The organism is Bacillus cereus group sp. BcHK124, from assembly GCF_027712065.1.
GTDB classification, from domain to species: domain Bacteria; phylum Bacillota; class Bacilli; order Bacillales; family Bacillaceae_G; genus Bacillus_A; species Bacillus_A pacificus.
Window position 1 is genome coordinate 1 of record NZ_JAQFPJ010000004.1, and the last position, 57,671, is coordinate 57,671.

A 57,671-nucleotide genomic window follows, 5' to 3' on the forward strand; every position below is an offset into this window, starting at 1 on the left:
TTTCATCACCTGAAAATATTATAGGTTGAATTCTGTAAAATATAAAACCTGTAATTGTAAATTTTTATAGTTTTTTATAGATTCTTATTTACTGTTATTTCCTCCCTAGTAAGGCTATCCTTAATTTTACCAGAACATACGTAAATGTAAAAAAGACAACCTATTAGATTGTCTCCCGTTCCTCTATCACTCACAAGCCTCTTTAGAAGGTCTATATAACGATTCCACGAGTCGATCATACTCACTACGTGTAATCTCTTTATTATACAGCTTCAATAATAAATCTCTATGCTCTTTTGAAAATGCCATCTTTTTAATGACTTCAGGATACATAAAACATCCTCTCCATTTCACATAAACTTCTTCACTTCAAAACAGAACTTATGTTCGCATAAAAGATTATAAAATATTCCCGCTAAAAAAACAAACAAAACATGAGAAACTACATATTTCTTTTTATTCAAAATATTACAACATTATATTATCATATTCACTTTTTAAATACATATATATTTTTGGTAGTTTTTTTGAATAAATCTTCCAATTCAATCAGAAAATAATGGCAAAAAGAAGAGGAGTCTACATATGGATACGGTAACATTAGCAAGAGCATTTTTCGGTTCTTCACTAGCATTCCACATTATCTTCGCAACACTTGGTGTCGGACTTTCATTAATGATTTTTATAAGTGAAATACTCTATCACTGGAAGAAAGATTCCGACTACGCCATTATGGCGAAAAGATGGACAAAGGCCTTTGCCATCCTTCTCGGTGTAGCAATTCCAACGGGAACAATCGTTGGTGTGCAAATCTCACTGCTTTGGCCTGGTTTTGCCAAAATTGTTGGGCAGGTTATTTCTGTGCCCTTTCAAATTGAGATTTTCGCCTTCTTTTTAGAGGCTTTGTTCATGTCCATTTATGTATATGCAGCTGACAAACTACCTCCATTCATGAGATTAATCTCGCTATTCTTCGTCATGATTGGTGCCACGGCATCTGCCGTGCTTATTACATCGGCAAATACATGGATGAATACACCCGCGGGCTTTTCAATGGGGCCAGATGGATCCGTTTTTAACGTTGATCCGTGGAAAGCTTTCTTTAATCCGAGTTTTGGCACGAGCGCATTCCACGTTGTGATTACAGCCTACGCAACTGGAGCTGCCGTCATTGCCTCTATCGCCGGATTTAAATTATTAAAGAAGAATGTAAGTGAACGTGAAGTGGCATATCATAAAAAAGGACTACTGTTAGGACTCGTCGTGACATTTATTACAGGCGCTACGATGTGGCTTTCGGGACACGAATCGGCAATTGCTTTACATAAGCATTCCCCTGAAAAACTGGCATCTGCTGAAGCTTTATTTGAAACGACATCACATGCACCGTTATCAATTGGCGGCGTTGTAGATCCTAACACACTTGAACTAAACTACGCACTAGAAATTCCGAACATGCTTAGCCTACTAGTAGGACTAGACCCTAGCACTGTCGTAAAAGGACTAAAGGAATTTCCACAAGAAACATGGCCACCATTTTACACGCATACACTGTTCAATTTAATGGTCGGCACTGCTGCCTTTACCTTTGCAGTTGCAGCAATTGCCCTCTTATATTGGTACTTTGTTTACCGAAAAAAAGGAACAGAGCTACCGAAGTGGCTTCTTTGGGGAGCTGCCGCATGTGGACCAGTTATGATGCTCGGCATTGAATTTGGGTGGATTTTCAGCTGTAGCGGTCGTCAGCCATGGACCATTTACGGTATGCAACGTACAGTCGACGCTTCTACACGCGCTGATTTTGTCGGTCCTTTATTTATTCTATTCATCATTTTATATATTGGACTCGGTATTTTAACAGTTTTCGTATTACGGACATTCTTTAAGAAACATCCGCTTACAAATGATTTACATCACGAAGGAGGCGATTCTCGTGCATGAGGAAAGTATTGCAATCATCATCTTATGGGCTCTTATTTTCGTATACAGTATATTAGGGTCCATCGATTTTGGAGCAGGTTTTTGGGGCATGGTATACGCAAAACATCCAACGCTCGCTGCCAAACTTGCCAACCGATACTTATCACCGACTTGGGAAGTAACAAATACATTTCTCGTCTTTGTCGTTGTCGCTTTTCTCGGTTTCTTTCCGAAAGCCGCTTTCACCCTTGCGACAGTCATGTTCGTACCAGTTATGTTAATTTTAATACTCATTGCAATTCGCAGTACATTCATGGTATTTGCTTACTCTTTGCCAAAATATCAGTACCTCCTTCGGGTTATTTCAGGTATTACTGGGCTCTTAATTCCAGCCTTATTAATTACCGTTTTACCTGTTACAGAAGGGGCTTATATTACAATGTCTGAAGGAAAAGAAGTACTCCTGTATGGAAAACTTCTTTCTAGCCCGGTGATCTACTGTTATATGCTCTTTGGGCTAACTTCAGAATTATTTCTTTCCTCCCTCTTTCTTGCTGATTTTGCGAGAGAGCAAGGTTCAGAAGATTCGTATAGAATTTATAGAAGAAACGCCATCATCCTTGGTCCTGCAACACTCGTTACGGCGATTATCGCCCTCGTTGTAATGGATCCGGAAACACACTGGCTTATGCAAGGGCTCATAAAGCAATTCCCGTGGTTTACAGTTTCTATCGTTTTATTCGTTATCGGGTACTCTTCTCTTTGGTGGACAAACAAGAAGTATGGCACACTAGGATACCCTCGCATTGCCGTTTTAGCAGTCGTCGCTCAATATGCATTTGCAAGTTATGCTTACGGCGTTGCGCATTTACCGTATATTATTTATCCTGATGTAACTGTATTTACAAGCTTTACAACGGTCGAAACATTCTATGCATTGCTTATTCTATATGCAATTGGGATTGCAATTTTATTACCAGGATTTATTTTCTTCTGGAATTTATTCTTGAAGGATCGAACTTTTTTGAAGGAAAAATAATATTGTAGGGCCTGTTCCAAAAGGTATTTTGGGATGGGCTCCTTTTGTCATGTTTTGTCGATAAGTCGATATAATTTAAAAATCGCTGATATATTTTGAGTTGCGCCGATATATTTTGAGTTGCGCTGATATATTTCAATAATCGCTGATATATCTCCATAATCACCTATGTAAATTTCATTTACTATCTTACTGCCCCATTAATTTCTAGACTCCTCTCACAATAGTTATTTCACTAAGAAAGATACTTGTCCCATAACTTGAAAAACACATATTCATTGCACTCCGTTATACGTCTAGTTCTTCTTATTTTTTGCTGAATATACTACCAATACAAACCTTGAGACAAGCTACATTGCTTTAAGGAAAAGTAGAAAGGTAGGTAAAATATGAGTATTGAAATATGGATTACTATTATTGTATTTTTCTTAACGATGATCGTTATCTTTTGGCGGCCTCGCGGTTTAAATGAGGCGTGGCCAGCAGCAATTGGCGCTGGCATTATCTTGATTACTGGACTTGTATCAAAACCAGACGTCATGGACATTATTAGTAAAATTGGCGGTGCCTCCATAACAATATTAGCAACTATCGTTATGGCGGTTATATTAGAAAGCTTCGGTTTCTTCCACTGGTCCGCAGCGAAACTTGCAAACTTAGCAAAAGGCTCCGGTCGCCGCTTATACTGGTATATTCAATTATTATGTTTTCTTATGACTCTTTTATTTAATAACGATGGTAGTATTTTAATTACAACGCCAATTTTAATTCTTCTCCTAAAAAATCTTCAATTAAAACCGCATCAACAAATTCCTTATTTATTAAGCGGTGCTTTAATCGCTACTGCATCTAGCGCACCAATTGGTGTAAGTAATATCGTAAATTTAATTGCATTAAACATCGTCCATATGACTCTTTATATGCATACTGCTATGATGTTTGTACCTGCAACATTAGGACTATTGTTTATGTCATGGCTTATGTATACGGTTTTGAAGAAAAAACTTCCGAAAAAATTGCCTGTTTCTTCATATGATATTGAAGAAATATTCTTCACGAAAAACTTTCATCCGTTAAAAGGAAAAAATTCAGTTGATACCAAGCAAAAACGGACAAGGTTCATGCTAAAAGTATTAGGCTTCGTCTTCCTTATGCGCTGTCTTCTATTCGTTGCATCCTTCTTATCCATCCCAATCGAGATTGTTGCTGTACTCGGTTCACTCGTTCTTCTCATTTGGAGATGGTACTACTTACGAACAAACCCTGTCGACATTTTGAAAAAGACACCGTGGCACATTTTAATTTTTGCTTTCTCTATGTATGTCATTATTTACGGGCTCCACAACGCAGGACTAACAGCAGCGCTTGTCCAATGGCTTGAACCAGTTGTAAATCAGCATCTACTTTATGCTAGCTTTGCAATGGGCGGACTCGTTTCCCTCCTCTCCAACGTCTTCAATAATCACCCTGCACTTATGATTGGTACGATCACATTAACAGAAATGGGACTAGATCCAATTACTTTAAAAACAATCTATCTCGCAAATATCATTGGTAGTGACATCGGTTCACTATTACTACCAATCGGTACGCTAGCTTCCCTCATTTGGATGTATATTTTGAGACAAAACAAAATTAAAGTAAAATGGAAAGACTATTTAAGTGTATCCCTTATCGTCATTCCGCTCACAACAGTCGTCACATTATTCCTGCTATTCTATTGGGTACATCTCTTCTTCGCCTTATAAAGTGAAACTTTAATCAGTGGGGTCTTACTGCCCGCAAATAGCGGGATAAACAACAGAATCCCGCTTTGCTACCGTCTTAGCAAAGCGGGATTCTTCTATATTTAAGTTAGGTACTACAGCGTCGTGATCAATCAAGTAAAGAGGTGTAACGTGTTATTGGTATAAATGACTACCAGTGTCTTTGAATTCTTTCGCTTTCTCTTTCATTCCTTTTTCAATTGCTTCTGTCGTTTCTAAATCATTTTCTTTTGCATATTCACGAATATCATGTGAAATTCTCATACTACAAAACTTCGGTCCACACATGGAACAGAAATGAGCCGTTTTCGCACCTTCTGCTGGCAATGTTTCATCGTGATACTCCATTGCACGTTCAGGATCTAAAGATAAATTAAATTGATCGCGCCAACGGAATTCAAAACGAGCTTTTGAAAGTGCATCATCACGCTGATGAGCCGTTTTGTGCCCCTTCGCCAGATCAGCTGCATGCGCAGCGATTTTGTACGTAATAACACCTTCGCGTACATCATCTTTATTCGGTAAACCTAAATGTTCTTTCGGCGTTACATAACAAAGCATCGCTGTTCCAAACCAGCCAATCATCGCGGCTCCAATTGCGGATGTAATATGGTCATAACCTGGTGCAATATCTGTCGTTAACGGCCCAAGTGTATAGAACGGCGCCCCCTGACAAATATCAAGCTCTTTCTCCATATTCTCTTTAATTAAGTGCATCGGTACATGCCCAGGTCCTTCGATCATCACTTGCACATCATGTTTCCAAGCAATTTTCGTTAATTCACCAAGTGTTTCAAGCTCAGAGAACTGTGCTTCGTCATTTGCATCTGCAATCGAACCTGGACGTAATCCATCTCCAAGAGAGAACGAAACATCATACTGCTTCATAATTTCACAAATCTCTTCAAAATGAGTATATAGGAAGTTTTCTTTATGATGGAATAAACACCACTGCGCCATAATCGAACCACCACGCGAAACGATACCTGTCGTACGCTTTGCAGTAATGGGAATGTAACGAAGTAATACACCAGCGTGAATCGTAAAGTAATCTACGCCTTGCTCCGCTTGCTCAATTAACGTATCACGATACACTTCCCACGTTAAATCTTCTGCAATTCCGTTTACCTTTTCAAGAGCTTGATAGATTGGTACAGTTCCAACTGGTACAGGCGCGTTACGAATAATCCACTCACGCGTCGTATGAATGTTTTTACCTGTAGATAAATCCATAATTGTATCTGCACCCCAGCGAGTAGCCCACGTCATCTTCTCTACTTCTTCTGCAATAGAAGAAGATACAGCAGAGTTTCCGATATTTGCATTAACCTTCACGTGGAAATTACGTCCGATAATCATCGGCTCTGCTTCAGGATGGTTAATATTCGCTGGTAAAATAGCGCGACCTTCCGCAATTTCCTTACGAACAAACTCCGGCTCTACTCCTTCACGAATCGCAACATATTCCATCTCAGACGTAATGATCCCATTACGTGCATAATGCATTTGCGTAACATTTGCACCTTGCTTCGCTCTAAGCGGTTTGCGATCCATCTGCGGGAAAACAGGTGTATGTTTTGAAGCCACCTTCACACCGTCATCCTCTGGTTTCACTTCGCGCCCTTCGTATGCTTCTACATCCCCGCGCTCTAGAATCCAAGAGTGGCGCGGCGCCTGCAACCCCTTTTCTAACTCCACTTTATACTCTGGATCCGTATAAGGACCGCTCGTATCATACACACGAATTGGCGGATTCGGAACGCCGTTTGTATCGCTTTGTTCAATCTCACGCATCGGCACCTTCATACCTTCGCGTGGCCCATCCACATACACTTTCTTACTTCCTGGTAAACTCGATTTCAATTCAATTTGCTCAGCTGAAACAGACTGTTTCATAACCTTTGTTGCCCCCCTGTACGTGACAAGGACGAGATATGGCCAGCGTATGCCAAAATAAAAAGAGCCAGGTCCATAAAAAAATAAGGACCTGGCTCATAAAAGACATCATTATGTAAAGCCGTTAACTTCCCTACGCTGGTACGAGCCAGATCAGGTCCAAAGGGTTAAGAAGTTCACGCGCTTCTCTCTCAGCCTACGCATACGTTAGGCACCCCTAGTTTATCACTGATTTAATTTTCAATACTTTCTCATCATACACGATAATCTGAAAAATGCAAAGTTTATTTCTGTCGCTCTTTACGGAATCATCCAAGTTAAATAATAAGCTTGAACATAAGTCATAATCCCCACAATTATTACGAAGAACAAACTATGCTTTACTGTAAACCGGAATAAATCTGATTCTTTCCCAGCAAGTCCAACTGCTGCACAAGCAATCGCAATCGATTGCGGAGAAATCATTTTTCCAGTTACACCGCCCGTTGTATTTGCTGCAACGAGAAGTACTTCAGATACACCGACTTGCTGCGCTGTAATTGCTTGTAAATTTGAGAATAATGCATTCGCTGACGTATCAGACCCTGTTAAGAATACGCCAATCCATCCTAAGAATGGTGAGAAGAACGGGAATAGTCCGCCAGTTCCTGCTAGTGCTAACGCTAGTGTAGAAGATAGCCCAGAATAGTTTGCGATAAATGCAAATCCTAATACAAATCCAATAGATAAAATTGGCATTTTAAGTTCACTTAAAGTTTCTTTAAATGTTACCACTGCATCTTTTACACTCATTTTCAAAATCAGCATGGAAATGATACAAGCAATTAAAATTGCTGTTCCTGTTGCTGATAATACATCAAACTTCAAAATTGCCTCGTAAGGCGTCGCTGTATTTACAATAGGCTCTGCTTTCATTACTAAATTGTGCAAGCCTGGAACTTCAAACTTAAATACAAGACTTTCTAACGCGCCTCCTGGAGCAAATAATGCTTTAAAGAAACTTTGACTCCAAACGACTACCATAACCGTTAATACGATAAATGGAGACCATGCCTTTACTACTTTTCCCAATGTTAATTTCGGCATCGATGCCGCTGTTGTTGCAGCTACTTCTCTATTTGCTTGCCCAGATTGATAAATTTCTTTCGGTTGCCATACTTTTAAGAACAGCGCTAAACTAACTAAACTCACAAGTGCCGACGTAATATCCGGAAGTTCTGGTCCTAAGAATGTCGCTGTTATGAACTGCGTAATTGCAAATGAGCTACCTGCTACAAGTAAAGCAGGCCACGTTTGTCTTATCCCTTTCACCCCGTCCATTAAAAATACGATAAAGAATGGAACAAATAATGATAAGAACGGTAATTGATGTCCAGCCATTTGTCCAATTTTATGTGGATCAATACCTGTTACTTGTCCGGCAACTGTAATCGGAATACCCATCGCTCCGAACGCTACTGGTGCTGTGTTTGCAATTAAACAAAGACCTGCTGCATATAAAGGATTTAGCCCAAGGCCTGCAAGAAGCGCTGCCGTAATCGCTACTGGTGCACCAAATCCCGCTGCCCCTTCTAAAAATGCGCCGAATGAAAAACCGATTAAAATAACGAGTAAACGATGGTCATTCGTAATAGATAGTACAGATGCACGAATTACATCGAATTGACCTGTTTTCACAGATATTTTATATAAAAATACCGACATAATGATAATCCAAGCAATTGGCCATAATCCATATAAGAAACCATATCCAGTTGCTGCCATCGCCATTGTGAACGGCATCTTATAAGCGAATAAAGCCACTAAAATTGTAAGTACAACTGTAATAAATCCTGCCACATACCCCTTCATGCGGAAAACTGCTAAAGCTAAGAAAAAAAAGATAATCGGAATAAGTGCTACCGCTGCCGAAATCCAAATGTTTCCGAACGGATCATAAACTTGTGTCCATGTGTTCATTGTTCTCTCCCCCTAAAGAATCCCCTTTTAAGTAGAATAACCTCATCAATAGACTATCAGGTCATCATACCTTTCAACCTAAAAATAAAAAACGTTTAAGAAAACGTTTTCAACAACTTTCATTTATACTGTACCATAACAATTTCTATTTAAAAAGATTTTTTTGAAAATTTCATCCGACTTTAATGGGCAGTAAGATCCCACCTCAAAATTCAGCAAAAGCAAAGAGTTTTGGTGAGGGATCAACTGCCCATAAAAGTCCGATTGGTTCAACTAATAATCAGTGGGGGATGAAAAGCCCCCACTGATTAAAGTTTCACTTTATTATTTAACGAAAAAATCTTACAAAATCGTCATGTTCTTGTCATGTTCATCGATAGAAAGCTCGCTACCTTTCCTGCATAATAAAGGTATAACAACGGATATTATTTATGAGGTGATATATATGAACGGAAACAAAATATTAGCAGCTTTATCATACTTTAGTGTATTATTTGCCCCTATCTTATTCCCGATTATTGTGTGGATTGTGGGAGATGTGGAAACGAAACCACATGCAAAACGTGCTCTATGGACACACATTATCCCAAGTATCGCTACATTCATTGGCATGATTATTTTAGGAGTTATGGGGCTTGGATCTGATCAGCCGGATGTAACATTTGGAATTGGTGCAATGATTGTCTTATGTATTTGCGGAATCATTAGCTTATACTACTTCATTTGGAACATCGTGAAAGGTATTAAAGTACTGAAAGCCTAATTTCCTTTTTAAACAAACGTTTGATTAAAAAGAAAAACCGTCCCAAAATACCTTTTTGGGACGGTTTTTTTATCTTCTGCGTTTCTTCTTTTTTCTCATCATTTTCTTACGGCGCGTATTCACTTTATCCGCTATAATGTGAAGCGTGCTTGCCACAACAATTCCCATTACGAACGTTACAATTTCAACCTCATGTTCCTTCGCCATTTCTATTAAATTCCCGTCGAGCGCGATTACATTTAATAGGAATAAAAACGGAGAAAACACAATTAACATGTATGCAATACGAATCACATCACCAAGTATAATTGTGTGTGTAAAGAAGGAGCGATGCGGCATTACCTTCTTATACGGATACCAAAATATACGCAGGAATCCCCATTTATTATACGCATTACTATACGTATCTAAATCCGGTGTTAAAAATGTAGTACCTACTAAAAAGCCAATTGCAAAAGTTAATAAAAAATCAAAATTTGTTAGTCCATACGAAAAGAGCATAAACAAAACAACCGGAAGGGATATTAAGTTTATTTTCGTATGCGTTCTTCCTGATGGCATAATGCACTTCCTCGCTTACGTTCGCCCTGTCACCATGTGACAGTTCTCACCTATTGATCTAATTTCTGATCGATAAAGGATGTGTCTATATCCGAACCAAACCATTCTGCCAACTTCACTCGCGCCTTATCTTTTACATCATCATCGACGTATAGCGACGCTTGTAATAGCGCAGCCATTAACGCCCCTAAATCATCCGTATAACCAATTCCAGCAACGAAATCTGGAATCGCATCAATCGGTGCAATAAAATAAGCAAGTGCTCCAATTACAATAATTTTCACTCGTTTTGGAACATCTGGTTTCTGCAAAACGTAAAACAACAATAAACTTGCATAAATGACTGACTGTCCTGCCTGCTTTGCGACATGTTTTACCTTCTTCCAAAATGCTTCAACTGAAAATTTTTGCTCCATGTAAAAGCCTCCCTATTTTTTAAAAGAAATAAGCTACAATATGTTTTCAGTAAAAGTTCATCAAAATTACACATAATCTATCAATGAACTTTCATTGTAACAAACAAACCCAAAAAGAACAAGTGTTCGTTAATTTTTACATACTTCCCTTCATATAATAGGTTTCTAGATAACCACTTACCCATTGTCATTTCTTATTTCTCAACAAGAGATTTTTCACTTTCACTTAACATTCTGCTCTACCTTTGTTATATTTTCTAGTTGACGGACATATAAACGAATGTTAAAGTTTTCTCTGGTAGTGACAAATCTTATACAAAAAATGTAAAATGTTATAGTGTTTCTCAGAAATGAATTTTGTTGTATAATACAGAAATGACGTTATGCTTATGAGTAACACAAGAAACTAAAAGGGTATGCATAGTTATAGTCGTATATGGGTGAATATAGAACCTCTAATTATGGCCAAGAAAACTATGTATTTTTTATTTTAGCATTTTTCGCTCCAAAATCGACCAAGCCTGATAGAGAAAGGGTGGAAATGAATGAAAGAAACCTTGAAATCACAATTTCAAAATGTGCGTTTCACTGCATTCGTAGCTTTAGCCTTATGGTTGAAGACATATCTTATTACACGCACAAGCTTTGATTTAAAACTTGAATCTTTCATGCAAGAATTCATTTTATTCCTGAGCCCATTAGCAGCATCATTACTGCTTGTTGGTCTTGCATTATTTGCAAAAGGGAAAAAACGTAACTATATAGCACTTGGAATTAATTTTGTCTTAACAATCGTTCTTGTTGGTAACGTAATGTTCTACGGATTCTATAATGACTTCGTTACTTTACCAGTACTAGGACAAACATCTAACTTCGGAAGTTTAGGTTCTAGTGTAAAAGAATTGTTTAACTACAAAATTATCCTTGCATTTGCTGATATTATCGTATTCTTCATTTTATTGAAGAAGATTAAGAATTTTGCACCGACAGAACGTGTAGCACGCCCAATGCGTTCCCTATACTTCGTGTCAACAATTGCTATTTTCTTCGCAAACTTAGGATTGGCAGAAGCTGAGCGTCCAGAACTATTAACACGTTCATTCGACCGCGTTATGCTTGTTAAAAACTTAGGTTTATATGTACACCAAGTATATGATCTTGGCTTACAAGCAAAATCAAGTTCACAAAAAGCATTTGCTGACGGCAGTAAGTTACAGGAAACAGAGAACTACGTAAAAACAACGCAAAGCAAACCAGATCCAAATATGTTTGGTACTGCAAAAGGGAAGAACGTAATCGTTGTCTCTCTTGAGTCATTACAAACATTCTTAATCGGTGCAACAGTTAACGGACAAGAAGTTACACCATTCTTAAACCAATTTACGAAAGAAAGTTATTACTTTGATAACTTCTTCCATCAAACTGGGCAAGGAAAAACATCTGATGCTGAATTCTTAGTAGATACTTCAATGTATCCACTAGACCGTGGTGCTGTATTCTTCACACACGGTAACAACGAATATACAGCAACTCCAGAAATTTTACGTCAGCAAGGATACTACACTGCAGTATTCCACGCAAACAACGCAACATTCTGGAACCGTAACATTATGTATCCGGCACTTGGTTATGATCGTTACTACAACGAGCTTGACTATAAGATTACGCCAGAAACGAAATTAAACTGGGGATTAAAAGATATCGAGTACTTTGATCAATCTATCGATATGTTAAAACAAGTGAAGCAACCGTTCTATACTCGCTTCCTTACTTTAACAAACCATTACCCATTCACTTATGATGACAATACAAAATTAATTGATGAATACAATTCTGGTGATGGCGTATTTGACCGTTACATGGTAACAGCTCGCTACTTAGACGAAGCAATGAAACACTTTATTGAGCGTCTAAAAGCAGAAGGTATTTACGACAACTCAGTTATCGTATTCTACGGTGACCACTACGGTATTTCTGAAAACCATAACCGTGCAATGGCACAGTTCTTAGGAAAAGAAGAAATTACTGCATTTGACCATATGAACTTACAAAAAACACCGATGTTTATTCACGTTCCAGGTCAAAAAGAAGGTAAAACAATTTCAAAACCAACTGGTGAAATTGACATTAAACCAACTATTCTAAACTTACTTGGTGTAGACTCTACGAATGACGTTCGATTCGGTCATGACGTATTCTCACCTGACAATAAAGGGTTCGTTGTTCTTCGTGATGGTAGCTTCGTTACAGATAAGTACATGTACACGAACAGTACATTCTACGACCGTGCTACTGGCGAAGTTGTACAACTACCAAAAGAAGAATCTCAACCACTTATTGATCGTGCCCAAAATGAATTGAGCATGTCTGACAAAATCATTGAGGGTGACTTACTTCGCTTCTCTGAAAGCAACAAGATCAAAACTGGTGAAGTAAAGACAGCTATTAAAGAAGAAAAGAAGAGCGCTGAGTAATCTCAGCCTCTTTTTTTATATTCCTCCATAAAATTACTTATATTCATTAACTTTAACATTACATAACCTTTACCAAATATTCACATAGAATTAATGAAGTATCTCTATAATAAAATATGTAAACGAGGTTCTATATATTTCTTATCTCTCATCTGTAATAAGATCCCTTAAAGAAATATGTGAATCGTTTATTTCTACTTTCTTATAATTGTCTTTCAATATGTTTTGTTTCCATACACAAAACATTCAATAAGACGATGTCCCTATGAAAGATAGCTACCCTCCTTGTGCAGCATTCCATAAGAATGTTGCTTTTTTTTATTTAAAAGCAGGATTCTTATTTCTTATTTTCGAATTTGTATATACGAAATGCTGTAAATCACTACCACTTCTCTACCATTTACAAATACATATACGTCATATGTAAAGAATTACTCACATAAAAATTACTGTAGTGATTTTTATTCCAAATGAATGAAAGCTTCACTTTACTTATGCACTTACGAAAGGATGGGACGAAAATTGGCATATGAAAGATTTGTACTTTGGAATGATGCAGTTATTGATACAACGAAACAAAAAACGTACATAGACCTTGAGGAAAGAGGCTTGCAGTTTGGAGATGGAGTCTACGAGGTTATTCGTCTATATAAAGGGAACTTTCACTTATTAGATCCGCATATCACAAGATTATATCGCTCCATGGAAGAAATAGAATTAACACTCCCTTTCTCAAAAGCGGAACTGATTACCCTACTTTATAAACTAATCGAAAATAATAATTTCCACGAAGATGGAACGATTTATTTGCAAGTATCTCGTGGTGTACAAGCTCGTACCCATACGTTCTCATATGACGTCCCTCCAACAATCTATGCCTATATTACAAAGAAAGAAAGACCAGCGTTATGGATTGAATATGGTGTACGTGCCATATCAGAACCGGATACGCGCTGGCTACGCTGTGATATTAAATCATTAAATTTATTACCGAATATATTAGCTACTACGAAAGCGGAACGAAAAGGTTGTAAAGAGGCCCTTTTCGTACGAAATGGTACTGTAACTGAGGGAAGCCACTCTAACTTCTTTCTAATTAAAAACGGAACTCTTTACACACATCCAGCTAATCACCTTATTTTAAATGGCATTATTCGTCAATATGTCCTTTCTTTAGCGAAAACCCTTCGTATTCCAGTACAAGAAGAGCTTTTCAGCGTTCGTGATGTTTATCAAGCGGATGAATGCTTTTTTACAGGAACGACGATTGAAATTTTGCCGATGACTCATCTTGATGGAACCGCCATCCAAGATGGTCAAGTTGGCCCTATCACTAAAATGCTGCAACGATCATTTTCTCAGAGTTTGTTACAATCCAATATGTCATCTTCTTAAACACGAATAATTTCTATCCTTTCTACATTCAATATATGTATTTAAATGGAAATCAAGGTATAGATTTATGCCTTGATTTTTTCTTGTAATCTTTTTGTCATATTCAGATTCCCGCATAAGTCTTGACAGTAATCGACATGCTCTTTAGAATTTTTAACAGTTGGTAAATATTTCTTCACTACATTACAGACAGAAAGGAATCGACAAATTATGAAAAAATACCTTGCCGGTCTTGCGGCAGTGTCTGTAGCAGGAGGAGCAGCACCTACACTTGATAGTGTTCAAGCTGCCCCTGAACAAAATACACAAAAAGCTGCTACAACTGTCCAAGCTTCTGCATCAAACAGCTCATCTTATACGGTAAACGCTAGCGTATTACATGTTCGTGCAGGATCAAGTACTTCTCACGACATCATCTCGCGCGTTTATAACGGTCAATCACTAAACGTGATTGGCGAAGAAAATGGTTGGTACAAAATTAACCATAATGGAAAAACAGGTTTTGTTAGTGGCGAATTTGTATCAAAAAATGGTGCAAGTAATTCCAATGTAAGTACAACAGGTGGAAAAAACAAAGTTACTGCTGATGTATTACGTGTACGTACTGCTCCTAACACTTCTAGTTCTGTTTCAGGACGTGTATATGAAGGACAAACATTAAACGTAATTGGCCAAGAAAATGGTTGGGTGAAAATCAACCATAATGGACAAGTTGGCTATGTAAGTGGCGAATTCGTATCTGGTGTTTCTTCTAATGCAGGTTCTTCAAACAACAATACGAATAATAACAACCAAGAATCTGTAAAACCAGCAAGTGGAAACTATACAGTAAATGTATCTTCCCTTCGTGTTCGTACAGGTCCTAGCACTTCTCACACAACTGTAGGCTCTGTTACGAAAGGACAAGTCGTACAAGTTGTTGGCGAAGTTCAAGATTGGTTCAAAATCAATTATGCAGGCCAAACAGCTTACGTAAGTAAAGACTACGTAACAAAAGGCGGTTCTAGCGATAACGTTACACAAGGAAACAACCAAGATAACAAACAAGAACAAAATAATAATGTAACTGTTCAAACTGGCGGTACTTACGTTGTTAACGCAACATCTCTACGCGTACGTACAGGTCCTGCTACTTACCATAGCGTAATTGGTGGCGTATTAAATGGTACGACATTAAACGTAATTGGCTCTGAAGGTAGCTGGTTTAAAGTTAACTATCAAGGAAAAACAGGCTACGTTAGTAGCGAATTCGTGAAATTTGTTAAAGGTGGCACTACTACTCCTGAGCAACCAAAACAGCCTGAACAACCTAATCAAGGTGCAATTGGTGACTACTACATTAATGCTTCTGCCTTAAATGTACGTAGTGGTGAAGGTACAAATTATAGAATCATAGGCGCACTTCCACAGGGACAGAAGGTTCAAGTAATCTCTGAAAACTCTGGATGGAGCAAAATTAACTACAACGGCCAAACTGGTTATATCGGCACACGTTACCTTTCTAAAACACCAGTTGGTGGCGCAGTAGATAATAAGCCTAACAACAACCAAAATAACAATCAAAACAACAATAATAACAATACAAGCAATAATAGCGGTGACAGTTCTTCCGTACTTGCATATGCAAAATCAATGCAAGGTGTACCATACGTTTGGGGCGGAACTTCTGCTACTGGTGTTGACTGCAGTGGTTACATCTACCACGTATTTAAGAAATTTGGTCATAACATTAGCCGTCAAAGTGTTGCAGGATATTGGGGTAGCCTACCACAAACTTCAAATCCACAACCAGGTGACTTAATTTATTTCCAAAACACTTATAAATCAGGTCCTTCTCATATGGGTATTTACCTTGGGGGCGGATCATTTATCCAAGCTGGAGATAAAGGTGTAGCAATCGCTTCATTAAGCAATTCTTATTGGAGTAAGCACTTCTTAGGTTATACGAAAGCACCTTAAGTTATATTTTTAGAGCCTTCTAGATTACTAGAAGGCTCTTTTTATTGTGTATAACCTATTTCCCTAAAAAAATAATGTATCTATTTTCCTATTTCATACACTATATTCTACAATAATGATCCATAACGTTATCATAATGTATATTTTCACATAAAAAACATAACCTATTTCATGTCTAATCATTTTATATGTGTTTTTTTGAAGAATTTTCTTTTTATTTAAACTTTTCGTTAGACGTTTGACCTCTGATGTCCATTATGATAAGTTACTTAAGATGTTATATTTGCAGAAGTATAGACAACTGTTTTATACATTTTTTTACTATGAGGAAGGAGCATACACTGCATGAATCTTTTATGGGGAATTGGCGGCGTGATTGGAGTATTAGCAATCGCTTTCTTACTATCTTCCAACCGCAAAGCTATTAATTGGCGCACGATTTTAATCGCGCTAGCATTACAAATGTCATTTTCATTTATCGTATTACGATGGGATGCCGGAAAAGCAGGTTTAAAACACGCTGCAGATGGCGTTCAAGGATTAATTAATTTTTCTTACGAGGGAATTAAGTTCGTTGCTGGGGATTTAGTCAACGCAAAAGGCCCTTGGGGATTTATCTTCGTTATTCAAGCACTACTTCCAATCGTATTTATTAGTTCATTAGTAGCAATCTTATATCATTTCGGTATTATGCAAAGATTTGTTAGTATCGTTGGTGGCGCATTAAGTAAACTTCTTGGAACTTCTAAAGCAGAAAGTTTAAACTCAGTAACAACTGTATTTTTAGGACAAACTGAAGCTCCAATCTTAATCAAACCTTACTTAGCACGTTTAACAAATAGTGAATTCTTCGCTATTATGGTAAGCGGTATGACAGCTGTTGCTGGATCAGTTCTTGTCGGCTATGCAGCAATGGGTATTCCGTTAGAACACTTATTAGCAGCAGCAATTATGGCAGCTCCATCAAGTTTATTAATTGCGAAACTTATTATGCCAGAAACAGAAAAAGTAGATAATAACGTTGAACTTTCTACAGAGCGTGAAGATGCAAACGTTATTGACGCAGCAGCACGTGGTGCATCAGAAGGTATGCAACTTGTTATTAACGTAGCAGCAATGTTAATGGCTTTCATCGCATTAATCGCTTTATTAAATGGCCTATTAGGATGGGTTGGCTCTTGGTTCGATATTAAACTTAGCCTTGATTTAATCTTTGGTTACTTACTATCACCATTTGCAATTTTAATCGGTGTTTCTCCTGGTGAAGCTGTACAAGCAGCAAGCTTTATCGGTCAAAAACTTGCAATCAACGAATTCGTTGCATACGCAAACTTAGGACCACATATGGCAGAGTTCTCTGCAAAAACAAATCTAATTTTAACATTCGCAATCTGTGGATTCGCAAACTTCTCTTCTATCGCAATTCAATTAGGTGTAACAGGGACATTAGCTCCTACTCGCCGTAAACAAATTGCACAATTAGGGATTAAAGCAGTTATCGCTGGTACACTAGCTAACTTCTTAAACGCAGCAGTTGCAGGTATGATGTTCCTATAAAATAAAGCAAGTCCCCTCTTTCTAAAGAGGGGACTTTTTATTTTCTTAGTATATATTAAATACTTTATGCCGAAATATAAAAACATTATGATACAATAATTATCAAGTCTGTTTATTTTTTCTTACAAAAGAGGGATACTACTTATTGTTGCTCTCTCAAAAAGAATATAGTCATCCGGTCTATTTCTTAATAATTGCGCATACTACAAGTATCCTTGTATGAATTATCTTTAAGGAGGAAAGTTTTGTGAAAGATAACTTCTATAAAGTCCTCTCTATGTGGATTTTACAAATTTTATTTTATTTTACAACTGTACATGTAACGCAATATGAGCATGCTCTCATTTTTACAATTATATATGTAATTGTTAATGTACTATTTCTATTTTTGCCTGATAAAACTGCATTTGTTTTCTTCATATTAGGAACCATTACTTCGGTATTCTACCTGTTCTACCAAGCATGGCTTTACTTATGGAGTACATCAGAACAATGGGAATACATTATTACTCACTTCCTAATGGCAGCAAATTTCTTCATTGTATATATCTCCACTCATCTATTAAAGAAGGTTATTCATGAAAATAAAGAATTAACCGAACGTGTGAGAACGTTAGAACACTACATTGGAGAATCGAAATTATTAACAAGACAAGAATTCGAGAGACGACAAGCATTATTAATCAATGCAATGAATCGTCGTAATGAAACAGGCGTTATGATTTATTTTGACTTCACTTCCTTTAGTAAATATACAAAGGAAAGTGTTATGGACCGTGTAGCTTCATTATTAGTTGAAACGGTAAGAGCTGACTTTGACCTTGTTGCTGAGTATGATAAAAACACATTAGTCATTTTATTACAAAATACAAATGAAGCTGGTGCCGATATTGTAATGAACCGTCTACAGCCTAAAATGGAAAAATGGCTTGCAGATGAGGCCATTCAAGATATTAAGATGAAACGAGAACAAATCGCTACAAAAGGACCCAAGTTATTATGATGACACTCGTTATACTTCTTTTATTCCTTCTATTTTGCGTACTCGTTTTTTGGATCAGCATCACATTTTCAATTAAGTATGTACTTATTTTTACAGCCTTTCTATTCTCTGGCTTACTCGTTTACTATTCTTTCTTAACACTCGCAGGTTTAGTTCACCGAAGTAGAAAACAAAAAGATCGTACGCTAGAACATTACCCAAGCGTCGATATTTTAATACCAGCTCACAATGAAGGCGTCGTGATTAAGGATACTTTAGAGGCGATGGCAAAGATTGAATATCCAGGCAAACTAACTGTTTATTTATTAAACGATAACTCGCAAGATGAGACACCTGAAATTGGTGACGATTTTGACAAAGCTTATGCTCATATTCGTCACATTCGCGTTCCACCTGGTGAACCAAAAGGAAAATCACGTGTATTAAACTATGGCCTTAGTATTTCAGATGGTGAATACTTCTGTGTTTATGATGCAGATAACCAGCCTGAACCACATGCACTGCGAATGCTTGTAGAACACGCTGAAACAACCGAGGATGCTGTTGGAGCTGTTGGGCATGTTCGTACTGTAAATGAAAAAAGAAACTGGCTAACACGAATGATTTCGTTAGAATTTCAAATCTTCCAGCTCCTTATGCAATCCGGACGCTGGTTACTATTCCAAACAGGTTCACTAACAGGAACAAACATGCTTCTTCGTCGCGCTGCATTAGAAGAGCTTGGCGGCTATGACCCTTATGCAATTGCAGAAGACGCTGAATTAACATTACGAATTACACAAAAAGGCTATCTCCTGCCAATCGTTCCAGAGTCAATTACATGGGAACAAGAACCTGAGCATTTAAAAATTCTTATTAAGCAGCGTACACGTTGGCTTCAAGGGAACTTGTACATTTTAGAAAAAATGTTTTCTTCATTAAGTTTCTTTAAAGGAAAACTGCTCGTCCATTCTTTACAACAAGTTTTAGTGTATGTTGTATTTTGGTTATTCTTAATCATTTCGAACGTTTGGTTTGTAATTGGGTTACTCGGGATATTCCAAATTCAATATAGCATCCCACTACTATTTATGTGGTATGTCGCATATGTTACATATGTTTCTCAATTATTTAGTGCCCAGAGTGTGGAACGAACCTTTACACCAACTAATATTTTTATTAGTGTTATCATGTACTTTACGTACGCACAGCTCTTTACGTACTTATTCATTCGTAGCTTAATTTTATACTTACGTGCAAAGAGTAAGAAACAAGTCATTGGCTGGGATAAAACTGTTCGATTCAAAAAGGACAAATAAAAATAAGCACAGAGCGCCGTATGCTCTGTGCTTATTTTTTGCCGTATAAATTATATATCAGACAATACCCCTTAGCTGAAAGTAATTTCACGTCCATCCCCCAACGAACGATCGACCTTCATTTATATACGAAAAAGTGATTGCTATTTTTGTAGAACCAATTGCTTCTCTTGCTGCTCTTTGCGCGTTTCAGTCTTAGGTTCCGTGCTTTCTTGGACACTACGATGTGCCACACGTTTCAAACAAATATGCTTCCACTTTCTTTCGTAACGTTTCATTATTCTAGATGTCCCCCTTGAATGCGCTTTAAAACTATTTGAAATCGCTTACAGGAAATAATATAGCACATATATATAAACGTGACAACACATTTCCGACAATTTTTTGTCAAAAATATGAATAGAATCTGCAAGATATCGAACATTGTCGAAACGAATCGATTTTTATCGGTATAAAAGGCATACTACTAATATATTGACACTCCCACAGCTAAAGCCGCAAGCTGACTAACGTCAGTGGGATTCTTGCTACCAAAGGCGACGTCTATTTCTAGTATCGCTGACGTGCAAGATTGCGGTGTGCCATCACCACTCCGTATCCAGTGCATCTAGCAGATACGGCACTCGTTCTATTACCAAACGAGTCAGATTGTGAGTTCTCAAATGTGTTTTAGCGTCTTGTACTTGACGACTCAATACATTTTACGGAGCAGAAGAATTTGTTACTCCAACCTCATATGTATTCTGTTTTCAGAGAACAAGATTGTTTTAGAGACTTTTACTTGTCTGTTATGAAAATTATACCATTTCAAATACTTGATGTACAGAACATACTTTCGGTATTTTATCTGTACATCGCATTTGACCTCACTATCATCCCACCCCTAAAGGGGGTACTATCGCACCGTAGTGGGCTTTCCTATTCGGAAAATCTGTAAAGTATTTTATTTCCCTTACTTGCAGTTCAAGTTCCTTCTATATAAAAAAAGAGCTGATACATAATCAACTCTTTTTCCTTCTATTATTTATGACGCTTCATACGACCTTCTTTTTGTAACTCTTTAAATAATGCTGCCATCATAAAGAAAATAACGAAGACGAATGGGAATGCTGCAATGATAGCTGCCGTTTGTAAGGCTTCTAATCCACCTACATATAATAAGATAGAAGCTAGAGCAGCTAAAACGATACCCCAGATCATTTTAATGCGGTTTGGTGGATTTAAACTACCATGTGTCGTTAACATCCCTAAAACAAATGTCGCTGAATCTGCAGATGTAATAAAGAATGTAGAAATAAGAAGAATAGCTAGAACAGATAACGCTGATCCAAAGCTTCCCATCTGATCAAACATAGCGAATAGTCCTACTTCTGTTCCCATCTCTTTAATTTTTTCAAAGATATGTGCATCACCAAACAGTTCCATATGAATACCAGTCCCGCCGAAGACTGAGAACCAAAGAGCACCAATTATTGTCGGTACGAGTAACACACCGATAACAAATTCACGAATGGTACGCCCTCGTGAAACACGGGCAATAAATGTACCTACGAATGGTGACCATGCAATCCACCATGCCCAATAGAAAATTGTCCATGATTGAATCCATTGATTTCCGCCTTCATCTAATGGACTTAATCGGAAACTCATACTTGGTAATTCCTGAATATAAGAACCGATTGTCGAAGTGAAGTAATTCATAATAAAGTTTGTTGGACCTGCAAACAATACAATAATCATAAGTGCAAACGCAAAAATAATGTTTGTATTACTTAAATATTTAATTCCTTTATCAAGACCTGTTTGCGCAGATAACATAAATAACACTGTTACGATTGCAATAATAACTAACTGAGTCGTTAATGAGTTCGGGATAGAAGTTAAATAACTAACACCACCGGCAATTTGTTTTGCGCCAAGACCTAATGATGTTGCCACGCCAAACACAGTGGCGAAAACAGCTAACACATCAAATAAATGAGCAATACGCCCATGGTCCCCGTCCTTAAATAACGGTCCTACTGTCGCACTAATTGTACTTGCTTTTCCTTTTCTAAAAGTAAAGTAAGCAATACAAAGCGCTACAAATGCATATAGTCCCCACGGATGTAATCCCCAATGGAAAAATGAAAAACGCAGTGCAAGACGCGCACTTTCCTCAGTTGCACCTTCTCCAAACGGAGGCGCGTATAAATGGTTTAATGGTTCGGCAACGCCCCAGAACACTAAGCCGATACCCATACCAGCACTAAATAACATGGCAAACCATGTCATATAACTATAATCAGGTTCGTCATCATCTTTCCCTAAACGAATAGAACCGTATTTTGAAACAATTAAAAAGATAGACACACCTAAAATAATAGAAACAGAAATAATATAAAACCATCCAAACTTACTAACTAATGCAGTTTGAATTGCGGTTGTTACATTTCCTAAGCTACCTTTTCCGATAATAGATTCGGGAATAATCCCCCAAATTGTAAATGCAATACATAATGTTAATGAAACGATGAATGTTTTTGTCAGTTTCCTCATCAAATCCCCCTTCGTAGGTTTTACTTTTATAAATAACATTAATTCCGATATGTAAAATCGGATAGAAAACTATAATTTTGCGGTGATTTTCTTACTTTCACCTTCACCAACTAGAATTCTGATGGACAGCCTTACCTTCCGTATAACCTTTTCACTCTGCAAGAGCTATAAGATCGAAATACTGCTGTCAAATTGTGCGAGAAAAATGCGGATGGGAATGTATTTTCCCAAAAAAGGATGTGTTACAGATGTAAAAAAGGGCATTTTCCTTCCTTGCAACCCTTTCTTTTTGTAACAATTATGCGGTTTTTTTGCTAGTATATAGCACGTGTTTATAGTTTCACAAACGAAATGTTTATGTTTATATAACTATATTACCCATAAAACGGTAAAATACTCAAGGAATGTAATCGTTTAGTAAACATCATGTAACACTCCTGTAATATTTTTATTTACGCCGAAAACAATATGTTGTATTAAATATTTTGAATATAAGTAGAAACCTACTAAACATATAGAATGAAAAACGCTTTCCTATATTTTTTGTTATATTACAGGATGTTAACGACTTATTACGAATGGTTTGTAATTGTGTGTTTTCCCCAAATCCGAAAAAATCTGTTGCTATAATGAGGACACGAAAACAAACGCAATGGAGGCTATCATGAAAAAATTAATTGGTATAGCAACAGCAGCAGTTTTTGGTCTTGGGATTTTCACATCATCTGCTAATGCAGAAACTGTTGTAACAACAGACGTACTAAATGTACGCGAAAACCCTACTACGGAATCAAAAGTTGTCGGTAAATTACTAAACGGTAATAAAATAGATGTTCAAAATACAGAGAACGGATGGTCAAAAATCACTTTAGATGGTAAAGACGCATTCGTAAGTGCAGAGTTCACTAAAAGCATCTACTACGTAACAGCTAACGTATTAAACGTACGTGCTGAAGCGAACACAAACTCAGAAATTCTTGGGACGCTTAAGAAAGATGATATGATCGAAACAACGAACCAAGTACAAAATGAGTGGTTACAATTCGAATATAACGGAAAAACAGCTTATGTTCACGTTCCTTTCTTAACAGGTACAGCACCTGTTATTGAGAAACAAGAACAACCTGCTCCTGCTAAAGCGCAAGCACCAGCTCAAGCACCTGCAGCTCAAGCAAAACAAGCTGCTAAGCCTGCTGTAAAGGCTGCTGAAACTAACACACCTTCTGGTGGTCGTGAGTTAACAGTTGTAGCTACAGCATATACAGCTCATCCGAGCGAAAACGGTGGCACATATGGCGGCCGTGTATTAACTGCAATGGGTCATGACTTAACAGCGAACCCAAACATGAAAATGATCGCTGTTGACCCGAAAGTAATCCCATTAGGATCTAAAGTATGGGTAGAAGGTTACGGAGAAGCTATCGCTGGAGATACTGGCGGTGCAATTAAAGGTAACCGTATCGACATCCTACTTGGATCAGATAGCGCTGCTCAAAAATGGGGACGCAAAACTGTTAAAGTGAAAATTTTAAAATAACCAATGACTGCTGAAGCCAGTTCTCTTTGTTGAGAGCTGGCTTTTATTTTTTTATAATAACCATAAGGAGGTTATGTCCATGAATGTACAAGCAAAAGTAGACTGGATCGGTACACCAAAACCGTATATATATAAGGATGAAGTAACATACGACGCTACTTCCATTGATTTCTCACTTGCTGACGACGACAATCGATATAAATTAATTGTGCTCAAGTCTGAAGATAATACACATTACAAATTTGTCCAATATGGAATCAAACCTGGCTCACAAAAGCCATTCCCTATCGACATTCCATTCGAACAAAACATGTTACCAATTATAGAGCAAATATTACATGATCCGTATGTACAAGTTGTATTAAAAAAAACGCGTTTCTAATATAAAAAAGCTATCTCTATAATTGAGATAGCTTTTTTATATTAGCGAGTTGGACCAGAGATTTCCTCTGATTTCAACGTATTATTTGCGCCAAGAGAATAATATAGTATATTTCCATTCCCATTAACTGTTACAATATGGTCATTACTAAAGCTCTTAAATTTAACAGAGCCATCACCGTAACGAATATGATACTCTTCATATGTCGTTACTTTATATTTCGTAGCACTTTGACGCTCTACATTACGAACTTCCATCGTTAATAAATCTTCTGTAATTCCTTTTTGGTATAGATATTGTAAATACTCACGGTCCTGTTTATACGATGGCCCGCTCTTATCATAATTATTTGCGATAATACTAAAATCATTTGACGAAATCGCACGTACATTATCATAAATATGTGTTCGTACAAATTCACCAACTGCAGAGCTCGATATTTCTTTTACGCTTGGCGTTTCTTTTGGGAACTTTAAATAATAAGTACTTTGATCCCCAACTTTGATACTTTCAGATTTAATGGTACCAAGCTCTGTATTTTTCTCTAAATGCACTTCTACCGTTTCATCTGTCTCTACAGGTCCCAGTTTATAACTTCCGTTACTCAATTTCCCGCGCTTTTTCCCATTCACAAAAACAGTCGCTTCATTTTCATCAGAAGAGATAGTTACATAATTTCCTTCAAGTGATAAATTCACTTCTACTGTCCCTTTCTTTTCGTCTGCTAAGTCCACTTCTTTTTCTGTCTCTAATTTAGTAAGTTCCGCTTTCGCCTGTGCCTTCACAACATAAGAACCCGGGAAATATGGCCCTAATTCTTTTGAATTTTTACTACTAGAAAGCTCTATTTCTTTTTTATCATTTACATATATTTCAGCATTCTTCGCGGTTGTGCTAACATTCATGTAATAAGATTTCATACTGAACTTATACTTCGGATACAAGAACCATTCTTTCCCGTCTTCTATAATTCTCCCATCTTCAAAGGATACTGTACCACTTGTTGAATTTTTAGCTATCGCCTCTTTTTGCAAGTAGTATAGTAACGCTTTATTGTATGAAGGATTGTCTTTTAAATAACGTATGTATGCCTGAATGTCTTCTGACTTAACTTTTAAAGCTGGATCATCTACCTTCACAAACTCATCGATTGCACTAACATCTTTCTTTTGGAATGCCTCAATCATTGCATTTACTTGCTTCTCTTTTGAAAAATTATATGCCCCGAATTGATATACTCCAAATAATAAGGCAGCAATTACGATGAAACCACTGAAAAGAAATATATTTTTCTTACTTCGTACTGGTCTCGTCTCTCGTTGTATCTCCTCACTAGAAGCAACCGTACCCGCCGCCGAAATATCGTCTAATTTATGGCGGCACCTAGGGCAAAAATTCAAATGGCCTGCAAACTGTTCCTTACATGTTTCACAAAACTTCAATATGCTCTCCCCCAATTTTTCTCTAGCTTTATTGTGACACAATAAAGCTTATGCTTTTTCTATATTTACACTTACATTCCTTTTGCAGTTGCGCAGCAGGTAATTTCAGCTTTCCTTATTCACTTTACTCCCCAATTCAAGCCATATTTCTCCCTATAAACATTTTATATATTACCATGATTTTCAAGTAATGTAATCTAAATTTCATTTTTTCTGTTTTGAGCATTTTTTGTTTATAATGGTAAAGGAAAGAAATATGTGTACGGAGGAATATTATGCTGCAACACTCAATTACGAAAGATGAAATTATGATGATTGCGAATGAGTTCGTTCAAGGACTAGATCCACAGCAAACAGCTGATCAGGAACATGTCGCTACAGCTCGGCACCTATATCGTAGTGGTGTTGTCTACAACGTTGACTTTGATGGCTATACGCTATCAGGAACTGTAGATGCTGAAGGCAGCGTATATAGCGTCCATATCCCGATTCGTAACGTCGCTGAAAGCTATTGCGATTGCTTCGCACCCACGCAGTGTGAGCATATGCTCGCTGTGTTACTATCGGCAGCATCTAGTTTCGGGCAAGTAGGAGATGTATTAACTTTATTCAAAAATAATACGAAACCTTCCCTTCCTCCTATTCGAACTGCAAGACAAGTATTGCAATCATCAGCTTTTGAAGAAACAGATTATAAAAGTTGGCAATCCTATTTTGATAACGAATATGAATCATTTAAAAAAGAACAAGCTCGGCTTACTTATAAACAAATGTATTTTCTTATGAGTATTTTTACGGACTTCTATACGAAACTCGAGCGGAAAGCTCCGCGTATCATTGTGATACATGAATTGTTCAGGCTACACGCGGCACTTTATTGCTTTCAAAAATTATTAGAAGAAATTCAGGACTTTGAAGCAAATAAAACGTATTCTTATCATCAGCCTGTTAATGTCGTTCGCTTATTTGTAGATAAGGTGGAATCCATCGTTCGGGACTTACAATCAGAATCGATTCCTTCAGAGTCTAAATCAATTCTGCAAGAAACAGCTCGTCTCGTTCACGAAGTATTTTTCTCCACCGATGCCTATACGCAAGAGAGGTTCTTTATTTATCGTCACATATGGAGTGAACTGTTACACAATAACGAGCAACTACAAGAAGAAGAAAAACGAATTGGTACGAAAATGAATCCACTTTCCAAAGCATTAGCATCTTCTCATCTACTCTTTTTAAATGATGAAGATCGATTAGCGATGGACTTACTAAAGAAACAACCTGCTTCTGTTGTAAGTCTTTACTTCTATTGGTTAGAAGAGTTATTACATGCAATGAAATGGGATCGTGCGAAAAACTGGCTTTCCTTTACGTATAAACAAGTGAAGAAAACGATACATGAGCACGAAAATACAATTTTCATAAAAGATATCGTTCGCTTATTCGTCATCATGTATGAAACGTATGCAACTCATACAAATGAACAAGCTGGATTCGAAATGATTTTGCAAGAGCTATTACCATATAGTTTCGCAAACTATGAGCAATACGTACTGGCGAAAAAACAGTATCGAACATGGGCAGAACTTCAGCTCTTACATGGATTTGAAGCGATTGAACTTTTGAAAGAGCCGCTGAAAGATATTGAAAAGGAAGCACCAGAAGCAGCACTTCCTCTTTATCACCTTGCTGCTACCGAAGCTATTGAAGAGCGAAATCGCAAATCATATAGACGTGCAGTTCGTTACTTAAAGAAATTACGTACATTATATAAACGATTAAAGCGTACCGATGAATGGGATGCTTTCATTATTCACATCGCAAACTTACATTCACGTCTGCGTGCACTACAAGAGGAATTACGGAAAGGAAAATTAATCGATGATCAATCAAACTGAAGTAACAATTAGGCTCCAGCACGTTAGTCACGGTTGGTTCCTTTGGGGAGAAGATGATAGCGGTACTCCATTATCCGTAACAAGTTGGAAACGAAATGCATTTACATGGCACTCCACTTCCTTCTACGGCACGTTTCTAAAAGAAGCAACCTTTGAAGGAAGACAAGGTGTTATGCTAACAAACGCACAAGCATTTGAATACATCGCGAATAAACCGATGAACTCCTTTGCCCGTATTCAAATGAACGGCCCTATTACAGCACTTACGGAAGATGCGAACGCATTGTGGGATGCCTTCACAAGCGGTAGCTTCGTACCTGATATGGAGAGTTGGCCTAAACAACCATCTTGGAAAGTTCAAAATACTCCAATCGAAGATGACACATTGGCTTCTCTTTTCTCGGCTGCAGTAAATGAAAGCATATTACAAGATAACCGTTCAAATGACGGATGGGAAGATGCAAAGAGACTTTATGAACATTACGACTTTACGAAAAGACAATTAGACGCAGCACTACATGAAGAAGATTGGCTTCGAAAAATTGGTTACATTGAAGATGACCTTCCCTTTACAATCGGACTACGACTACAAGAGCCGCAAGAAGAATTTGAAATGTGGAAGCTTGAAACAATTGTTACGCCAAAGCGCGGGGCACATCGCATATATGTATATGAGAGTATCGATTCTTTACCAAAACGATGGCACGATTATGAAGAACGTATTCTGGAAACACAAGAAAGCTTCAGTAAGCTCGTACCGTGGCTAAAAGATGGTGATACATTCCGAAGTGAACTCTTTGAAACAGAAGCGTGGAACTTCTTAACAGAAGCAAGTAACGAATTACTCGCCGCAGGTATTACAATCTTATTACCATCGTGGTGGCAAAATTTAAAAGCGACAAAACCAAAATTACGTGTGCAACTGAAGCAAAATGCTACACAAACGCAATCTTTCTTCGGCATGAATACACTCGTTAATTTTGACTGGCGCATTTCAACGAACGGCATTGATTTATCAGAAAGCGAATTTTTTGAACTCGTTGAACAAAACAAGCGGTTATTCAATATAAATGGTCAATGGATGCGACTAGATCCAGCCTTTATTGAAGAAGTACGAAAGCTTATGAATCGTGCTGATAAGTATGGACTTGAAATGAAAGATGTCCTTCAGCAACATTTATCAAACACTGCTGAAACAGAAATTGTAGAAGAGGATAGTCCGTTTACCGATATTGAAATTGAACTAGATGGATATTATGAAGACTTATTCCAAAAACTATTGCACATTGGAGATATTCCGAAAGTAGATGTCCCTTCATCACTAAACGCCACACTCCGTCCGTATCAACAACATGGCATTGAGTGGTTATTATATTTAAGAAAGCTTGGATTCGGCGCATTGTTAGCTGACGACATGGGACTTGGAAAGAGTATTCAAACGATCACTTACTTACTATATATAAAAGAAAACAATCTCCAAACAGGTCCTGCTTTAATCGTGGCTCCGACATCTGTTCTTGGAAATTGGCAAAAAGAATTTGAGCGTTTCGCACCGAATTTACGTGTTCAGTTACATTATGGAAGTAACCGAGCTAAAGGGGAATCCTTTAAAGATTTCCTTCAATCAGCAGATGTTGTATTAACATCTTATGCATTAGCTCAGCTTGATGAGGAAGAACTTAGTACGTTATGCTGGGATGCTGTTATTTTGGATGAAGCACAAAATATTAAAAACCCACATACGAAACAGTCTAAAGCAGTACGAAACTTACAAGCAAATCACAAAATCGCATTAACTGGGACACCGATGGAAAACCGCCTTGCCGAGCTTTGGTCTATTTTCGACTTCATTAATCATGGATATCTTGGCAGCTTAGGACAATTCCAGCGCCGCTTCGTCTCACCAATTGAAAAGGACCGTGACGAAGGAAAAATCCAACAAGTTCAACGTTTTATCTCACCGTTTTTACTGCGTCGTACGAAGAAAGATCAAACAGTCGCATTAAACTTACCAGATAAACAAGAACAGAAAGCTTACTGTCCACTAACTGGTGAACAAGCTTCCTTATATGAACAACTTGTTCAAGATACGTTGCAAAATGTAGAAGGATTAAGCGGAATTGAACGACGCGGATTTATATTACTCATGCTGAACAAACTTAAACAAATTTGTAATCATCCCGCTCTTTATTTAAAAGAAACAGAACCGAAAGACATCATCGAACGTTCCATGAAAACGAGCACGCTCATGGAACTCATTGAAAATATAAAAGATCAAAATGAAAGTTGTTTAATCTTCACGCAATACATCGGTATGGGGAACATGCTAAAAGATGTGTTAGAAGAACATTTCGGTCAGCGCGTCCTCTTCTTAAACGGTAGTGTACCGAAGAAAGAACGTGACAAAATGATCGAACAGTTCCAAAACGGAACGTATGACATCTTCATCTTATCGTTAAAAGCAGGTGGTACAGGATTAAACTTAACAGCTGCCAACCATGTCATTCACTACGATCGTTGGTGGAATCCAGCGGTAGAAAACCAAGCAACAGACCGTGCATATCGCATTGGTCAAAAGCGCTTCGTTCACGTTCATAAACTGATTACAACAGGGACACTTGAAGAGAAAATCGATGAAATGTTAGAAAGAAAACAATCATTAAACAACGCCGTCATTACAAGCGATAGTTGGATGACAGAACTATCTACAGATGAACTAAAAGAATTACTTGGTGTATAAAGTGAAACTTTAATCAGTGGGGGTCTTACTGCCCATTAAAGCAGGATAAACAAAAGGAGCTAATCTTTTCGAGATTAGCTCCTTTTTCTATTCCAAAACCAATTACTTATTATAATACCTGTTAATCCGCCGCACGTATCCAGTAATGAATCTTGCCACATCGGTGTACGATCGCCCGTAAACCATTGATGAATTTCATCAAATGTTGCATATCCCGCCACGAAAAGGAGAGCGTATATAAAACACCTTTTTCTCGAATAACCTGATCGATGAAAAGCGTAATACGTCAATGAACCGAGCATAAAGAACACCATAAAATGAGCACCTTTACGAAGGAAAAACTCAATAAATCCGCCTACACCTTTATTTGCAATACTAACAGGTGTACCACCGCCGTAATCGATAGATACCCATGAAAAATGCTCTTTCACAAACTCCACATTTACATATTGTTCAATATCCGAACGCATATCCTGCTTTTTATATGGTTGTGCCGAGGAATAGAAAATCAGCCCCATCCATAGTAAAACAGGAATCCAAAATAACCATTTACGATTCATTCTTCCGAAACTCCTCTCTTATTCTTTTAAGAGTACCAAAAAAAAGAATAAATTTCACGCCAAAACATGACATTTGCATCCTATTTATATAGTGAAAGGGGGTGATAAACATGGCAGTCGAAACAATCGTAATGGATTTAACTTTACGTCTCGTCTTAAACAATGGATTAGATAAGAATGGAAAAACAGTTTTTAAGAACAAACAATTTAAGCGCGTAAAAACAAACGCAAACTTAGAGCAAGTACAAAACGTAGCACGTGCTCTTGCTTCTTTACAAGCATCACCACTTCACGCTGTACAACTTGTTAGCACATCAGATCTTTCTAACCTTTAAGGTGGAAATGTAATCAGTGGGGATGCCCCACTGATTACAAAATAAATAAAGAGGAGGAATCAACGTATGCAAGTACTAGAATTAATTTTCGCGAAAGAAGATGGAAAAACAGTTGTCTTTTCTATTGAGAAGCCGATCACGCCCGTCGATGCACAAGTCGTAAATCAAGTAATGGATACGATCCTTGCCTCATCTGTATTTTCATCAATTAATGAAAATACCCGAAAAAAAGGAGCTCGTCTCGTAGAAAGGACTGTATCTGAAGTTCCCATTACCTTATAGACAAAAAGACGAATCTGCATCATTTTGCAGATTCGTCTTTTTTCTTCGGCATTTCAATTGGAATAAAGATTTTTGAAAAACCGACGCATACATATTTATAGTGTTCTCCGCCGATATCAAATTCCGTCTTATATGTTGAGAAGAATATATAATCATCTCGCTTCGTATAATGATCGATTAACAATCCAACTTGCGGCTCAACATATTTTTTCGCCAACTTCTTACCAGCCGATGCTAAATCACCAAGGAGCCCCTCTTCATTTTCCTTTTGAACTTCGTCTAGCTTCTTACTTACATCATTACGTTTCATAAACTGCTTCGCTGCCCAATCCGTATATTCACCTTTACTCGGATTACTATTTGCTAAATATACTAGAAGAACAACAACTAGAGCCATAATAATATACCTTTTCTTCATACTATCTCACCGCCTACTCTTTTCTATTTTCATATATATGTACAAGCGATGCAAATTAGAAAGACTATCATCTATTGATTGTAAACGAATAGCTAAAATTTACAATATGAAATAAAAGATTAACAATTAATTTACTTAATTCGTATATAATTATATTGAGAATTATTATCATTTATAAAGGGGGAATTAAATTTATGAATGACGAAAATGATATTATTATTTCTAATTCTACAATGATGTTAGAACCACACAAGCACCCTTACTATCAAACAAAGATTATCGAAAGTAGCGGGAACCATCTTTACTCCTGTCAAACTGCTCTCCAACTTATCAAACAATCTTGTCTAACCAATGTTCACTCTACTTATCAAGGTAGACGGAAAGCAGTTCAAACAAACTTTCATTTCAAACGAAATGTGCCGATTCCAATTAATCATCGAGAATATATTTGTGCTTTCCCAACAGAGTCTCCTTCTTCTCCAAACTGTATATGGCTATTTTATAACCATATAGATGACATAGAGTTTTTCAAAAAAAGTAAAAAAGCTACCATTCATTTTTCAAATGGTACAACTACAACTATACATATCAGTCAACATAAGTTAAAACAACAATTATTAAAAGCCGGATATGTATTATCACGTATGAACATGCAAGATTCACTACAATTTAAAAGCCTCTTACTACATTTACTACCTTAACAGAATAAGTAGAATGGAAAGCAATATCACTTGCCTTCCATTCTTATGATCATGTTTATCCTCTTAAACTATCTCGCATTTTCTCAAGTGCTCGCCGATACATCCACCTTACTTGATAATAGCTCATCTCTGTCTCTAAAGCGATTTCCCCCATCGTCTTTCCTACAAAAAAACGCTCAAAAATAATATACTTCTCCTTCTCATCTAATACACTCATAAAATCCTTCGCTTTCATTTCAATATCTTCAAAATGAAAGATATCCTCATACGCTCCTACACATACACACTTTTCTTGCACTGCAAACTCTTTCTTCAATCTTTCTAATATATAACCACGTACCGTTACAACTGCATATGCAGGAAAACTCCCTTTCTCCGCATCAAACTTTTCATACGCATGCCAAAGACCGATTAACCCACATTGATAATACTCTTCATAATCTTGATAGATCCCCAACCTCTTTATTTGATTTACAATCAATCCTTCATACAACAAAGCTGCCTCTTTAAAAGTCGCTGGCTTCACACAGTACCCGTTTCTAAAAGGTATACCTTTCTAGTATTCCGCGGTACCTTCACAATATAAAAATAAAGAAGGAAATTCACTGTGAGTAATTTTAAATACTATCGCTGAAATTTGAAATTACAATGGGTAGAATTTGAAATTTTGTTGGTGGTATTTGAAATAAGGGTAAAAATAAAAAAGGTGACTCCGAAGAGCCACCTTTTAATTCAATCATATTATTATACAGGCAAACCAGGTAAGAACTTTGCAATCAATACAACAATCGCAGCTAAGAATCCCGCTTTAATAATGAATAAAACAATAATTGGAATAGCTGCTTTCACTTTACTTAATCCGGCTGTAACTTGTAATCCTAACCAAATTAAAACTAAATTCCATAAATAGAACAATTCAATTGTATTACCAATTCCATATGCAAGTGAACCTTGATCGAATAGTGGTCCTAAACTTGTATACGCAGTTGGTCCAGCACCTAAAATTAAAGCTATAACACCGTTAATAAGTCCACCAATAATAACAATAATATCTGCGTATACAATAATCATTACTATTTTTTTATAAGAAGTATCATTCCCGTAAAACATCATGAACACTTTATAAATAGCTGCAACAACTAATGTTGCAATCATAACACCTACTATTCCCCATATCGTACCAGAAATTACATCTGATACAAGCGAACCCTGCTTTGCAAATTCGCCTCCCAATTTCTTTTGCATTTCAATCATTTCAGGTGATGTATACGTAATATACGAATTTAAACCACCTACAAGCCCTTGTAATATTGCCACTATGAAGAACATACCCCAAACTTTCTCAGTCGTCTTCATTCTCTCAAACTGTAAACCAGGAGAAGTAATCATTCCGAACAGTGATGGCTTCTCGCCGCCAGCTTTTTGCATATTCACATTAGCTTCCATTATAACGCCTCCTTCTATTTATATAACCCGTTCTAACGGGCGGTTCACTTCCTCATATAGAGGCTACGAACCGCCCACTAGAACGGTAGTGTGTAGTTCTACTACACTAGTAATTACTCATAACGAAGTGCTTCAATTGGATCTAATTTCGCAGCTTTATTTGCTGGAATTAATCCGAAAATAATGCCGAGTGTCATCGAGAATAATACGCCGCCAACGACAACTTCCCATGAAACAAGAGGTGGCCATTTTGCGAACGTGGAAACGATATATGCTCCGCCATATCCAAGACCAATTCCGATCAAACCACCTAGAAGTGTTAACATAACTGCTTCAATTAAAAACTGTAATAAAATTTTACTACGCGTTGCCCCAAGTGCTTTACGTATCCCAATTTCGCGCGTACGCTCCGTTACAGATACGAGCATAATGTTCATAACGCCAATACCACCAACGACTAATGAAATACCCGCGATACCACCGATAATCATCGTCATAATATTAGTTACTTTAGAAACATTTTCTTGGAATTCTTTTAAATTCACCAGTTCATATTTACCTGGAATTTCACTTGGCTTACGACTATTTAATACATCCACAGCTTGTTTTCCAGCTGCTTCTAAATCGTCTACATTTTTAGCTTGAATTGCGATATTTTGAATATTATCTGTTCCGAATAAAACAGGCCATAACGTAAGAGGGATTAATGCTTCTTCCATTTCAAATCCCATAAACTCATTATCAGATGTATACACACCGACAATCTGCATTGGCTGCCCCTTCATCTCAATAATTTGTCCAACTGGGTTTACGTCCTTAAATAACGTTTCTTCTGTTTTTGTACTAATCATCATAACGTTATTTGCATGAGTAATATCTGATTCACTTAAAGTACGTCCCTTTACGACCTTTACTTTATTAACGGCAAAATATTCATTATCCAGACCAATAACATTCAGATTTGCCTTTTTATCATTTACATCAAGTATCTCCATTCCCTGATTTGTTGTAATAACGTGGGATACATCCTTCACTTGTTTTACTTCCATAATATCTTCTTCCGTTAACTTCGGTATTTCATGCCCGCCCATATTAAACTCATCATTAATATCTGCTTTAAATTGAATTGGCATAAGATTATTACCGCCAGAACCTGCGAATTTCGACTTCAGCATCGCTTCTCCGCCTTGCCCAATTGCAACGACAGTAATAATAGAACCAACGCCGATAATAATACCTAGCATCGTAAGAGCTGAACGCAGTTTATGAGCTAAAATAGAAGAGAGGGCAATTTTTATACTATCTAGTAAACTCATACCGCACACCTTCTATCTTCTGTAATTTTCCCGTCTCGCAGTACAATGCGGCGGGAAGAATACGCTGCTACTTCCTCTTCATGCGTAACCATAACAATTGTTGTACCTTCTGCATTAAGCTTCGTGAAAATATCCATAACTTGCTCACCAGACTTCGTATCAAGCGCACCAGTCGGCTCATCGGCCATAATGAACGTTGGATTATTCGCGATAGCTCTTGCAATTGCTACACGCTGCTTCTGTCCACCTGACAATTCGTTCGGTAAATGATGCACGCGATCCGCTAATCCAACTTTACCTAATGCCTCTAAAGCACGCTTACGACGCTCTGCCTTCTTCACGCCGCCATATACGAGCGGAAGCTCAACATTTTCCACTGCTGAAAGACGCGGCAGCAAATTAAAGTGCTGAAACACAAAACCGATATATTCATTACGAATTAAAGCAAGCTTTGACTCGTCTGCTGTTAAGATATTCACATCATTCAACATATATTCGCCTTCTGTTGGACGATCTAAACAACCGATAATATTCATAAGCGTTGATTTACCAGAACCAGACGGTCCCATAATCGAAACAAATTCACCGCTCTGAATGGTTAAACTAATACCATGCAAAATCGGCACTGCCAATTTTCCTTGATAATACGTTTTAGCAATATGGTTTAACGTAATCATTTCTCTTTCACTTCCATTCCGTCATACACATCGTCGGAAGGATTTTTAACCACCTTTTGCCCCACTGTTACGCCTTCAGTAATCTCTGTCCAGTCTCCATCAGTAGAACCTTTTTTCACATTTTGTTTACGAAGCTTTCCTTTATCCTCAACATAAACAAATGCATCATCACCTTTTTCTACAATGCTCTTAGTCGGAACAGCAACCATCTTCTTATTCTCTAAATTTACTTGCAGAGAAACGTGATAACCTGGAGATAAACCATCTTGACTATCAAGGCTTGCTTTATATGTATATTGAGACATATTTTGAGTCGCTTCGCCCATACCGCCAGCTTGCGCCATCTCTGCACTCGTTGGGAATTCACTTACTTCTGTAATCTTACCTGTCCACTTCTTCTTATTATTTGCTTTCGCAGTTACAGTAAATGTTTGATCTTTTTGAATTTGTGACTTTTGAAGCTCCGTTAACGTACCTTGAATTTGGAATGGATCTTTAGAAGCCACTTGTAAGAAGGCTTTCCCTTGACCACCTAACGCTTGAGATGAACTTTGCGCCGCATCTTTATCTAACTTTTGAACAACACCAGCAAAATTACTATAAATCGTAAGCTCTTTCTGCTTTTTACTTAACTCTTCTTTCTGCAACTTCCCTTTTTCTTTCTCAAGATCCGTTGTCTTTTGCGCTATCTCCAGCTCACTTACTTGCTCTTCCATCGGATCTGTTACTTCTTTCCCAGCTCCGCTATCTTTCGCCTTCTTAATTTCTTTCTTCAGCGAATCAATTTTCTTCTTCCCTTGATCATAACGCATATCTGCCATCTTCTGATCAAGTTCAGCTTGCTTCATTTGAAGATTAATCTCTTCATTATCATAAGAGAATAACTTCGCACCTTTCTCTACCTCTTGTCCTTCTTTTACCTCAATATCTTTCACTTTCCCTTTGGCCGGATCCGCATAAAAACTTTCAATATTCCCAGGCTTCACTTGACCTGAAATTAACTTCGTATTATTCAGCTTACGCTCCGTTACCTTCTCAAAACTTACTGCGTCAGCCGTTGTTGCTGCCCCCTTCTTCTTCCCTTGCATTACAAAAATATTAACTGCTGCTACAATAACAATTAGTGCAATAACCCCGATAATAATCCATTTCTTCTTCTTGTTTGGAGTACGAACCGTATTTGGTACCATATTCTCTCTCCTTTTTATAACTTAATAGTTTAATATGAAATTGTATAAAACTTTCTGAAAATTAATTACATATTATTACATTCTTTTTACAAAGTTTTACACATCCATTTATATTGTAACAAAAATTCCAATGATTAGAAATATGACATTATGTCTTTTAAGATAGATTTAAGGAAAGATTATAGTAATATAAGAAAAGCTATCCAAAATGATAATTGGATAGCTTTTCAAACAAAATATTACGCCGCTTTAGGCGCTTTGCTTTCATGTCCACGTTGAACGATGAACAAGAAGATCGTTGATAAAATAGCACCTGTTAATAGTAAGATGAAGCAACCATCCCAGCCAGAACGATCAACAATAACACCGATTGCTGCGTTTGCTACAAGACTTCCGCCTACGTAACCGAACAGACCACACATACCAACTGTCGTACCTACTGCAAATTTCGGTACTAATTCCATCGCACTTAAACCGATTAAGAACTGTGGTACATAAATTAAACAACCGATAATAGAAACTGCAATACTTACAACAAGTATGCTAGTTGCTTGCCAATATACAAACGTACCAATAACAACTCCGACCATACTAATGATACATAATGGCATACGTTTTCCTTTAAATAATTTATCACTTAAAAGACCAACGATTAATGAACTTGGAATTGCCATACCTTCAAAGATTGCGTACGCCGCATGTGCTTCATTTTTTGAGAAACCTTTAACTGTCGTTAAATAAAGTGGAACCCAGTTAATAACGCCGAAACGAATTAAATAAACGAATGCATTTGCAATACATAAGAACCATACAAATTTATTTTTCACTACATACTTCATTAAAATTTCTTTTGGTGACATCTTGTTAGCATGATCTGCTTTTTCAAGATTTTCATAGTCATTACGATACTCATCAATTGGAGGAAGACCTTCTGATTCCGGTGTATCCTTCGCATTAATCCAAACAAGAACTGCAATTACCATTGCGATAATCGCTGGGAAAATAAACACGCCGCCTTGCCAATGATTTTCACCAAAAATACCTACACCAATTCCGACAAGTGGTGGTACAAGCATTCCACCAACGTTATGTGAAATATTCCAAAGACCTGTTTTCGTACCACGTTCTTTCTTTGAAAACCATTTCGTCATAACGATACTACAAGGAGGTGCACCCATACCTTGTACAATACCGTTCACAACAAGTAATGTAACGATCATCCCAAATGAAGATGCAAAACCGAAGCAAATATTTACAAGCCCTGATAAAAATAAACCGACCGCGATAAAGCGCTGGGCGAAAGCTTTATCTGATAAATTCCCCATAAAGAACTTACTAAATCCATAAACAATTGCCATTACTGAACCTAGTAGACCAATTTGAGCTGTACTAAAACCGTATTCTTGTACTAAATACGTACTTGATAACGTAAAGTTACTACGAACTAAATAATAAGCAGCATATCCAACTGAAATTCCGATTAACACACGAATACGTAGTAATCGATATACACGGTCGATCATATCCGCAGGCAATCTTTCAATTGCAGGTGCTGGCTTGAGCCATTTAAACATATTCTTTCGTCTCCTTTTCTCACTTCTGAGAGAGACGTTGTCTATTCCATATCTCGATTATTCCACTATTTGATATATGTTGGTTCGTTCTTCTAACCGGCTGTCCCTCTATTTCTTTCTCGTTCTTCGCAAACATCGTTGGCACGCCAAACGAAACCTTTTCTAAAATGTGACCTGCTTCTTCTGATAAACAATAATCAATAAATAAATCCGCAATAATACCATTCGGTGCGCGCTTTAGTTTCGAAATCGCATTAACAGATAGCCCTGTTTGCTCAGGTACGATACTTACAACTGGGAAGCCTTGTTTTTGAAGCATTCTCTGATCTCCCATGAAATTGATGCCTATCATATACTCACCACTCGCAACAAGCTCTACTGGCATGTAACCATTCACTGTTACTTCACCAACTTGCCCTGCAAAGTTCTTAACATATTCTTTCGCTTCCTCTTCACCTACAGTATCAATAAGTGATTGAAAAAACGTATAGGCTGTTCCTGAAACATTTGGATCCGGCATAACAATCTTTCCCTTATATACTGGATTTAATAAATCTTGCCACCTTGATGGATAAGGAAGTCCGAGCGGTGCTATTTCTTCGTTCCACCGCTCTTTATTGATCGCAATTGCCAGCTTCTCTACTTCATAACCGTACCAATAACCGTCTTTATCTTTCACAGTTTTTGAAATACGGTTCGCATGCTGACTCGTAACAGGAATAGATAGATCTTTTTGCTTCATCATTTGATGCGCGTCTACCGTACCACCAATAATAATATCCGCTTTCGGATTTCCAGCTTCCTCTTCTACCCTCCGAAGAAGCTCTTCTGTCGAAAGACGAATAAATTCATACGTACAGCCGCGTGGTTTACAAAATGATGAAAGCAACGCTTCCCCAACTTCCTCGCGAGCCGCTACATACGCAACAAGATGACGATCATTCAAAATAGGGAGACCACTTTTATTATATTTAATAGAGGTTGTATCTCGAGAGCAACTAGACATCGCTCCTCCAATTACTAGCAAAAAGAAGAAAAAGGCTATCTTTCTCATGACACATTCTCCTTTACAAATACATTTGCGAGGGAGCTTTTCATATACATGACATTCCCATTATTATCACCGAGATATTGCACAACAAAATACGATGGATACACAGAAATAGTAAGAATGTCTTCACGCTCATTCTTTATACGCTTACCAGTTTTATAAGCGGTAATATAAGCGATCGGTTCATTCTGTGATTGTAATAACTTCTGAATTTCTCCGTAATCTGTAATTTGCTTTGCGTACCGAATCGAATCAAGTATGTGCGTAACATTCACCGCACGTTCTACACCACCTTGGCGTACTATGACATCCTGTGCTGACGCAAAAAAATCATAAATACGTTCTGGTGTGTAATACAGGCTTAACAAATACGTTTGCAATGCTGAAATCATTGGATCCATACCATTCTTTCCGTACATATCAGCCCCGTACTGGAACAAGTCACCTACTGCAAAAGTACGCTTCTGTCCATTCAAGTACGTTACTTCTCCAGTAAATACTTGTTCTTGATTCTTAGCTTCACTCGGATTGATTTGAATTCGGTCAAAGAATGAAACAATCGTATGCAAACGAACTTCATCCGTTATAACAATTTCTCCCCACTTTTCATGCCTAACCTTCATTTCAGTAGGCAGGGATTCATTCACTCTTTGTAAAACAGCTTGTTTGTCATTCACGATTGTGATCCGATTATATATTTGCTTCTCCATCACATAAAACAAAATAAGAGAAACGATTATACAAAGGACAAACATAAGAATTTGAAATGATAGCCTTTTCATTTCTGCCTACCTCCAAGATAAAAAAACGTTGTTTCGAAAATACCGCATAATTGTTTCATAAATGTATCATTTAACCGCTTTCAAGTTTTTTATGTCTTCCATCCGTCTCGGAAGCAAGAATGTAATAAATATGGTAGTACCAACCTCTTCACTACTCTCAATCCGCATACTTCCGCCCTGCTTATTCATAATCTCCTGACAAATATACAAACCGTAACCATTCCCGTAACTAGAAGAAAGTACCTTTCCTTCTGGCGATTCATTCCACTCTGCCAGCACACCTTCATCTATACCAATGCCATCATCATGAACAAAAACTTTTGCCTCACGTTCATTTACAATGACATTCATACGAATTTGCGTAGCGTCGCTATATTTTATCGCATTATCAAGCACATTTAAGAAAATCTGTTTCGTCTTATCGAAATCGGCCACAACATATACATCTGTTAACTCATTGATAACTTCAATCTCAAACTTCTGCAGACGAGGTTTCACGATTGAAACTGCTTCTTCGGCTAATTCCTTTATATTCACAACTGTAGGTGATATTTCAAACGTACTCGTCCCGTACTTTGAAGACTTAAGTAATTCCTCTACAAGTGATAATAAACGCTCACTTTCTACAGCTACATAGCGCAAGCTCTCCTGTACATCTTCCTTCTCCTTTAACTTCGGAATTAAATCCACATAGCCAATAATCGCCGTTAGCGGTGTTTTTAGCTCATGCGTAATGCGATCTAAGAAATCTTTCTGCTTCTCTTTCTCTTCCTTCAATTGCTTAATATGTAGTTCAATCCCATCAGCCATCGCATTAAAAGACGCTGAAAGCTGCGCAATTTCCACATATTCATTTAGCTCAATCTTACTTTTATAATCACCATTCGCAAGCCGGTGCGCCATTTGCCTTAACTGATCAATCGGCTTATGAAGAGACTTTGCCAAACGAATCGCAAAGAAAATACCCGCAGCTACGAGACAAAGAGACGTCATTAAAAACGTCCAACCGACATTTGTTAACACTTCCTTCTCACCCGTTAACTCATTTATAAAACGAACACTACCAATGACATCGTTTCCATAATAAACCGGGCTTGAAAACAAAAGAATTGGAGCTGGGTCTCCCTCTTCAAACACATAAGATTTCTTTCCCTTCAAAGAACTCTCAATATCAATATTCCGATGAAGAAGCGCTCCCTTTTGCGTATCCGCCACAACATCCCCATTCTTCCCGATCATCTGTACACGGACATCCATGCGCTTTGCTAAATACGAAGCAATTAAAAGTGAATTCGGACCGAGCGTCTCTACCTCTGCTTCCTTCTCTAAATAATTCATCGTATAAATTTGTGCTTCTACACTTAACTTTTCTAAAGAATTTGCCGCGTTATGATACATATTCTTTTCTAACGTAATATAAACAACTGCGTACAAAAGAACAAATATCGGGATTAATAGTCCAACGATTCCAAACACCATATTTCTTTTTAAAGACATACCATCACCACTTAACAATCCAGTTTATAACCAACGCCATAAATTGTCTTAATATATTCTCCGCTATTCCCGAGCTTCTTCCGCAGTCTTTGCACCATAATATCAACCGCTCTCGTATTTCCGATATACTCAAATCCCCATACTTTCTCAAGTAACTCATCTCTCATAAATACACGCTGCGGATTGGAAACAAACAACTGACATAAATTAAACTCTCGGTACGTTAACTGAATCTCTTGCCCACTCACATGCACTTTTCTTTCCTTAGGACAAATCGTTATCTCTCCCGCCCCAATTACTTCATGGCTTACCGTTACCTCCTTCTTCTTCACGCGCCGCGTCATATTCTTGACCCGAAGAATAAGCTCCGCATAATTAAATGGCTTCGTCACATAATCATCTGCACCAAGCTGCAAGCCAAGCAATTTATCATTCATCTGACTCTTCGCAGTTAACATGAGCACTGGAATATCCCGATCCTTCTCCCGGAACAAACGAAGTAACTCATACCCATCTGTATCTGGAAGCATAACATCCAAAATCAAAACATCCGGCCCTTCATTCCATCTCTCTAAAGCTTCTCTCCCGTCAGCCGCCGTAAGCACTTCATATCCTTCCATCTCAAGCTGCATCCGAATCAAATTACGAATACTCGATTCATCATCCACTACAAGTATTTTCATCATTCTCCTCCTTCCATCCTGTATTATAGTACAGTTTAGTATAGCAAAAATCTTATAAAAAAAGAGAGGGTATTGTCGAACATATGTTGAACGACAATACCCTCTCCTTCACTTATTAGTCTTACTTATCATACCCATTAGGTTTCTTCTGATGCCAATTCCAAGCATGCTCAATGATTGTCTTCACATTTACATACTGAGGATCCCAACCTAACTTCTCTTTCGCTTTCTGAGAAGAAGCAACTAAACGTGCTGGATCTCCCGCACGGCGCGGTGCTACTTCAGCTGGAATTTCATGATTTGTAACTTCACGAACTGCATCAACGATTTCTTTAACACTGAAACCATTACCATTTCCTAAGTTATAGAAATCACTTTCTCCGCCGTTTTGTAGATCTTTAAGACCTAAGAAGTGAGCTGCTACTAAATCTTCAACGTGAATATAATCACGGATACAAGTACCGTCTGGTGTATTATAATCATCACCAAACATCATAATCTTCTCACGTTGACCTAACGCTACTTGCAATACAAGAGGAATTAAATGCGTCTCTGGACGGTGATCTTCCCCAATAATACCATTTGGAGTTGCACCAGCCACATTAAAGTATCTGAAAATCTTATAACGTAAATTAGAAGCTTGGCTATACCAATGAAGCATCTTCTCGATTGCTAACTTCGTCTCTCCATACGTATTCGTTGGATTTGTCATCGTTTCCTCAGTAATAAGGTCTACATCTACCTCACCATACGTCGCCGCAGTAGAAGAGAAAATAAACTTATCTACCTTAAACTCATCCATTACCTCTAATAAACAAAGTGCACCATACACGTTATTATTATAATATTGAAGAGGCTTCTCCATACTAACTCCCACTAAAGAATCAGCCGCGAAATGCATAACCGCCTCAATATTTTCTTGTGTAAACACATCTCTTAAAAATGCTTTATCACGAAGGTCGCCATTATAAAACTTCGCACCTTCCGTAATTGCATCCTCATGACCCGTTTGTAAGTTATCTACTACTACTACAGATAAACCTTCGTCTACTAATTTTTTCACAGCGTGCGAACCGATATAACCAGCTCCGCCGCAGATTAGAATCGAACTCATAGTTCTCCTCCTACATATATTAAGATTTCTTATTCACTCTCTTATTATAAAAGGTATACGATTGCTCGTATACCTTTTGTGTACCTTTATTACTTAGCAACGAAATAATCCGTTACATATTGTGCCCAAACTTCGTGGCCTTTAGCACTTGGGAAACCGAATTCTTCTGTTAAATATGGTAAGATAGCCTTTGTTGACGCATCAGGCCATGCTCCCCAATGATCCACATATGTATAACCATTTTGCGTCGCAAATTGCTTTAACGCCTCAATTGCCTTCGGATAATTCTTCGCACCATACACTGGGTTTGATGGTTGAATCATAATTGTAGCACCTTTTGCACTAGTAGAAAGTGCTTGGACAAATTTTTGCGTACTTGCTACAGAGTTTCCATTACCAGTTTTACCATTGTCAGTAATAAACGGTGGTTCAAATAAAATCACATCTGGCTTTTCTTTCGCAATCTCTTTATCACGTTTATTTGCAATTAACTCGTCTGTGCTTTCGCCTTTATATTCCTTTACAGTCACATTCCATAAACCTTTACCGTAAGCAGTTTCTAAATTAGCCGTTAACTTAGCTGCCCATGCACCTTTTTCAGATGAAGAAGCTTCATCACCAACAATAACAAGGTTGACTGCCTTTTTATCCTCAGCAGCTTTCTTTAACTTCTCTTTCACTGAATCTGGCAAGTTCTTCGCGTATGCCTCATTAAAAGATGACTTCGCATCTTGTTTTTTCTCTTCTTTCTTCGCTCCACTATCTTTTACGTCAGCTTTTGTTTTCGTTACTTCACTCGTCTGCCCTGTTGCATTCGCAATTTTCTTATTCCAATATAATTTACCGCTCACAACCGAAGCGACAAACAATACAAAAATAACTAGGACAAGTACTGCTTTCTTATTCATCGATTCACCTCGTCTATTATTCTCACAACATATAATACTAATATAAATTCACGCAAAAATAAACCCAACTCCTACCAAAGGAGTTGGGTTATTACATATTACTTAGTCACTTCAAGATGCGCTCTTAACTTATTCGTAATATCTTGTTTCGCTGCATCTGGAACATAATAGTACCAAATACCATCAGCGGCTTTGTGTCCGTCACCTGGGATTTGGATTTCTTCACTATTTTTCAAGCAATCTTTATAATTCTTTTGCATATCAAACATTTGATCTTGTGTTAAGTTTGTCTTCACATTCTTTTGAATCGCTGTTAACACATCACCATAGCTTGATAAAGAAGAGAAGCTTGCACCTTTCTTAATAACAGCTTGCATCACTTGACGTTGACGCATTTGGCGTCCGAAGTCTCCGCGAGGATCTTCTTTACGCATACGTGTGTATGCTAGGGCTTGGTCACCTGTTAAGTGTACATTACCTTTAGCAAAATGGTGACCATTTTGTGTAAACTCTAAATCATTATTTACATCTACTCCGCCAACTGCCTCAACAATATCTTTAAATCCTTCCATATTTACTTCAATGTAATAATTGATAGGAACATTTAAGAATTTTTCTACTGTCGCAACAGACATATCTACGCCACCAAATGCATAGGCATGGTTGATTTTATCACTTTTTCCTTTTCCAACAATTTCTGTATATGTATCACGAGGGATACTTACTGTTTTCATTGAATTATTTTTAGGGTTTAAAGTAATAACCATTAAAGAATCTGAGCGGCCTTTATCATCACCACGTTCATCGGCTCCTAATAGTAGGATAGATACTGGTTCAGATTTACTGATTTTTGCTGTTTCTGAGCTATTAGAGTCTTTATCACGTTTTAATGGTTTATGAACTTCATCTAATGTTTTTGAGACTTTGGAATATACATTATAAGCATATACTCCACCACCTATAATCATTACTCCTATAATCCCTAGTACCCATAATAGGATTTTCTTTTTCATTGCGATAGACCTCTTCTTTCCATTATTCTGGATTTCTCCAGATAATACAAATACTAATTTAGTCTATTATACTAGGAATGATATTCTATAACTAGTATATTATCATTCAAGTACCGTAGGCTTTTAATTATTTTACTTTATAGTAATCTACATACCAATTAGTAAACTCTTGTAATCCCTTTTCAATAGATGTCTTAGGTTTAAAATCCACAGCTTTCTGCAATAAATCCGTTGATGCGTAAGTAGCTGGTACGTCTCCTGGCTTAATAGGCTCAAAATCTTTTTTAAACTCTACTGCTCTTCCTAAGGAGTTACTCAAGGATTTCTCTAATGCTTTAATAAATACCATCAACTTTTCAGGGTTATTATTACCAATATTAAATACTGTATGCTTTACATCTTCTATAGGTGGATTGCTTAAAAGACGTTGAATCCCCTCAACAATATCATCTATATAAGTAAAATCACGGTATAAATCATTTTCAAAGTCACCATTATTAAATATCTTAATGGCTTCATCATTGAAATATTTATTTGTAAAACCAAAGTAGGCCATATCCGGACGCCCCATTGGCCCGTACACTGTAAAGAATCGTAATCCAGTTGCAGGAATCTTGTACAAGTGACTATACGTGTGTGCCATTAACTCATTTGATTTCTTAGTGGATGCATAAAGTGATACCGGATTGTCCACAAAATCTGTTTCCTCAAACGGTACCTTTTTATTAGCACCATAAACTGAACTAGATGATGCATATACAAGATGATCTACTGGATAATGTCTACATGCTTCAATAATATTATAAAAACCAATAATATTACTTTGAATATATACATCAGGATTTTCAATTGAATACCTCACACCAGCTTGCGCAGCTAAATTCACCACAATATTTGGCTTGTACTCTTCAAAAAGTTTATTAATTGTATCCTTATCCGAAATATCGCCTTTAATAAAAGTAAAGTTCTCATATGGTTTAAGGTTCTCTAAACGAGCGTATTTAAGATTCACATCATAATAATCATTTATATTATCAATACCTATTACTTGGCACCCTTGTTCTAGTAGCTTTTTAGAAAGAAAGTATCCTACAAAACCCGCAGCCCCAGTAATAAGATATTTTTTACTAATATCTAGAGGTTTGTAATTCAATATTATTCAACTCCTTCATATATTCCCTACTTGTTGATTTCCTACCAATAGAATGATATTCTATTCCCACTTCTTGCATTACTTGAACATCATATATATTTCTTCCGTCGTAAATTAATGGTGTTCTCATTAACTTCTTATACATCTCTGGAGTTAACGCCTTCACTTCGCCCCACTCGGTGAAGATAAAGCAAACATTTGCCCCTTCTAATGCCTGTTCAGCATCTGTAACATATGTGATATTTCCATTTTTATTTTTTCCTTCTGGATACACTTTCGCAAAGTTATTGGCACCGACTGGATCAAACGCATAAATGTCTGCACCTTGCTCTAGTAGTAGAGGAATATTTTCAAGAGAGGCAGCTTCTCTTAAATCGTCTGTACCGGGCTTAAATGTCAATCCTAATACCGCCACTTTAAGACCATTAAAAGTAATTAATCTTTGACTCGCTTTTTTGTACAATAAAGTCTTTTGATCTTTATTCACATCAATTGCAGCCTTTATGGTTCTTAGTTCATAACCATTTTGTCTCGCTAAATACTCTAATGCCTTAGTATCTTTAGGAAAACATGAACCACCAAAACCAATACCTGCATTTAGAAATTTACTTCCAATACGCTCATCAAAACTCATACCTTTTGCAACATCTTGAATGTCCGCACCAACTAACTCACAAAGGTTTGCAATATCATTCATATAAGAAATTTTAAGAGCTAAGAAATCATTGGAAGCATACTTAATCATTTCAGCAGATCGTCTATTAACTGAAACAATAGGTAAATGGAATGGTTTATAAAGATTCATTAATACTTCTTCTGCCCATTTACTTTCAGTACCAATAACAATTCTTTCTGCGTATAACGTATCATGGACAGCAGAACCTTGTGCTAAAAACTCTGGATTTGATGCTACTTCTACTTTAACGTCATTAACTAAAAAGTCTTGAATAAACTGCTCCACTTTATCATTTGTTCCAATTGGAACGGTTGATTTTACAACAACAAGACAATCTCTTTCTACACTTTCAGCGATTTGTTTTGCCACGGTTGCAATATATGAAAGGTTTGCAGAACCATCGGCTTGTTCTGGAGTTCCCACTCCAATAAAGATAGCATCTGCATCTTTATACGCTTCTTTATAATCTGTTGTATAATTAATTCTTCCAGCAGCGTAATTTTTTTGCATTAACTCTTCTAAATCTGCTTCATAGATTGGAGAGACACCAGACTCCATTAACTTTACCTTGTTTTCATCAATATCAACGCAAGTTACTTGATGTCCCACTTCAGCAAAACATACACCAGCTACTAAGCCGACATACCCTGTTCCTGCTACTGCTATTTTGTACATAATTATGCCCTCTTTCCTCTACTAGGAAGCTTATATACTATATTGCTCCTTAAAATATTCCTGATATTCACCACTAATAATTTGCTTCCACCATTCTGCATTATCTAAATACCACTGAATGGTTTGAGCAATCCCTGTTTCAAATGTATAAGTTGGTTTCCACCCTAACTTTTCTAGCTTTGTTGGATCAATTGCGTAGCGCTTATCGTGACCTAGTCGATCATGAACAAACTCAATCAGTTCTTCCGACTTGTCCAGCGTACTAATGATAGTTTTTACTACTTCTAAATTTGTACGTTCATTATGTCCACCGACATTATAAACATCTCCATTTACCCCCTCATGCATAACCAAATCGATTGCGGCACAATGATCAATAACATGTAACCAATCACGAATATTTTTACCATCACCATATACAGGAACCTTTTCATTATTTAATACACGTGAAATTGTTAATGGAATTAATTTTTCAGGGAAATGGAATGGTCCATAATTGTTTGAGCAACGTGTAATATTAATTGGTAAACCGAATGTCTCATGATATGCTCGAACTAATAAGTCAGAAGAAGCCTTACTTGCACTATATGGGCTATTTGGTTGTAAAGGTGTTTCTTCTGTGAAGAATGTAGTTGGATCAAAATCTAATTCACCGTATACTTCGTCTGTTGATACGTGAACAAATTTAGTAATGCCACACTCTTTTGCCGCATCTAATAATACTTGTGTCCCTAATACATTTGTACTAATAAACACTTCAGGTTCAGCAATAGAACGATCCACATGACTTTCTGCAGCAAAATGCACAACATAATCGAAGTTTTCTTGTTCAAATAGTTGGTTTACCGCTTGACGGTCTACGATGTCAACCTTAGCGAAAGAATAATTATCTTTGTCCTCAATATCTTTATGTTTTGTTAAATCGCCAGCATATGTTAGTACATCTAAATTAACGATATGGTATTGAGGATATTTATTTACCATATACTGAACAAAATTCCCCCCAATAAATCCTGCGCCACCTGTTACTAATACTTTCTTTTTTTCCATCTTATTTCACCTCTTGCTGTAATTGTGTAATATAATGTTTTGTTGCTTTCTTCCAATCTTGTAATGGCTCAAATCCATTATCAATTAATTTCTGCTTAGACATACGTGAATTTTTAGGACGTACTGCACGAGTAGGGTATTCTTCTGTTGTAATACTATTTACTTTTACATCTTGTCCTGCAATCTCAAAAATTTCTTGTGCAAATTCAGCCCAACTGCAGAAACCTTCATTTGTAGCATGATATGTACCATATTTCTCTGTTACGACCATGTCAACTAACAAGCGAGCTAAATCATACGTATAAGTTGGTGATCCTATTTGATCTCCCACAACGTTCAATTCATTACGTGTTTCACCTAAACGAAGCATTGTTTTAATGAAGTTATTTCCATTGATACCGAATACCCATGAAATACGTACAATAAAGTTTTTATCTATTAGGCTTCTAACTACTTTTTCTCCCTCATACTTTGTTAAACCATAGTACCCAACCGGATTAGGCGCATCAGTTTCTACAAATGCATGAGTTCCTTCTCCATCAAATACATAATCTGTACTAATATAAACAAATTTAGCATTTAATTTTTTTGCTGCTGTAGCAAGGTATTTTGTACCTTCTACATTCACATTCCAACAAAGTTCTTTATCATCTTCAGATTTATCAACAGCCGTATATGCTGCACAATGAATAATTGCATCTGGTTTTACTTTATCTACAAATTCATAAACCGCAACTTCGTTTGTAATATCTAAATCTTCTATTCCAATACCTTGCATTTCTAGTCCTTGCTTCTCTCCACGTTTTACTACGTCGTATCCAAGCTGACCATTATAACCGGTTACTAAAATTTTCATTTTTTTACTCCCCGTATACAAAGTTATTTTCTGCTTCTTTTAATGAAGGTGCTTTTTCGTCTTTTTCAGATAGCACTGGTCGAATTTCCATTGGCCACTTAACATCAATTTCAGCATCGTTCCAAACAATACCTCGATCACATTCCGGAGCATATAATTCATCAACTTTATACTGAACCTCAACATCATTCGTTAATGTCATAAATCCATGTGCAAATCCCTTTGGAACTAATAATTGTTTTTTATTTTCTGCACTTAGCTCTATACCGAACCATTGACCGTATGTAGGACTCCCCTTACGAATGTCGACTGCTACATCAAAGATTGATCCACGTGTACAACGTACAAGCTTAGTTTGTGCTTTAGGATTTAATTGATAGTGTAAACCACGAAGTGTTCCCTTTGTTGCAGAAAATGATTGATTGTCTTGTACAAATTGCAAATCAATTCCAGCTTCTTTCATTGCCTTATCGCTATAAGTTTCCATAAACCAACCACGATGATCTCCAAATACTTTTGGCTCAATTACTTTAACACCTAATAAGTTTGTATCTAAAACTTTCATTACGTTCACTCCAAATTAGTATTTAATGCTACCGTTTGCTACTTTTAATAAATATTGACCATAGCCATTTTTAGAGCACTGATCACCTGATTTAATTAGAGTCTCTTTGTTAATCCAGCCATTAATATATCCTATCTCTTCAAGAGCCGCGATTTTAATTCCTTGATGGTCCTCAACTGTTTTTACAAAGTTTGTTGCATCTACTAGACTTTTATGAGTTCCCGTATCTAACCATGTATAACCACGCCCTAATAGCTCGACCTCTAATTCACCACTATTTAAATACGCCTCATTTATAGATGTAATTTCTAACTCTCCTCTAGCCGATGGTTTTACATTCTTTGCAATTTCAACTACACGATTATCATAGAAATATAGCCCAGTAATTGCATAGTTAGATTTTGGGTTCTGGGGCTTTTCTTCTACACTTAATACTTTTCCGTTCTCATCAAATTCAACTACACCAAAACGTTCTGGATCATTTACATGATAGCCAAATACTGTTGCACCAATCTCTTTTTTTGCTGCACGTTGTAACATTTTACGAAGCCCACTACCATAATAAATATTATCCCCTAGCACCATAGCAACAGAATCGCCACCTATAAATTCTTCACCTAGAATAAATGCTTGGGCTAAACCATCTGGACTTGGTTGAACCTTATATTCCAATGATATACCAAATTGAGAACCATCACCTAATAAATCCCTAAATCTTGGGGTATCCTCTGGTGTTGAAATAATTAATATTTCACGTATCCCAGCTAGCATCAATGTGGACAACGGATAATAGATCATTGGCTTATCATAAATAGGAAGTAATTGTTTACTTGTAACCATTGTTAAGGGATACAAACGAGTACCGCTTCCCCCTGCTAAAATTATACCTTTCATTTTCCTTACCTCTCTTTTTACTAATACTTTTCTATGAGATAATATCTATCCTCTTCGTAACCTTAGAGACACAGATACACATTCTTTTAATTTTTTATAGTTTATTATTAAATAAACTATATAGACTCCAGTAAATATTATAAATGCCATTACTGAACTCAAATACCATGAACAAGACATAAAAATTACAACTAAAGTTACTTCTCCTATAATGCTTTTAATAATATTTACGTTCATAAGTTTTGCTAAATACAATTCTGATATTATGCTTCTTACCGCTATTGAAACAACTAATGAAATAACAATAAAATGCATACTTTTAAATACATAACCACCAATAAGACATAATGCTATGCTTAGAACCATTGAGAGAATATTATTAAATAACAATTTTTTTTCTTCCCGTAACACTTTAAAGTAAGTATTACAAAGTAATTGCATCTTCCCATCAAATGTACATAATGGAAGTAATAATGCTAGATATTGCAAACTCTCCTTATACTCTGGTAACCATAACCCCAATATATATTTCATAGGAATATACCCCAAGAATATAATCGGTAAAAATAGACCCAGTATATTCCTAGTGATAAAGTAGATTTCTTTTAACCGCCCTTCATCTACTTGTCTTAATGCTGGAAATAGAACCATACTTACTTGGGCAATAAATACGAGAAAAAAGTTTGTTAAAGATAGAGAAAGGGATATTTTACCAAATGCTGTTACCCCCCATATCTTATCTATTATCATCCGACCATTGCCAAGTATAAGCATACTTGAGATATTAGCCAATACTAATTTGATTCCTACCGATATGTTAAGCCACATTTCTTGAAGGCTTTTCCTTGTACAATACCAGTTCGCACCAACAATTTTTCTCCCCACATACATACAATAAATAAAACCGAACAATTTACTAGATAAATATACAATGATAAACGGTTTAAAATCATCAACTCGAAACACTATTAATATCATTATTGACGCCAATACTATAGTACGATCTATAATGACTGATAGTGAAAATATTCTTGTTTGATTTACTGCCTGAAATATATAACCCATAAATAGCGTGGCATTTGATATTACTAAATAAATTGCCACAAATATTAATATAAACCTCCTGTTTGGATCGTCCATAAAAATACTAGTCGCCACTATAACACCACATGAGAATATAGACTGAAATATCATTGAAAGTTTGAACTGAGTCCCTACTAACGAATAATTTATACGCTCGTACTTCTCTCCACCCAACCTCAAATATATTCCATCATTTAGACCTAAGTGGAAAAATCCTACATAACCAACATAAAAAACATATAGCTGCCAATAACTATATTCCTCCACCCCCAAAAATTTCGGAACAATTAAAGACATTGTAATACTTAATAAGAGAGAAATACCCTGTGCCATAAAAGCATAAAATATATTTTTAATAATTTTATTTTTCATCTTATCTATTTTCCATTCCACTAAACTTCATAGATGTTAATTCACATTGCTGATTATAACGCACTATCTTTTGATCATTATTCACTCTAACAACAAATAGGTTAGAATTAAAAAATAGCCAACCTACCACTAAGTGTTGGAGCCATGTTGAAAATAGTGAAATGTACTGATCCTGGAAAAATTGCATCACCAATGGATAAATCATTATAGAAAAGAAGAAAATGTTAATAGGTCTTTTAGATAACATCTTCCTGTAAAGAATACCGTGAAAAATACCAATAAAAAACTGAACAAGTAATGCATATAACAAGCCAAAATCTTTGAAGTAGTATTGATAAAAAGTATATACATTTGTGCCTTGCTTATCACTTATTGCAATGGTATCTTGTACTAAACCTTGTGCCTCTCCGGTTCCAAATAACTTATTAAAAATAGCATACAAAAATCGAAACGTATTTTGCCCATACAGATAGTCACTTGAGCTTGCAACTAACTTTTCAAATGCAACTAATGAACCTGACATGTATAATGCAAACTGATTCATTAATAAACTTGAATAAGTATCATATTGAGTCAAATATGACACTTTCATAATGGCTATTACTGAGAAAAACACTAAAAATAAAATCAAAAAACGCATCGCATATTTTAATGTTTGCCTATTATTAAAGTTTTTACAAATTAAAAATGAGATTAACATTGGTAAAGTGGACATAAGTATTCCATTCCTTGTCATTGTCAATGAGAGGTTTAAAATAGCTAACACCAACTGAATAATTAATATTTTTCGATATTCCTTTTTCTGATCTTCTTGAATATTAAAATACATTATCAACATGCAAACTGCTAATATAATTATAATGCTTCGGGCATAGTTTAAATATCCTGGTATCACAAGCGTGTCATTAGCTAGTCCCTGTCTTACGCTCTGGTATATGCTTATTGTATAGTGTCCCCTAACGTATACATAATGTATATAATATAAGTAGAGGGTAATTAGTGCTTCAAATAATATTAATGACTTAAACATTACTGGTTTAAAAGCATAAATTTCTGCCGAAGCAACATATCGCCTTCCTAAATTTGTATTAACCATCGCTAGTCCAAATCCAATAATAAAAATAATTGCCCCCAGAATTATGTAAAGGTACATAAAACTAGTAGGAGACTCTAAGTAATCAGACATCGTAAGTCCGATAAAACTCAATATCCACGGTAGGCAAAATAAAAAAGCTGGTGATAGCACATCTTTAAAAATATATAAAGATATAGCTGTAATCACAAGCATAATAAAAATATACATATATATATTTATCATAGAACCTCCCCTTTATAGCGCTTAAAGTGAGAGATACATTACTTACGTGCTAAAGAGATTTTTAAATGATAAAAACTAATAGCACTATAGCCTGTGTATCATACTCTTTTCTATATTGATTCTAAGATATTATCATAATATCTTAGAATCACATAATTCGATTTCTGAGGCTTTTAATGTCGTTTCCTTAAAAACCAAAGAATCTTTCCCGCCCACTTATTAATTCCATAACAGTATGCAAAATCACCTATTAGCATTGAGGCGTTCGAATAATAATCCCTATATTTAATCAATTTAATATATTGAAATGGATTCCTCGATGCAAGAAAAATGCATCGTCTTTCTTGCATCTCCTTAGTTTTTAAAATTACACTTAACTTATCACTCGATAATTCACTAGAAGCTTTATAATAATTTAATAAAGCTTCTAGCCATTGAATATTTTCCTTTATTGTACGTATTCGCTTATCTACATTTGCGGAACCAAATCCAATCCCTGCCGCTACCCCACTCGTATTACTATTATGAATACGATACTTAATTACTCTTTTATCAATTAAATACATACCATCAAGAAGAGTAGCTAATCTGCAAGTCTGTGAATCGTGACTATAATTTTTAACATTCAGTTCTCTAATTATCTTAGCAAGCTCTCTTGTTAAGCATAATGAACAACCTAATATGGTAATTGTATTAAAATCTTTAGCAAAAGGTATTGGAGTTACCCTATTGGTATTATCCCCTAACGAATATCCATGTTTATTATTAAAAACCTCTCCGTTTTCATCAATGGTTACTATATTACCCGCTAAACATTTGACTTTATCATTACTTTTAATTACATTAGTCATGCATTCAATTTTATCATTTAACCAAACATCATCTTGATCACAAAGGAATAAAATATCTCCAGTTGCCTTTTCCATTGCCTCAAGAAAATTTCTTTGCCAACCTTTATTCTCTTGATTCACGGAAAATATCCAGTTTGTTAAATTGTGCTTTTCTATGAATTCATTAATAATTTGAGCTGTTTTATCAGTAGAACAATCATCACAGATAATTACTTCATTCGGGGGTTGTGTTTGTCTATATATAGAATTCAGTTGTTCACATACATATTTTTCACCGTTATAAGTTGTCATTACCACTGATACTTTCATTACTTATCCTCAATTCATATTCTTTATTTCATCTCAGAAATTTAGACTTATGTAGCTACTCCTAACCAACTACTTTTGGATGAGTTTATTCCACCTGTTCATATTATCAGAAAAGGAAAATTCATCTGACCATTTAAAGTATGCACATTTGCTAAATTCACGCCATTTCATTGGTTCCATAGATAATACCATAATTGCATCCACCCATGGCTTAGAATCTTTATTATCCTCAACTAAAATGCCACATTTCCCATCCACGATCTCTTTATTATATCCAACGTTTGATGCAATAACTGGTAGACCAGTAGAAATATACTGTACTAGTTTAAATCCACCTTTTCCTTTAGTATATGCTCCATTAATTAATGGCATAATTCCAATATGAGCATCATATATCTCTTTCTTAGCGATATCTCTCGTCCATGTAATATTTCTAATAACTAAACTTTTAGTCTTATAGTCAACTGGTTTATCGCATACGGTTGTTAATATTAATTTCTTACCCGATGATTGAAATAATTTTTCTGCCGCATCATCCAAGGCATCAATGATTTGAAGGAGATGTTTAATATTACCACTTGTAGCCACCCAAACTAATTTGATTTCATCACTATAAGTATTAATTCTATTTTCCATAAGATGCACTGAATTAAAACCTTGTAAATCCCCATCAGTAGTCGGCATAAGTTGGACTTTTTCTTGGAAAGCAGAATTTATTTTCTCTTTTAGAAAATTGTTAGTCACAATAATATTTTCACTATATAATTCCAATATATTTTTTTGCCTATTAGATATCTCACCACTTATAAAAATATAATCATCAAAATCCCAATATAATTTTGTTCTTTTTGTGAGCAACTTAATCAACCACAATAAATATAGTGGACTATATCTAGGACAAAATGTCTTAGATACAATTACAGAATTAGGCAATCTAAGATTATCTATGATTAAAAAATAAGATACTCTAATAAGCATTACTAGATAATACAAGCAATCAATTAGACTCCTTAAAACAATATTTTTAGATGCATTATTACGTTTTAACTTATAAATTGATTTTGGAGCAATTTCTCGAATAAAGACTTGTCCTTCAAGTCCATCAGCATATTGCACAATTCGATAATAACTTGAAGGAGTAAGCTCTTTATTCCTAACATATATTGATATTCTATTCATACACATCATTCCCTCTCAATCTATATTAAAAGGGAATCACTACAAATCAGCACTAATTAAAAATAGTAGATATAATTATCTGATTCACCTTATTAATATCAAACTTCTCTTCAACTATCTTCCTAGATTCACTACTCATTTTCACCACAGCATCGGGGTTTTCAATCATCCAGCATATTTTTTCTGCCAATACCCTAGGATTTCTTGGCTCTACTAAAAATCCATTAATACCGTCTTTAACAGTTTCCCTACATCCTGGGGAGTCTGTAGTGATAATAGGTCTTCCCATTGACATTGCTTCTAAAACAGCCCTTGGTACGCCTTCCCTATAAAAAGATGGAAAAATGAAAACTCTACTCTTTCTAAGAAAAGAAGATACATCCTTTGTTGGTCCATGATAAGTAATTATTCCTCTAGCAATAGCTGAATTCATCTTAACCCAATCAATACTTTTATCCCAATCGTCCTTCGGTCCCACCAAATGAAAATTTGCAGATGGATACTGTTTTTTCACTATAGTTGCTGCATCAATGAATTCATGTATCCCTTTAGTACCAGTGACTCTTGTTATGAGTAAAAAATCATTTTCTGGATGCAAAGGTA

General features: G+C 36.5%; 50 protein-coding genes and 1 riboswitch (1 of these 51 running past the window's edge). Of the genes, 17 read left to right on the top strand and 33 right to left on the bottom strand.

Translation table 11 applies throughout. The features are described 5' to 3' along the window. Positions 1-186 precede the first annotated feature (186 nt). Entirely contained in the window at positions 187-333 is a 147-nt protein-coding gene (locus PDK19_RS08420) for a hypothetical protein (protein ID WP_000283183.1), read from the bottom strand. A gap of 252 nt (positions 334-585) precedes the next feature. On the opposite strand from PDK19_RS08420, the gene cydA reads away from it, so the two are divergent. The 3 genes from cydA (at position 586) to PDK19_RS08435 (ending at position 4,707) form a co-directional block, all read left to right on the top strand. Continuing rightward, positions 586-1,941, top strand: coding sequence for a cytochrome ubiquinol oxidase subunit I (gene cydA, locus PDK19_RS08425; protein WP_000381964.1), 1,356 nt, complete (start codon positions 586-588; stop codon positions 1,939-1,941). After that, entirely contained in the window at positions 1,934-2,959 is a 1,026-nt protein-coding gene (locus tag PDK19_RS08430) for a cytochrome d ubiquinol oxidase subunit II (protein ID WP_014893410.1), read from the top strand. Before cydA ends, PDK19_RS08430 begins: the two co-directional genes overlap by 8 nt. Before the next feature lie 389 nt (positions 2,960-3,348). Beyond that, on the top strand, positions 3,349-4,707 hold the full coding sequence (locus PDK19_RS08435; RefSeq protein ID WP_000021131.1) for an arsenic transporter: 1,359 nt from the start codon (positions 3,349-3,351) through the stop codon (positions 4,705-4,707). Between the two features lie 153 nt (positions 4,708-4,860). On the opposite strand, the gene thiC is transcribed toward PDK19_RS08435, so the two are convergent. Together thiC and lldP are read right to left on the bottom strand one after the other, a co-directional pair. Further along, positions 4,861-6,621, bottom strand: coding sequence for a phosphomethylpyrimidine synthase ThiC (thiC, locus tag PDK19_RS08440; RefSeq protein ID WP_000814473.1), 1,761 nt, complete (start codon positions 6,619-6,621; stop codon positions 4,861-4,863). A 113-nt stretch (positions 6,622-6,734) separates the two neighbouring features. Then, positions 6,735-6,850: riboswitch (TPP riboswitch) on the bottom strand. 71 nt (positions 6,851-6,921) lie between these two features. After that, the gene (gene lldP / locus PDK19_RS08445) at positions 6,922-8,580 is read right to left on the bottom strand and encodes an L-lactate permease (protein ID WP_049112456.1); all 1,659 of its coding nucleotides are present in this window, start codon (positions 8,578-8,580) and stop codon (positions 6,922-6,924) included. Positions 8,581-9,025: 445 nt separating this feature from the next. Here lldP and PDK19_RS08450 point away from each other — a divergent pair, with 445 nt between their 5' ends. Then, entirely contained in the window at positions 9,026-9,343 is a 318-nt protein-coding gene (locus PDK19_RS08450; protein ID WP_014893409.1) for a DUF4870 domain-containing protein, read from the top strand. A gap of 69 nt (positions 9,344-9,412) precedes the next feature. Here PDK19_RS08450 and PDK19_RS08455 read toward each other — a convergent pair whose 3' ends face one another. After that, the gene (locus tag PDK19_RS08455; protein ID WP_001139083.1) at positions 9,413-9,904 is read right to left on the bottom strand and encodes a metal-binding protein; all 492 of its coding nucleotides are present in this window, start codon (positions 9,902-9,904) and stop codon (positions 9,413-9,415) included. A gap of 50 nt (positions 9,905-9,954) precedes the next feature. Beyond that, positions 9,955-10,320 carry a YkvA family protein gene (locus PDK19_RS08460; protein WP_000435502.1) on the bottom strand — a complete coding sequence of 122 codons (366 nt, stop codon included), beginning with the start codon at positions 10,318-10,320 and terminating at the stop codon, positions 9,955-9,957. 545 nt (positions 10,321-10,865) lie between these two features. Between PDK19_RS08460 and PDK19_RS08465 the strand changes: the two genes are divergently transcribed. The 6 genes from PDK19_RS08465 to PDK19_RS08490 all read left to right on the top strand — a co-directional run bounded on the left by PDK19_RS08465 (position 10,866) and on the right by PDK19_RS08490 (position 20,006). Continuing rightward, positions 10,866-12,794, top strand: coding sequence for an LTA synthase family protein (locus PDK19_RS08465; protein WP_000665328.1), 1,929 nt, complete (start codon positions 10,866-10,868; stop codon positions 12,792-12,794). 510 nt (positions 12,795-13,304) lie between these two features. Then, positions 13,305-14,189, top strand: a complete 885-nt coding sequence (locus tag PDK19_RS08470; RefSeq protein WP_049112924.1) for a D-amino-acid transaminase — start codon at positions 13,305-13,307, stop codon at positions 14,187-14,189. Positions 14,190-14,399: 210 nt separating this feature from the next. Continuing rightward, positions 14,400-16,148: a C40 family peptidase gene (locus PDK19_RS08475; protein WP_000760300.1), complete on the top strand. Its 1,749-nt coding sequence runs from the start codon at positions 14,400-14,402 to the stop codon at positions 16,146-16,148. A 345-nt stretch (positions 16,149-16,493) separates the two neighbouring features. Next, positions 16,494-17,705 carry a NupC/NupG family nucleoside CNT transporter gene (locus tag PDK19_RS08480; RefSeq protein ID WP_001051013.1) on the top strand — a complete coding sequence of 404 codons (1,212 nt, stop codon included), beginning with the start codon at positions 16,494-16,496 and terminating at the stop codon, positions 17,703-17,705. Positions 17,706-17,952: 247 nt separating this feature from the next. Next, a complete protein-coding gene (locus tag PDK19_RS08485; protein WP_000654295.1) occupies positions 17,953-18,708 on the top strand; it encodes a diguanylate cyclase domain-containing protein in 756 nt (251 codons plus the stop codon). Beyond that, the gene (locus PDK19_RS08490) at positions 18,705-20,006 is read left to right on the top strand and encodes a glycosyltransferase family 2 protein (RefSeq protein WP_000988770.1); all 1,302 of its coding nucleotides are present in this window, start codon (positions 18,705-18,707) and stop codon (positions 20,004-20,006) included. The genes PDK19_RS08485 and PDK19_RS08490 overlap by 4 nt, the downstream gene beginning before the upstream one ends. A gap of 1,020 nt (positions 20,007-21,026) precedes the next feature. Here PDK19_RS08490 and opuD read toward each other — a convergent pair. After that, positions 21,027-22,544, bottom strand: a complete 1,518-nt coding sequence (gene opuD / locus PDK19_RS08495; RefSeq protein ID WP_001229106.1) for a glycine betaine transporter OpuD — start codon at positions 22,542-22,544, stop codon at positions 21,027-21,029. A 664-nt stretch (positions 22,545-23,208) separates the two neighbouring features. On the opposite strand from opuD, the gene PDK19_RS08500 reads away from it, so the two are divergent. Both PDK19_RS08500 and PDK19_RS08505 read left to right on the top strand, forming a co-directional pair. Further along, the gene (locus PDK19_RS08500) at positions 23,209-24,081 is read left to right on the top strand and encodes a cell wall-binding protein EntA (RefSeq protein WP_000733321.1); all 873 of its coding nucleotides are present in this window, start codon (positions 23,209-23,211) and stop codon (positions 24,079-24,081) included. Between the two features lie 79 nt (positions 24,082-24,160). Beyond that, positions 24,161-24,463, top strand: coding sequence for a DUF3910 family protein (locus PDK19_RS08505; RefSeq protein ID WP_001102517.1), 303 nt, complete (start codon positions 24,161-24,163; stop codon positions 24,461-24,463). Between the two features lie 41 nt (positions 24,464-24,504). Here PDK19_RS08505 and PDK19_RS08510 read toward each other — a convergent pair whose 3' ends face one another. Next, the gene (locus PDK19_RS08510) at positions 24,505-25,905 is read right to left on the bottom strand and encodes a zinc ribbon domain-containing protein (protein WP_000666845.1); all 1,401 of its coding nucleotides are present in this window, start codon (positions 25,903-25,905) and stop codon (positions 24,505-24,507) included. 275 nt (positions 25,906-26,180) lie between these two features. Here PDK19_RS08510 and PDK19_RS08515 point away from each other — a divergent pair, with 275 nt between their 5' ends. Next, on the top strand, positions 26,181-27,800 hold the full coding sequence (locus PDK19_RS08515) for an SWIM zinc finger family protein (RefSeq protein ID WP_074615069.1): 1,620 nt from the start codon (positions 26,181-26,183) through the stop codon (positions 27,798-27,800). Beyond that, complete coding sequence (locus PDK19_RS08520) at positions 27,784-30,540, top strand: DEAD/DEAH box helicase (RefSeq protein ID WP_074615068.1); 2,757 nt, start codon at positions 27,784-27,786, stop codon at positions 30,538-30,540. Before PDK19_RS08515 ends, PDK19_RS08520 begins: the two co-directional genes overlap by 17 nt. A 74-nt stretch (positions 30,541-30,614) precedes the next feature. On the opposite strand, the gene PDK19_RS08525 is transcribed toward PDK19_RS08520, so the two are convergent. Next, on the bottom strand, positions 30,615-31,100 hold the full coding sequence (locus PDK19_RS08525; RefSeq protein ID WP_001080717.1) for a VanZ family protein: 486 nt from the start codon (positions 31,098-31,100) through the stop codon (positions 30,615-30,617). Positions 31,101-31,210: 110 nt separating this feature from the next. Here PDK19_RS08525 and PDK19_RS08530 point away from each other — a divergent pair, with 110 nt between their 5' ends. Both PDK19_RS08530 and PDK19_RS08535 read left to right on the top strand, forming a co-directional pair. Next, positions 31,211-31,435: a DUF1659 domain-containing protein gene (locus PDK19_RS08530; RefSeq protein WP_014893407.1), complete on the top strand. Its 225-nt coding sequence runs from the start codon at positions 31,211-31,213 to the stop codon at positions 31,433-31,435. 66 nt (positions 31,436-31,501) lie between these two features. After that, positions 31,502-31,717: a DUF2922 domain-containing protein gene (locus tag PDK19_RS08535; RefSeq protein ID WP_016718961.1), complete on the top strand. Its 216-nt coding sequence runs from the start codon at positions 31,502-31,504 to the stop codon at positions 31,715-31,717. A 19-nt stretch (positions 31,718-31,736) separates the two neighbouring features. On the opposite strand, the gene PDK19_RS08540 is transcribed toward PDK19_RS08535, so the two are convergent. Further along, a complete protein-coding gene (locus PDK19_RS08540; RefSeq protein WP_000747726.1) occupies positions 31,737-32,135 on the bottom strand; it encodes a DUF4359 domain-containing protein in 399 nt (132 codons plus the stop codon). Positions 32,136-32,329: 194 nt separating this feature from the next. Here PDK19_RS08540 and PDK19_RS08545 point away from each other — a divergent pair, with 194 nt between their 5' ends. After that, a complete protein-coding gene (locus PDK19_RS08545; RefSeq protein ID WP_000997441.1) occupies positions 32,330-32,836 on the top strand; it encodes a competence protein ComK in 507 nt (168 codons plus the stop codon). Positions 32,837-32,891: 55 nt separating this feature from the next. Here PDK19_RS08545 and PDK19_RS08550 read toward each other — a convergent pair whose 3' ends face one another. The 24 genes from PDK19_RS08550 to PDK19_RS08665 all read right to left on the bottom strand — a co-directional run. Then, positions 32,892-33,362, bottom strand: coding sequence for a sigma-70 family RNA polymerase sigma factor (locus PDK19_RS08550; RefSeq protein ID WP_074615067.1), 471 nt, complete (start codon positions 33,360-33,362; stop codon positions 32,892-32,894). Between the two features lie 218 nt (positions 33,363-33,580). Beyond that, entirely contained in the window at positions 33,581-34,282 is a 702-nt protein-coding gene (locus PDK19_RS08555) for a Yip1 family protein (protein WP_270706951.1), read from the bottom strand. 113 nt (positions 34,283-34,395) lie between these two features. Further along, on the bottom strand, positions 34,396-35,598 hold the full coding sequence (locus tag PDK19_RS08560) for an ABC transporter permease (RefSeq protein ID WP_000054360.1): 1,203 nt from the start codon (positions 35,596-35,598) through the stop codon (positions 34,396-34,398). Continuing rightward, positions 35,595-36,275: an ABC transporter ATP-binding protein gene (locus PDK19_RS08565; RefSeq protein ID WP_000631602.1), complete on the bottom strand. Its 681-nt coding sequence runs from the start codon at positions 36,273-36,275 to the stop codon at positions 35,595-35,597. The genes PDK19_RS08560 and PDK19_RS08565 overlap by 4 nt, the downstream gene beginning before the upstream one ends. Beyond that, positions 36,272-37,465, bottom strand: coding sequence for an efflux RND transporter periplasmic adaptor subunit (locus PDK19_RS08570; protein ID WP_088106311.1), 1,194 nt, complete (start codon positions 37,463-37,465; stop codon positions 36,272-36,274). Before PDK19_RS08570 ends, PDK19_RS08565 begins: the two co-directional genes overlap by 4 nt. Before the next feature lie 239 nt (positions 37,466-37,704). Further along, positions 37,705-39,039, bottom strand: coding sequence for an MFS transporter (locus tag PDK19_RS08575; protein ID WP_000477605.1), 1,335 nt, complete (start codon positions 39,037-39,039; stop codon positions 37,705-37,707). A gap of 19 nt (positions 39,040-39,058) precedes the next feature. Next, on the bottom strand, positions 39,059-40,093 hold the full coding sequence (locus PDK19_RS08580) for an ABC transporter substrate-binding protein (protein WP_270706954.1): 1,035 nt from the start codon (positions 40,091-40,093) through the stop codon (positions 39,059-39,061). Beyond that, complete coding sequence (locus tag PDK19_RS08585; protein WP_270706955.1) at positions 40,090-40,872, bottom strand: DUF3919 family protein; 783 nt, start codon at positions 40,870-40,872, stop codon at positions 40,090-40,092. Before PDK19_RS08585 ends, PDK19_RS08580 begins: the two co-directional genes overlap by 4 nt. A 66-nt stretch (positions 40,873-40,938) precedes the next feature. Then, complete coding sequence (locus PDK19_RS08590; protein ID WP_000054050.1) at positions 40,939-42,369, bottom strand: HAMP domain-containing sensor histidine kinase; 1,431 nt, start codon at positions 42,367-42,369, stop codon at positions 40,939-40,941. Positions 42,370-42,380: 11 nt separating this feature from the next. Beyond that, positions 42,381-43,052: a response regulator transcription factor gene (locus PDK19_RS08595; RefSeq protein WP_000699577.1), complete on the bottom strand. Its 672-nt coding sequence runs from the start codon at positions 43,050-43,052 to the stop codon at positions 42,381-42,383. 121 nt (positions 43,053-43,173) lie between these two features. Beyond that, a complete protein-coding gene (galE, locus tag PDK19_RS08600) occupies positions 43,174-44,166 on the bottom strand; it encodes a UDP-glucose 4-epimerase GalE (RefSeq protein WP_000095013.1) in 993 nt (330 codons plus the stop codon). Between the two features lie 89 nt (positions 44,167-44,255). Then, positions 44,256-45,074 (bottom strand): SGNH/GDSL hydrolase family protein, encoded by an 819-nt coding sequence (locus PDK19_RS08605; protein WP_270706957.1) that lies wholly within the window; start codon positions 45,072-45,074, stop codon positions 44,256-44,258. A gap of 98 nt (positions 45,075-45,172) precedes the next feature. After that, positions 45,173-46,087: a polyisoprenyl-teichoic acid--peptidoglycan teichoic acid transferase TagU gene (tagU, locus tag PDK19_RS08610; RefSeq protein ID WP_270706958.1), complete on the bottom strand. Its 915-nt coding sequence runs from the start codon at positions 46,085-46,087 to the stop codon at positions 45,173-45,175. A 127-nt stretch (positions 46,088-46,214) separates the two neighbouring features. Continuing rightward, positions 46,215-47,240: a GDP-mannose 4,6-dehydratase gene (locus PDK19_RS08615; protein ID WP_270706960.1), complete on the bottom strand. Its 1,026-nt coding sequence runs from the start codon at positions 47,238-47,240 to the stop codon at positions 46,215-46,217. Continuing rightward, on the bottom strand, positions 47,215-48,591 hold the full coding sequence (locus tag PDK19_RS08620) for a UDP-glucose dehydrogenase family protein (protein ID WP_270706962.1): 1,377 nt from the start codon (positions 48,589-48,591) through the stop codon (positions 47,215-47,217). Before PDK19_RS08620 ends, PDK19_RS08615 begins: the two co-directional genes overlap by 26 nt. 30 nt (positions 48,592-48,621) lie before the next feature. Beyond that, positions 48,622-49,641, bottom strand: coding sequence for a dTDP-glucose 4,6-dehydratase (rfbB, locus tag PDK19_RS08625; protein WP_270706963.1), 1,020 nt, complete (start codon positions 49,639-49,641; stop codon positions 48,622-48,624). A 1-nt stretch (position 49,642) separates the two neighbouring features. Further along, positions 49,643-50,497 carry a dTDP-4-dehydrorhamnose reductase gene (gene rfbD / locus PDK19_RS08630; RefSeq protein ID WP_270706965.1) on the bottom strand — a complete coding sequence of 285 codons (855 nt, stop codon included), beginning with the start codon at positions 50,495-50,497 and terminating at the stop codon, positions 49,643-49,645. A 4-nt stretch (positions 50,498-50,501) separates the two neighbouring features. Beyond that, complete coding sequence (gene rfbC, locus PDK19_RS08635; protein ID WP_270706966.1) at positions 50,502-51,062, bottom strand: dTDP-4-dehydrorhamnose 3,5-epimerase; 561 nt, start codon at positions 51,060-51,062, stop codon at positions 50,502-50,504. Positions 51,063-51,077: 15 nt separating this feature from the next. Continuing rightward, on the bottom strand, positions 51,078-51,956 hold the full coding sequence (gene rfbA / locus PDK19_RS08640; protein WP_270706967.1) for a glucose-1-phosphate thymidylyltransferase RfbA: 879 nt from the start codon (positions 51,954-51,956) through the stop codon (positions 51,078-51,080). A 45-nt stretch (positions 51,957-52,001) separates the two neighbouring features. Then, the gene (locus tag PDK19_RS08645) at positions 52,002-53,411 is read right to left on the bottom strand and encodes a lipopolysaccharide biosynthesis protein (RefSeq protein ID WP_270706969.1); all 1,410 of its coding nucleotides are present in this window, start codon (positions 53,409-53,411) and stop codon (positions 52,002-52,004) included. A gap of 1 nt (position 53,412) precedes the next feature. Beyond that, entirely contained in the window at positions 53,413-54,729 is a 1,317-nt protein-coding gene (locus tag PDK19_RS08650; protein WP_270706971.1) for an O-antigen polymerase, read from the bottom strand. A 173-nt stretch (positions 54,730-54,902) separates the two neighbouring features. Then, complete coding sequence (locus PDK19_RS08655) at positions 54,903-55,889, bottom strand: glycosyltransferase (protein ID WP_270706972.1); 987 nt, start codon at positions 55,887-55,889, stop codon at positions 54,903-54,905. 69 nt (positions 55,890-55,958) lie between these two features. Beyond that, positions 55,959-57,068, bottom strand: a complete 1,110-nt coding sequence (locus PDK19_RS08660; RefSeq protein ID WP_270706974.1) for a glycosyltransferase — start codon at positions 57,066-57,068, stop codon at positions 55,959-55,961. Positions 57,069-57,120: 52 nt separating this feature from the next. Beyond that, positions 57,121-57,671: the 3' end of a glycosyltransferase family 4 protein gene (locus tag PDK19_RS08665; protein ID WP_270706975.1), read on the bottom strand. It continues 556 nt past the right edge of the window; only the last 551 of its 1,107 coding nucleotides appear in the window; its start codon lies off the right edge, out of view; it ends in the stop codon at positions 57,121-57,123.

Coding starts and splice junctions, on each gene's coding strand:
- PDK19_RS08650 (WP_270706971.1), bottom strand. CDS start 54,729: ATGATAAATATATATATGTATATTTTTATTATGCTTGTGATTACAGCT.
- galE (WP_000095013.1), bottom strand. CDS start 44,166: ATGAGTTCGATTCTAATCTGCGGCGGAGCTGGTTATATCGGTTCGCAC.
- PDK19_RS08560 (WP_000054360.1), bottom strand. CDS start 35,598: ATGAGTTTACTAGATAGTATAAAAATTGCCCTCTCTTCTATTTTAGCT.
- rfbB (WP_270706963.1), bottom strand. CDS start 49,641: ATGGAAAAAAAGAAAGTATTAGTAACAGGTGGCGCAGGATTTATTGGG.
- PDK19_RS08575 (WP_000477605.1), bottom strand. CDS start 39,039: ATGTTTAAATGGCTCAAGCCAGCACCTGCAATTGAAAGATTGCCTGCG.
- PDK19_RS08535 (WP_016718961.1), top strand. CDS start 31,502: ATGCAAGTACTAGAATTAATTTTCGCGAAAGAAGATGGAAAAACAGTT.
- PDK19_RS08645 (WP_270706969.1), bottom strand. CDS start 53,411: ATGAAAAATAAAATTATTAAAAATATATTTTATGCTTTTATGGCACAG.
- PDK19_RS08470 (WP_049112924.1), top strand. CDS start 13,305: ATGGGACGAAAATTGGCATATGAAAGATTTGTACTTTGGAATGATGCA.
- PDK19_RS08580 (WP_270706954.1), bottom strand. CDS start 40,093: ATGAGAAAGATAGCCTTTTTCTTCTTTTTGCTAGTAATTGGAGGAGCG.
- opuD (WP_001229106.1), bottom strand. CDS start 22,544: ATGAGGAAACTGACAAAAACATTCATCGTTTCATTAACATTATGTATT.
- PDK19_RS08620 (WP_270706962.1), bottom strand. CDS start 48,591: ATGTACAAAATAGCAGTAGCAGGAACAGGGTATGTCGGCTTAGTAGCT.
- PDK19_RS08455 (WP_001139083.1), bottom strand. CDS start 9,904: ATGCCATCAGGAAGAACGCATACGAAAATAAACTTAATATCCCTTCCG.
- tagU (WP_270706958.1), bottom strand. CDS start 46,087: ATGAAAAAGAAAATCCTATTATGGGTACTAGGGATTATAGGAGTAATG.
- PDK19_RS08460 (WP_000435502.1), bottom strand. CDS start 10,320: ATGGAGCAAAAATTTTCAGTTGAAGCATTTTGGAAGAAGGTAAAACAT.
- PDK19_RS08435 (WP_000021131.1), top strand. CDS start 3,349: ATGAGTATTGAAATATGGATTACTATTATTGTATTTTTCTTAACGATG.
- cydA (WP_000381964.1), top strand. CDS start 586: ATGGATACGGTAACATTAGCAAGAGCATTTTTCGGTTCTTCACTAGCA.
- PDK19_RS08605 (WP_270706957.1), bottom strand. CDS start 45,074: ATGAATAAGAAAGCAGTACTTGTCCTAGTTATTTTTGTATTGTTTGTC.
- PDK19_RS08595 (WP_000699577.1), bottom strand. CDS start 43,052: ATGAAAATACTTGTAGTGGATGATGAATCGAGTATTCGTAATTTGATT.
- thiC (WP_000814473.1), bottom strand. CDS start 6,621: ATGAAACAGTCTGTTTCAGCTGAGCAAATTGAATTGAAATCGAGTTTA.
- PDK19_RS08420 (WP_000283183.1), bottom strand. CDS start 333: ATGTATCCTGAAGTCATTAAAAAGATGGCATTTTCAAAAGAGCATAGA.
- PDK19_RS08450 (WP_014893409.1), top strand. CDS start 9,026: ATGAACGGAAACAAAATATTAGCAGCTTTATCATACTTTAGTGTATTA.
- PDK19_RS08505 (WP_001102517.1), top strand. CDS start 24,161: ATGAATGTACAAGCAAAAGTAGACTGGATCGGTACACCAAAACCGTAT.
- PDK19_RS08490 (WP_000988770.1), top strand. CDS start 18,705: ATGATGACACTCGTTATACTTCTTTTATTCCTTCTATTTTGCGTACTC.
- rfbD (WP_270706965.1), bottom strand. CDS start 50,497: ATGAAAATTTTAGTAACCGGTTATAATGGTCAGCTTGGATACGACGTA.
- PDK19_RS08660 (WP_270706974.1), bottom strand. CDS start 57,068: ATGAATAGAATATCAATATATGTTAGGAATAAAGAGCTTACTCCTTCA.
- PDK19_RS08585 (WP_270706955.1), bottom strand. CDS start 40,872: ATGAAAAGGCTATCATTTCAAATTCTTATGTTTGTCCTTTGTATAATC.
- PDK19_RS08500 (WP_000733321.1), top strand. CDS start 23,209: ATGAAAAAATTAATTGGTATAGCAACAGCAGCAGTTTTTGGTCTTGGG.
- PDK19_RS08565 (WP_000631602.1), bottom strand. CDS start 36,275: ATGATTACGTTAAACCATATTGCTAAAACGTATTATCAAGGAAAATTG.
- PDK19_RS08520 (WP_074615068.1), top strand. CDS start 27,784: ATGATCAATCAAACTGAAGTAACAATTAGGCTCCAGCACGTTAGTCAC.
- PDK19_RS08465 (WP_000665328.1), top strand. CDS start 10,866: ATGAAAGAAACCTTGAAATCACAATTTCAAAATGTGCGTTTCACTGCA.
- PDK19_RS08545 (WP_000997441.1), top strand. CDS start 32,330: ATGAATGACGAAAATGATATTATTATTTCTAATTCTACAATGATGTTA.
- PDK19_RS08480 (WP_001051013.1), top strand. CDS start 16,494: ATGAATCTTTTATGGGGAATTGGCGGCGTGATTGGAGTATTAGCAATC.
- PDK19_RS08530 (WP_014893407.1), top strand. CDS start 31,211: ATGGCAGTCGAAACAATCGTAATGGATTTAACTTTACGTCTCGTCTTA.
- PDK19_RS08475 (WP_000760300.1), top strand. CDS start 14,400: ATGAAAAAATACCTTGCCGGTCTTGCGGCAGTGTCTGTAGCAGGAGGA.
- PDK19_RS08655 (WP_270706972.1), bottom strand. CDS start 55,889: ATGAAAGTATCAGTGGTAATGACAACTTATAACGGTGAAAAATATGTA.
- rfbC (WP_270706966.1), bottom strand. CDS start 51,062: ATGAAAGTTTTAGATACAAACTTATTAGGTGTTAAAGTAATTGAGCCA.
- lldP (WP_049112456.1), bottom strand. CDS start 8,580: ATGAACACATGGACACAAGTTTATGATCCGTTCGGAAACATTTGGATT.
- rfbA (WP_270706967.1), bottom strand. CDS start 51,956: ATGAAAGGTATAATTTTAGCAGGGGGAAGCGGTACTCGTTTGTATCCC.
- PDK19_RS08515 (WP_074615069.1), top strand. CDS start 26,181: ATGCTGCAACACTCAATTACGAAAGATGAAATTATGATGATTGCGAAT.
- PDK19_RS08590 (WP_000054050.1), bottom strand. CDS start 42,369: ATGTCTTTAAAAAGAAATATGGTGTTTGGAATCGTTGGACTATTAATC.
- PDK19_RS08525 (WP_001080717.1), bottom strand. CDS start 31,100: ATGAATCGTAAATGGTTATTTTGGATTCCTGTTTTACTATGGATGGGG.
- PDK19_RS08570 (WP_088106311.1), bottom strand. CDS start 37,465: ATGGTACCAAATACGGTTCGTACTCCAAACAAGAAGAAGAAATGGATT.
- PDK19_RS08555 (WP_270706951.1), bottom strand. CDS start 34,282: ATGGAAGCTAATGTGAATATGCAAAAAGCTGGCGGCGAGAAGCCATCA.
- PDK19_RS08540 (WP_000747726.1), bottom strand. CDS start 32,135: ATGAAGAAAAGGTATATTATTATGGCTCTAGTTGTTGTTCTTCTAGTA.